The sequence below is a fragment of the Amycolatopsis sp. cmx-11-51 genome (genome assembly GCF_047608665.1).
In the GTDB taxonomy this organism is placed as follows: Bacteria; Actinomycetota; Actinomycetes; order Mycobacteriales; family Pseudonocardiaceae; genus Amycolatopsis.
On sequence record NZ_JADNQO010000010.1, the window covers coordinates 1 to 57,433 of the forward strand.

The following is a 57,433-nucleotide window of genomic DNA, read 5'->3' on the forward strand; positions in this document are numbered from 1 at the left end:
ACGTGTTACTCACCCGTTCGCCACTAATCCACCCGAAGGCTTCATCGTTCGACTTGCATGTGTTAAGCACGCCGCCAGCGTTCGTCCTGAGCCAGGATCAAACTCTCCAACAATGTCAAATTTGATCAAGGCAAATTTTACTTGCACTCAAAGAAACCTCAAACGAGGTTCACATACATAAGCTCTACTGGCTTAATTCACTAGCACACTGTTGAGTTCTCAAGCAACACACCCCGAATCACACCACACCACGCGGCCTCATCCGAAGCAGTTATTTCTTGGCTTTTGTTCGAAGCTCACCCTACACCTGGCTGAAACTGCCGTTTCAGCGGGGGTCTGGTTACCTCTCCGATTCGGGACCACCCACTCTACCACCATCCGGTGGGAGCTTGGTTCGTGTTCCCGGCGGCCGCTCGGTTTCCCTGGCGACGAAGAGAACATTACACGGCCCGAAACCGGCGTTTACAGGGGGGTCCCTATTTTCGCGCCGACGCTCTGACCTGCACCGATCTAATCAACGGCCGCCGCATCGCCGGGAACCGGCTCTCCGTGCGTGGCGACGACCGTCAGCACGACGAGGGCAGCGGCGAGCAGAGCGGTGACGTGGATGGGCGCGGGCGTGAACGACGCGGCGAGGATGAGCACCGCGGTCACCGGGAAGCCGATCGCGATCGGACGGCATTCGTTGGTGGGCCCGATGTGCATGAGCCAGACGCTCAGCAGATAGATCGCGACGGGCACAGTCGTCGCCATCGCGGCGGGCAGCGAGGCGACGTGCCCGGTGTGGGTGTCGTAGTCGACCGCGACCTCCAGCCCGGCGCCGAGCGCGGCCGCCGAGGCGAAGATCAGATAGTGCCCGTAGCCCCAGCTCGCGACGGTGAACAGGTTCTTCGCCTTCTCGAGGCGGACGTGTCCCGGCTGGTCGAAGTACAGCCACCACAGAGAGAAGACCAGCACGAGCCCCGCGGCGGCGAGGGAGATCAGGCTGCCGGTGTGCTTCCCCTCGTCGAGCCCTTCCTTGACCGCCGTGGTCGCGCCAAGGATGGATTCACCCAGCACGATGATCGTGAAAAGGCCGTAGCGCTCGGCGATGTGGTGCGGGTGCCAACCCGTCGGACGACGGCGTTCGGCGATCAGCGGAACCGCGAGTTCGGCGATGACGAACAGGAAGAACGACGGCAGGGCCAAGGATTCCGGCAGTCCGAGGCGGACGATCCACAGAATCTGGACGATCGTGATGCCCGCCGCGTAGCGCAGGGCCGCCGGGCGGCACCCGGAATCGGTCCGCGCGACCCGCAGCCACTGCGTGACCATCGAGAGCCGCATCAGGACGTAGCCGATCACCGTGATCGTGAAGTCGCCGTCGAAGGCCGAGGAGACGCCGGCGGCCACGGTCAGCCCGCCGGCGATCTGCACCAGCGTGACCAGCCGGTACAGGACGTCATCGGTGTCGAACGACGACGCGAACCAGCTGAAGTTCAGCCAGCCCCACCAGATCGCGAAGAACACCATCGCGAAGCTGAGCACCCCGTGCCCGATGTGGTTTTCGGCGATCGCGTGGTGCAGACCCGCCGCGGCCTGCGCGACGGCGACCACGAAACACAGGTCGAACAGCAACTCCAACGGGGTCGCGACCCGGTGCCCTTCACCGGAATCCCGCATCGTCATCGGCCGGTACCAGATCCTCAGCCGATTCCGCCGCACTGAACTCTCCGCCATCGAAGCTCCTCGCATTCTCGAACTGCGGAGATCTTCGCAGCCGGAGGCGGTTCACACACGCGGAGAACGCGCGGCGGGTGGGCCCGGGCCGGGTGCACCTCCCCAGGCGACCCCGCACAGACCCACCCGCGCGATTGCTTCACCCGGGACACGGCTGTCGGTGGTGGTGAGCCGGGTGCCGCCGAACGGTCCCCCGCGGACGCCGACGGCCGTCCACCGGCTCGTGACCGCGGGTGCCCATTCCTGCAAACTCCGGACTCACCACGATCGCTCCCGCCGATCGATCCATCCCCGATCGATCGACAGAAATACCACTGTCTGTAGCCATGTCACAGCAGTGAAGGCCCCGTAAGGTCTACCCGGTTGCTCTGAGTAGCACCAGAGGATGAAGCCCCCGTCACTCGGATGGAGCATTCGGTCTAGCCGACCGTAGTCGTCGGCGCGCGCTGGGACTCAGCCTCGTTGCCTGTCGGCGGCAGCCTTGCCGGCTTCGTCCCGCTCAGTGAGCAAACGCCGGTTTCGGCGCGCCCGAAGCTCGATCACGGCGAGTAAGAGCGCCGAGCACGTCAATCCGGCGGCGCACAGCATCGCCGCGGTCAGTGCCGACGGATAGCCGCCGTTCGCGCCCAGTACCGCGTGGAAGACCGACGCCAGGACGACCGTGCCGATCGCGGTGCCGATCCGCTGCCCGGTCTGCAGCGCTCCCCCGGCGACGCCCGCCATCGACGTCGGCACGCATTCCAGGGTCAGCGTGGTGTTGGGTGAGATGACCATGCCGCCACCGACACCGGCGACGAGCAACGGCAGCGCGAACCACCAGCCCGCCGCGGCACCGGGATCCCGGCCGGCGAGGACGGCGACCGTGACCATCCCGGTGATCACCATGACCAGCCCGGTGACGGTGAGCTTGCGGCCCCACTTCGGCACCAGCCGTCCCGCGATCGCCGCCGACACGGCCGAGCCGAGGGCGAAGGAGGTGACGGCGAGCCCGGATTGCAGTGGCGTGTAGCCGAGACCCTGCTGGAAGAAGATGGCGAAGACCAGCCACATGCCGGTGAATCCGCTGAAGTACAGCGCGCCGACGGCGGCGCCCGTGGCATAGCCGGGAGTGCCGGTGAACAGCCGCGTGTCCAGCAGCGGCGAACGGCCGCGCCGCACCATCGACCGCTCCCAGCGCACGAACGCGAACCCGAAGACCACCGCGACGACGAACAGCCACCACAGACTGCTGAGCCCACCCTGTTCGGATTCGATCAACGGGAGCAACAGTCCGAGTACGGCGACACCCAGCAGCATGATGCCGACGAAGTCGATCTCACCCCGCAGGCTTTTCGCCGGTCTCTCCGCTTTCGGGAGCCATCTCAAGGCAAGGGCGAACGCCAGGATTCCGATGGGCACGTTCACGTAGAAGACCCAGCGCCAGCCTTCCGGGTCGCCGGAGACGGCGAGGATCACGCCACCGAGCACCGGCCCGACAGCGGTCGAGATCCCGACGGTGGCACCGAAGATGCCGAACGCGCGGCCTCGCTCCGCGCCGCGGAACAGGTCCTGGATCATCCCGCTGTTCTGCGGCGTCATCATGCCCGACGCGATGCCCTGCAGGAGCCGCGCGACGATCAGTGTCGTCTCGTTCGGCGCCGCGCCGGCGAACACGCTGGTCAGCACGAACGCGGCGAGCGCGAACAGGAACATACGGCGGCGGCCGAGCGCGTCGCCGAGTCTGCCGCCGGTCACCAGCACCAGCCCGAAGGCCAGCGCGTACCCCGAGACGACCCACTGGATCCCGCCGCTCGACGCGCCGAGGTCCTGCTGGATCGAGGGTAGCGCCGTGTTGACGATGCTGACGTCGAGCAGGCCCATGAACCCGGCGGCGAGGGAGACGGCGAGTGCTTTCCAGCGCCGTGGATCGGGTTCGTAGGTGCTCATCAGGTGCTGGCGGCGATCCCGGGGATGCCCTTGAGCTCACCGATCAGCATCGATGTCACCTTGACCGGATAGTCGTAGAGCGCGAAGACGGTCTGGTTCTTGCCGACCAGCTTGAGGTGCACCGGGGTTTCGCCCTTGTGCGCCAGCAAGGTCTGCTTCAGTTCGCTGACCACCGACTGGTCGATCTTCTCCGCCGCGGCCAGCAGGACGAGCGGCAGGTCCTCGTCGCCGTTCCCGATCTCGGACAGGTCGAGCGGTACGAGCCCGCCGCCGAAGATGGACATCTTGTCCTCACGCCAGTTCACCCGGCCCTTGACCAGGACCGCGTTGTCCTCGATGAGGTCGGCGGAGAACATCGCGTAGGACTTCGGGAAGTACAGGACCTCCAGCGAGGCGTCCATGTCCTCGACGGTGCAGATCGCCCAAGGCTCGCCCTTCTTGTTGACCCGGCGCTCCAGCGAGGTGATCAGCCCGGAGATGATCAGCTCGCCTTCCTTGGGCGGGTCGGCGATGATCGCGGCGATCGGCCTCGGCGCGTGTTTGCGCAGGATGCGCTCGGCACCGTCCAGCGGGTGCGCCGAGACGTACAGGCCGAGCATCTCCCGTTCATAGGCCAGGAGCTGCTTGCGCGGGTACTCCTCTTCGCCGAACTTCAGGTGCGCGAGCGGCGAAGAGGACACGGCGGCCTCATCGCCGTCGTCCCCGCCGAAACCGAAGAGGTCGAACTGGCCCATCGCCTCCTGGCGCTTGAGTGGGACCACGGCCTCGACCGCGTCCTCGTGCACCTGGATCATCGAAAGCCGGGAGTTGCCGAGCGAGTCGAAGCCGCCGGCCTTGATCAGCGATTCGATGACCCGCTTGTTGCAGGCCACCAGTTCGGACTTGTCGAGGAAGTCGGTGAAGGAGGAGTACTTCCCCTTCTCGTCGCGGGTCTTGATGATCGACTCGACGACGTTCGCGCCGACGTTGCGGACGGCACCCATACCGAAGCGGATGTCGTCCCCGACGGCCGCGAACCTCAGCGCGGACTCGTTGACGTCCGGCGGGAGCACCTTGATGCCGAGGCGACGGCACTCGGACAGATAGACCGCGGACTTGTCCTTGTTGTCACCGACCGACGTGAGCAGCGCGGCCATGTACTCCGGTGTGAAGTTCGCCTTCAGGTACGCGGTCCAGTAGGAGATCAGGCCGTACGCGGCCGCGTGACTCTTGTTGAACGCGTAGCCGGCGAACGGGAGGATCGTGTCCCACAGTGCCTTCACCGCATCCGGCGAGAACCCGCCTTCGATCAGCGGGCTGGCCTTCATCCCGGCCTCGAAGCCCTCGTACTCGAGATCGAGGACTTCCTTCTTCTTCTTACCCATGGCCCGGCGGAGCACGTCCGCGCGGCCCATCGTGTATCCGGCCACCTTCTGGCCGATGTGCATGATCTGCTCCTGATAGACGATCAGGCCGTAGGTGTCGGCCAGGATCTCCTTCAGGGGCTCCTCGAGCTGCGGGTGGATCGGCTTGACCTTCTGCCGATTGTTCTTCCGGTCGGCGTAGTCGTTGTGCGCGTTCATGCCCATCGGGCCGGGGCGGTACAGCGCGCCCACCGCCACGATGTCGTCGAAGACCGTCGGCTGCATCCGGCGCAGCAGATCCCGCATCGGCCCGCCGTCCAGCTGGAACACGCCGAGCGTGTCTCCCCTGGCGAGCAGCTTGTACGTCTCCGGGTCTTCGACGCCGAGGGTGTCGAGGTCGATGTCGACCCCGCGGTTGGTCTTGATGTTGTCGATCGCGTCGCCGATGACGGTGAGGTTCCGCAGGCCAAGGAAGTCCATCTTGAGCAGGCCGATGTTCTCGCACGACGGGTAGTCCCAGCCGGTGATGATCGAGCCGTCGTCACGCTGCCACAGCGGGATGGCGTCGGTCAGCGGGTCGCAGGACATGATGACCGCGCAGGCGTGGACGCCGGCGTTGCGGATCAGCCCTTCGAGGCCGCGGGCGGTCTCGAAGATCGTCTTGCACTCTTCGTCGGTCTCGACGAGCGCGCGGACCTCGGCGGCCTCGCCGTAGCGCTCGTGCTTGGAGTCGACGATGCCTGACAGCGGGATGTCCTTCGCCATGATCGGCGGCGGCAGCGCCTTCGAGATCCGGTCCGCGATCGCGTAGCCGGGTTGACCGAAGTGGACGCGCGCGGAGTCCTTGATGGCCGCCTTGGTCTTAATGGTGCCGAAGGTGATGACCTGCGCGACCTTGTCGACGCCGTACTTGTCGGTGGCGTAGCGGATCATCTCGCCGCGGCGGCGGTCGTCGAAGTCGATGTCGATATCGGGCATGGAAACGCGCTCGGGGTTCAGGAACCGCTCGAACAGCAGCTTCTGCGGGATCGGGTCCAGGTTGGTGATACCGAGCACGTACGCGACCAGCGAGCCGGCGGCCGAACCACGGCCGGGGCCGACGCGGATGCCGACCTTGCGGGCGTAGTTGATGAGGTCGGCGACGATGAGGAAGTAGGCGGGGAAGCCCTTCCCGATGATGACGTCGAGCTCGATCTCGATGCGCTCGTCGTAGTACTCGTCCGGGACACCGTCCGGGTACCGCCATTTGAGACCACGCGCGACCTCTTCCCGCAGCCAGGCGCCCTGGTCGTAGCCATCGGGGACCTCGAAGAACGGCAGCCGGTCCTTGTGCGTGTAGACCTCTTTGTAGGACTCGACGCGCTCGGCGATCAGCAGCGTCGAGTCGGCGGCGCCGGGAACTTCCTTGTCCCAGTACTCCCGCATGTCGGCGGCCGACTTCAGGTAGTAGCCGTCACCGTCGAACTTGAACCGGTTCGGGTCGTTCAGCGTCTTGCCCGCCTGCACGCAGAGCAGCGCGGAGTGGGTGTCGGCCTGGTCCTTGGTGACGTAGTGCGAATCGTTCGTGGCCAGCGGCCGGAGATCGAGCAGCTTGCCGATCTCGAGCAGGCCCTCGCGAACCGACCGCTCGATCGGCAGGCCGTGGTCCATCAGCTCGAGGAAGAAGTTCTCGCCGCCGAAGATGTCCTTGTAGTCCGACGCGGCCTGGATCGCTTCGGTGCGCTGCCCCAGCCGGAGTCGCGTCTGCACCTCACCGGACGGGCAGCCGGTGGTCGCGATGATGCCTTCGTGGTTCTCCGAGATCAGTTCGCGGTCCATCCGGGGCTTACGGTAGTAGCCCTGCATGCTCGCGAGCGATGACAGCTTGAACAGGTTCCGCAGCCCGGTCGCGTTCGCGGCGAGCATCGTCATGTGGGTGTAGGAACCGCTACCGGAGACGTCGCCGCCTTCACCGAACTCGTCGGAGCCACGCTGGTTGGCCTGGCCCCAGAACACCGGCTTCTTGTGGAAACGGCTCTCCGGTGCGACGTAGGCCTCGATGCCGATGATCGGCTTGAGGTCGTGCTTGACCGCCTGCTGGTAGAACTCGTCCGCGCCGTACATGTTGCCGTGGTCGGTCATGCCGACCGCGGGCATGCCCAGCCGCGCCGCCTCCTTGAACAAGGGGGCGATCTTCGCCGCACCGTCGAGCATCGAGTACTCGGTGTGCACATGCAGGTGGACGAAGGAATCGTTCGACACCAGCGAAAACCTCCCCTAGGCAGACGGGTCCCTGGCTGCGTGACGCGGGCCGGTCCTCCCACCCTAGGCTTCTCATGATCATCAGCAACTCGCGGGGGGACGCGGCCCTCGGGCAGTCCTGAGTCTGCTGGCCGATCAAGATCAAATCCAGCTGCCTCGCCGAAGTCGTCGCCACCCGAACGGGGCAGCGATGGTCAGCCCAGCCGGGCGTTGACCCCCTCCCTGTCGAACCACTCCGGGTCGAACCCGTAGCCGCCGAGCTCCTCGAGGAGATCCTCGTTCTCTTCGGCGTCCGAATCCCGCATCGCCTCCAGCAACATCTCGTACGCCTGCCCGTCTTCGCATTCCGGCGGAGGCGCCGCGCGCTCGCCGTCGAGACAGCTCGGCGCCTCGGGGAGGGCGACCAGTTGCTCGACGCGGATCCAGTGCCGCCAGCGCTCCGCCTCGTAGGCGAGTCGATGGCCCGGCGCCGTGACGACCTGGCCGAGGAGCACCTGATCGTCCAGGCGATCGCCTTCTCCGCCCTGGCCGTCGGCGCTGAAGCCGCCGTACGCGGTTTCGAACCGATGGTCCTGCTGCTCGTCCCGGCCGAACACGGCCGCGAAGGTCCGGTGCAATGCGGCAAGGGTGAGGTCGGTGCGGACTTCGAGCCGCCGCCAGATCGCGGGCTCCGGCTCCTCCACGGCCACCGCGATCCACATCCCGGTGGCCTTCCCGGGTGGGGGAAGCACGAGCGGCAGAGAATCGGTCCCCCGTGAGCGCGGCACCGGTTCGTACTCGGGCAGACCGAGCCACCTCCGTAGCTGCCCCGCGCGTTGGGGCAGGTCCGACTCCGGCCTCGAACCCAGCTCGAAGAGCTGCGGCGCCACTTTCCGGAGCCACGCGTCAGAATCCGCCTTGACGATCAAAGCCGCTTCGACCTGGCTTCGGAACTCCTCGGGCGTCAGTGGGGCTTCGGCCACCTCGAAGCCGCCGCGAAGCACCCCCAAGGCGTCCGCGGGATCGGGGTGGAGTTCGATCACGTCGACCTCGCGACCGTTGACCACCACCTCGACACCCACCGAGCGTTTTCCTGCGGTCAGCGTGGCGGCGAGGACCACCAGGTCCTGATCCACCTGGCCTTGGACGGCACAGTCCGAAAGCTCGATCGGCCCGTGGAGCAACTTCGGCCAGCGCTCCACCCTGCTCACGTCCGGAAACGGACGTGGCGGACGGGAGAGCTGGTTCTTCGGTTTCTTGGGCTTGCGCCCTCGGCTGATGGGGCTCACTCCCGCAGTGTCTCCAGCGGCACCGACAGTTTTCGCGGCGTCGTGAGCAGCCATGATCCAAAAACGCTTGCCGACCTGGGCGCGGGTTGTGCAGACTGACCAGCCGCCAAGATCACCGAACCGTCCGGAGAGTTGATGATCGACCTGCAGGCCATGAACGAACACGTGATCGCGGAGTTCCGCGCGAACGGCCGCCAGGGCGACGGTCTCCCGACGTTGCTGCTCACCACCACCGGTGCCCGCACCGGACGACGGCACGTGACGCCGATGCTGTTCCTGGCCGACGACGGCCGCTACATCGTGTTCGCCGCCAACGGGGGCGCTCCCGGACATCCGGACTGGTACCGCAACCTGGTCTCGGAGCCGTCTGTCGATGTCGAAGCGGACGGAGAGTCCTTCACCGCCCACGCTGTCGAGATCACCGGAGCAGCACGGGACCGTCTGTACGCGAAGCAGGCGAAGGCGTTCCCGCGGCTGGCCGAGCACCAGTCGAAGACCAGCCGTCCGTTCCCGGTGATCGCGCTCAAGCGGGTATGACGGTGGTCGTGCGCGTTTCGACGTTGTGACACTGGCCACCTCCGCGCGGGAATTCGGTGCCACCACTGAACTTCGGACGTACGAAGGCGCCCAGCACGACTTTCACTTCTTGGCCTATTACCCCACCGGCGCCGACACCTCAGGCCGGATCCGAGCCCTCTGCTGATCGCTTGACAAAGCGATGGGCCGACCGCACGATCTCGTCTCATGAACCTGTCTGACAGCCAGACAGCCGGACACGGTGGTCCACGGCGCGTCAGCGCGATGGAGGCCGTGCTGGCCCACCTCCGCGGTGCCATCGAGCGCGGTGAGTACCCCGTCGGCCAGAAGCTGCCGTCGGAGTCCGCGCTCGGCAAAGAGTTCGAGGTCAGCCGTTCGGTCGTCCGCGAAGCACTGCGGGGGCTGCAGGCACTCGGGCTCACCGTGTCCAAAACGGGCAAAGGGACCTTCGTGACCGCCACCGGGCCGGTCGAGAACCCCACCTTCGGGACCTACTCGGCCCGTGACCTGTTCGAGGTGCGGCGCCACGTCGAGATCCCCGTCGCCGGGTACGCGGCCTTGCGCCGCAGCACCGACGACCTGGACCTGCTCGGCCACCTGGTCGAGCGGATGGACCTCGAAACCGACAACACCGCGTGGGTGGCGCTGGACTCGCTGTTCCACATCACCATCGCCCAGTCCTCGGGCAACCCGGTGTTCGGCAAGGTCATCGAGGAGATCCGGGACGCGCTTGCGCGCCAGTCGGCATTTCTCAACCAATTAGGTGACCGTCGGACCCGCTCGAACACCGAGCACCGTGAGATCGTCACCGCCATCGCCGCCGGTTCCGAAGTGGACGCCGTCGCGGCGATGACCTCCCATCTCGAACACGTCGAGGACGCGCTCACCACCATCGTGCGGCCGAGCCGCCCGACGCATCAGAACAAGGACGACTGACACCGTGACCGAACAGACCCTCAGCGCGGACGACAAGTCCGCGGTGCCGGCCGACGCCGGTGACGCCGGCTACGACAAGGCGCTGAAACCCCGCCACGTGAACATGATCGCGATCGGCGGCGCCATCGGCACCGGCCTGTTCCTCGGCGCGGGCGGACGGCTCACGCAGGCGGGCCCGGCGCTGGCGATCGTGTACGCGGTCTGCGGTCTCTTCGCCTTCTTCGTGGTGCGTTCGCTCGGCGAACTCATCCTGTACCGCCCCTCCTCCGGCGCCTTCGTGTCCTACGCCCGTGAGTTCATGGGTGAGAAGGGCGCTTACGTCGCGGGCTGGATGCACTTCCTGAACTGGTCCACGACTGGTATCGCGGATATCACCGCGATCGCGCTGTACGCGCATTTCTGGTCCTTCTTCACGCCGATCCCGCAGTGGGTACTGGCACTCATCGCCCTCGCGGTGGTACTGGCGCTGAACATGGTTTCGGTGAAGCTGTTCGGTGAGTTGGAGTTCTGGTTCGCCATCATCAAGGTCGCCGCGCTGGTCGCCTTCATGGGGATCGGGATCTGGCTGCTGGTCACCCAGCAGCCGATCGACGGCCAGGTACCCGGCTTCTCGCTGATCTCGGACAACGGCGGCTTCTTCCCCGCCGGTGTGCTGCCGATGGTGCTGATCGTCCAGGGTGTCGTGTTCGCCTACGCCTCGGTGGAACTGGTCGGCGTCGCCGCCGGTGAGACCGAGAACCCGCGCAAGATCATGCCGAAGGCGATCAACTCGATCATGTGGCGGATCGGGATCTTCTACGTCGGCTCGGTGGTCCTGCTGGCGATGCTGATGCCGTGGAGCTCGTACTCGAAGACCGAGAGCCCGTTCGTCACCGTGCTCTCGCACGTCGGGGTGCCGCAGGCGGGCAACGTGATGAACCTGGTGGTGCTGACGGCGGCGCTGTCCAGCCTGAACTCGGGCCTGTACTCGACCGGCCGCATCCTGCGTTCGATGTCGCTGGCCGGATCCGCGCCGAAGTTCACCGGCGTGATGAACAAGAATCACGTGCCCTACGGCGGGATCCTGCTCACCTCCGCGGTCTGCGTGGTCGGTGTCGGCCTGAACGCCGTCGTGCCAAGCCAGGCCTTCGAGATCGTCCTGAATTTCGCGGCCATCGGCATCCTCGGCACCTGGGCGATCATCGTGCTTTCACATCTGCTGTTCGTGCGCAAGGCCAAGCTCGGTGAGGTCGAGCGCCCCTCCTACCGACTCCCGTTCTCGCCCTACACCGAGATCGCGACGCTGATCTTCCTCGCCGCCGTCGTCGTGCTGATGGGCTTCGACGAGATCGGCCGGATCACCCTGTACTGCCTGCCGGTCATCGGGCTGGCGCTGGTGGGGGGCTGGTTCGGGGTCCGCAAGCGGATCAACATGGACGTCTTCGAAAAGACGAAGCTGTGATCCCCGAAATCCGCGTCCCCACCCACGAACCGCTGGTGCATCTTCTCCGCGACGGAATGGTCGAGGGGGTGCACCACGGTTCGGCAGTCGTCCTCGCCCCGGACGGCCGCGTGCTGTTCTCCGCAGGCGATGTCGAGTCTGCTTTCTATCCGCGTTCGGCGGCGAAACCCTTGCAGGCCACCGCGATGGCGCGACTCGGGGTCGAACTGAGCCCGGCGGGGTTCGCCGTCGGCGCGGCCAGCCACTCGGGTGAGGACATCCACCTGGCGGAGGTTCTCCGGACGCTGGACGGCGCCGGGCTCACCGCTGAGGATCTGCGGACGCCGGAGGGCCTGCCGTTCGACCCTGTCGAGCGTGACGCTTGGATCGCCTCGGGACGGACTGCCTCGAGATCTGCGCACAACTGTTCCGGCAAGCACGCGGCCATGCTCGCGACCTGCCGCCTGCGCGGTTGGTCCACGAAGGACTATCTGGACGCGGGACACCCGCTGCAGCGCGCGATCGCGGAGTCCGTCGAGGATCTGACGGGACAGCGGATCCCGAAGGTCGCCGTCGACGGCTGCGGCGCTCCCCTGTTCGCGGTGTCACTGCGCGGGCTCGCCAGTGCCGTCGGCAAGATCGCCGCCGCGGCTCCTGGTACCCCCGCAGGTCTTGTGGCCGAAGGGATCCGGAAGCATCCGGAACTGGTCGCGGGCACCCGCCGCGACGTCACCGCGCTGATGCGCGCGGTACCCGGCCTGATCGCCAAGGACGGGTTCGAAGCCGTCCAGGTCGCCGCACTGCCGGACGGCACGGCGATCGCGATCAAGATCGCCGACGGCGGTGACCGCGCCCGGCAGCCGGTGCTCGCCGCCGCGCTCGCCCTGTGCGGCGTCGACAGGGAAGTACTGAAGCCGTTCACCGGGCCCCCCGGCCTGTGCGTGACGGGCGCGCTCGCCGAAATCCAGCTGGCAGCCTGAGGAGCCTTGTGTCGCACCGCGTGGACACGACCTGCTGGGAGACAACCCGCAGGAGACGCTCGCGCGGCTTCGGTGACCAGACCAGCGGGGCGGTACCGGGCGGTCTGCCCCGCGCCTGGTCTCGTGAGTGGTGCGGACGGTTTCACCCGTCCCCACCACTCGCGAGACCCACCGCCCCCCTCGACCTGGAGTACGGTCGCAAGCGGACGATGATCATCCGCGTGAAAGGCGGCCCAGCGTGCTCGACCGACTCCTCGACCGGTTCCTCGGCCTCCCTCTGGCCGAAGGCCCCGCTCCCTCGGTGACCAAGGCGATCCCCGTCCCGATGTCCGACGGCGTCCGCCTGCTGGCCGACCGCTACGCCGTTCCCGGTGACGAGCCCCGGCCGGTGGTGCTGATCCGCACGCCGTACGGCCGGAAAGGCCTGATGGGCAAGATCTTCGGGGAGACGTTCGCCCGGCAAGGCCTGCAGACGGTCCTCCAGAGCACTCGCGGAACCTTCGGCTCCGGCGGCGAGTTCCGGCCGTTCCACCTGGAGAAGGAGGACGGCCTCGCCACCGTCGCCTGGCTGCGCGAGCAGCCGTGGTGTGACGGCCGGGTCGCGATGGCGGGTGCGAGCTACCTCGGCCACACGCAATGGGCGGTCGCACCGTATCTCGAGGAGCCGCTCGAAGCGTTGTGCCTCGGCGTCACCGCGTCGGAGTTCGTCTCGGCCTTCTATCCCGGCGGTATCCTCGCGGTCGACAACATGGTCTCGTGGTCGGCGCTGATCGGCCGTCAGGAGGGCCGGTTCGCCGGTCTGCCGAACCCTTGGCAGACGAAGAAGACCCGTGCGGCCATGGCGCGTCTGCCTGTTTCCAGCGCGGACGTCGCGGCCATCGGCAAGCAGGTGCGGTTCCTGCAGGACGTCGCCGAGCACGCCGAGCCCGGCGACGACTTCTGGGCGCCGTCGGACCACAGCGCCGAGGTCGCCGCGCTGAGGACCCCGGTGACCATGGTGACCGGCTGGTACGACCTGTTCATCTCCGCCCAGCTGCGCGACTTCAAGGAACTCGCCGCCGCCGGACGCGAACCGCGGCTCACCGTCGGCCCGTGGGCACACGGCGAGCCCGCCAGCCTGAAGACCCTGCTGACCGACCAGATCGGCTTCCTCTCCGCCCACCTCCTCGGCGACACCACCCCACTGCGCCAAGCCCCGGTGCGCCTGTACCTCCAGGGCGCCGGACGCTGGCTGGACTTCGAAAGCTGGCCGCCGAAATCCGACGCCACCCCGTATTTCCTGCGCCCCGGCGCGCTTTCCCCCGCTGAACCGGTCGAGTCGAAACCCGGGACGTTCACCTTCGACCCGGCCGATCCGACGCCGTCCGTCGGCGGCCCGCTGCTGTCGGGCGTGCAGAAGCAACGCGACAACAAGGCCGTCGAAGAGCGCCGGGACGTGCTGCTCTTCACCGGTGACGCGCTGAAGCGAGACTTCGACGTCATCGGCGAGATCTCCGCGCTGGTGCACGTGCGGACCGACCTCGGCCACGGTGACGTCTTCGTCCGGCTGTGCGATGTGGACGGTCGCGGTATCTCCCGCAACGTCACCGACGGCATCATCCGGCTGCGCCCCGGAAGTCCTGAGTCCGATATGGACGGTGTGGTCGCGTCCGAGGTCCACCTCGACCCGACGGCGTACCGGTTCCGGCGAGGGCACCGGCTGCGGCTTCAGATCGCGGGCGGTGCGTTCCCCCGCTTCGCCCGCAACCACGGCACCGACGAGCCGGTTTTCACCGCGGTGGACGGGAATCCCGCACGGTTCGAGATCTTCCACGACCCCGCGCGGCCATCCCGGATCACCCTGCCGGTCTTCGGCGGTCAGGCGACCACCCGTTGATGCGTGGTCAGCCTGCCGTCGCCGTGCAGCACGTGGAACAGCAGCGACGGTGGCAGGTCGTAGTCGATCGGCCCGCCTTCTCCCCACGGCCGGAGGCCGTTCTCCTCCCACGGGAACAGGATGCTCGATCCGACCGAGGGCGCCGACCGCAGCGGCACGCCCGCGAACGTGGTCGACGCCGCGGCGTGGACGTGCCCGCAGAGCAGGGCCACCACTCGCGGGTGACGAGCGATCACCTCGGCCAGCCTGTCCTCGCCGTACTGCCGCATCGCGTCCACCAGCGGCAGGCCGAGCGCGACCGGCGGATGATGGAAGGCGACGAAGGCGGGGCCGTCACCGTCGGCGAGAACGCCGTCCAGCCAGGCCATGGTCTCGTCGTCGAATTGGCCGTCCGGTTCGCCCGGAACGCTCGAGTCGGCCATGACGAACGTGACGTCCCCGACCGTGTACACCGCGTTGACCGGGGCGTCGTCCGGCACCTGGCCGAGCAGTCCTTCGCGGAACGGTCCGCGTTTGTCGTGGTTTCCGGGGCAGGTGAAGAGCGGGACGTCGGTCTTGAACAGTTCGGCCGCGCGCACGTACTCCTCGAGGGTGCCGTGGTCGGCGATGTCGCCGGTCACGAGGATCGCGTCGACCGGCGTCGCGAGGTTCTCCAGATACCGCATGACCCGCGCGGTGCGTTCGTCACCGCGTTCCCCGCCGTCGAGATGGTTGTCGCTCAGATGTGCCGTCACGAACATCGCGTCACTCCGTCTTCTCCAAATATGCCAGCGTTTTCACCCAGTTCCGCACGAGCAGCTCCGCTGCCGTGACGAGGTCGGAGACGCGGATCGCTTCGGCGATCCTGCGGTGCTCGTCGATACTCTCCATCGAGCGCCCGGTACCACCGAAATAGCAGGTGTCATAGCGCTTCAGCAGGGGTTTGGTCTGCTCGATCAGGCGCAGCAGATGCGGATTCGTGCACCGCGAGACCAGCAACGAGTGCCAGCGATCGTCCAAAGTGGTCAAATCACCCGCCCGCTCCAGCTCCGCCGTCATCTCGGCGGCGATCCGGTCGAGGCCGCCGGTGAGCCCGGCGAGGTCCTGCGGCGAACTCCAGCGCAACGCGAGCGATTCCAGTTCCGCGACGAGCGGATACAGCCGCCGGGCCTCTTCGGGGTCGAACGGCGGCACGAGGAACCCGCGGCCCGGCGCCGAAACGAGCAGGCCACGATCGGCCAGCCCGATCAGCGCCTCGCGCAACGGCGTCCGGCTGACGCCCAGTTCGCGGGCGAGGTGCACCTCGTTGATCCGGCTGTCCGCGGCGATCCGGCCGTCGAGCACGCGGGCGGTGACCTCTTCCGCGAGGTCACACCGGAGCAGGTTCCTCGTCATCCGAGTAGTATTGCATGCACTTCACCCATACTGTATTCAGTTAGGGGTGACGAGTATTCAGGACTTCGACATCGACCGTGCCCGTGCCGAGACGCCTGGCTGCGCGGAAGTGGTCCACCTCAACAACGCCGGATCGTCGCTCCCGCCCACGCGGGTGACCGACACCGTCGTCGACTACCTGCGCGAAGAAGCCCTGATCGGGGGGTACGAGCAGGCCGCGGCGACCGCCGAGCGGTACGAGGGCGTCTACGCGTCGGCCGCACGGCTCGTCGGCGCCGAACCCGACGACATCGCACTGACCGACAACGCCACCCGGTCGTGGCAAGCGGTCTTCTACGCGCTGCCGTTCACCGCGGGAGACCGGATCCTGACGGCGAAGTCCGAGTACGCGAGCAACGTCATCTCCTTCCTGCAGATCGCGAAGCGCACCGGTGCCGTCGTCGAGGTGGTCGCCGAGGACGAGTCCGGTCAACTGGACGTCGAGGACCTGAAACGCCGGATCGACGGCAGCGTCAAGCTGATCGCCGTCTCCCACGTCCCCACCCAGGGCGGGCTGGTGAATCCCGCCGAGGAGATCGGCGCGGTCGCGCGCGAGGCCGGGATCCCGTTCCTGCTGGACGCCTGCCAGAGCGCCGGCCAGATCGACCTCGACGTCACGCGCCTGAACTGCGACGCGCTCAGCGTGACCGGCCGTAAGTACCTGCGCGGGCCGCGCGGCACCGGGCTCCTCTACGCGCACCCTCGCCTGCGTGAGCGCGTCGAGCCCGCGATGCTCGACCTTCACTCCGCGATGTGGACCGCGCCCGAGACCTACGAAGTCGATACGACGGCGAAGATGTTCGAGGTTTGGGAACGCGATCACGCCTCGGTGCACGGCCTCGGCGCGGCGATCGACTATGCCCTCGAATGGGGCATGCCCGCCATCGAAGCCCGCGTCGCCGGGCTCGCGGCGAAACTGCGCGACGCGCTCCGCGAGATCCCGGGCGTCCAGGTCCACGACCAGGGCGCGCGACAGTGCGGAATCGTCACGTTCAGCCTCGCGAAAACGCCGTCGCAGGAAGTGAAACAGCACCTGGCGGCGGCCAGGATCAACGTCAGCGTCGTGGAAGCGACGTCCGCCCAGTTCGATTTCGCCGCGCGCGGACTGCCGTCGATGGTCAGGTCCTCGGTGCACTACTTCAACACCGAAGACGAGATCGCGCTCCTCGCGGGTGAAGTCGGAAAGCTGGCCTAGCGCCGGGAAAGCACCGAGTCGGACGACGGGGCGTACGGCAGCCCCGTCGTCTTCGCCCGCATGCCGACCACGAGTGCCTCCCCCAGCAGGCTGACACCGATCGACAGCGTGATCGGCCTGGCGTCGGGGTGCGCCCCGGCCACGGTGGCCAGGAAACCGATCCCGAAGTTCACCACCATCGACAGCACCCAGACGCCGAACGTCCGGCCGGTGTAGCGCAGCCACAGCACGCCGTCTCGCTCGAACAGCTTCGTGGTGGCGGCGCGCACCGCGCCGAGGCCGCAGCCGACCAAGGCGCCCAGCACGAGCCAAAGACCGTCCACGACAGTGATGGTTTCGAGCTTGGTCAGGCCGTAGACCCCGATCCCGATCAGGATCACCGGCGCGCCGAAAACGTCGCGGGCGACCAGCGGCTCCCCGCGCAGCCTTCGCACGACGATCGCGACCACCACGGCGACCGCCAGCGCGATCAACAACCAGGTCCTCATGAACTCCCCCTTTGTAGCATGACTGTGCCAAATAAAATAGCAAGGTCGTGCTATAAAGGCAACATGCCCAAGATCGTCGACCCCGAGGCCCGGCGCCTGGAGATAGCCGAAGCCGTCTTCCGCGTGATCCAGCGGGACGGTCTTCCGCAGGCGTCGCTCAGGAGCGTGGCGGACGAGGCAGGCCTGGCGATCGGTTCGGTCCGGCACTATTTCAAGGGGCACGACGAGCTGATCGTGTTCGCCATGCGCTCGCTCGGCGACCGGCTGGTGGTGAGACTGCTGGGACACCTCCCGGACCTGCTCGACCCCGCGACACCGCGTGCACGGCGACAGGAAGTCACCGAGGCCCTGCTCAGCGAACTGCTTCCGCTCACCGAGCAGACCCAGGCCGAAACCGACGTCTGGCTGGCGTTCACGGCCGCCGCGAAGAACCGCCCGGACCTCGCCGAGGAAGCCACCCGCACGCACGACGGGGTCCGCGCCCTTGTCCGGCGGGTGCTCGAAGGCGCGCACGGGGCGGGCGGGCTGCTCGACGACCTCGATCTGGCCATCGAGACCGAACGGCTGGCCGCACTGCTGGACGGCCTCGCCCTGTCGGCGGGACGGACCCCGCCGGAGCTGATGCGAACGGTGCTCCGGCGGCATCTGGAGACCCTGCGGGCGCCCTAGCCCGACAGCTGGCACCGTGACGGGATGATCCCGGCCGCGTCGCGGTGATCGACGTCGACGGACGGGAGACCACCTGCCCACAGCGCGGCCGACACTCGACCGACGATGTTCCACCGCCTGCCGCGGCTGCCGAGGAGGTCCGCGCGCGGTACGACACGTCGAGCCGCCAGTCGTCATTCAGCCAGGCGGGTGGTGCTGGCGGTGCTCTACGCGCTGCCGCACGGAAGCTCGCTTTCCCAGGACGCGCAGAACCCGGGTTGCCTCTTCTAAGCCCCGAACCAGCCGGCGACGTCTAGCCGGAAGCCGTCCGTGGGCGCCATCGCGCGAAGGTCGGCTTCGAGCGCGCGGACCCTGTCCGCGCCGAGCGCGTCGGCCCAGTCCTTGCGCAACTCCTCGAAGATCGCCGCGGACCGGCCGAGCGAGTCGACACCGCGGCCGGTGAGACGCACGACCTTGCGCCGCGCGTCGGCCGGGTCGCCGGCGCGCTCGACGTAGCCGAGCTGCTCCAGCTTGTCGACGGTCTTGCCCGCCGCCTGCTTGCTGACCCCGAGCCGCCGCCCGATCTCGCTCGCCGTCGCCCCGTCGCGGCCGATCGCCTGCATGGCGAAGCCGTACGCCGGACGGACTTCGGGGTGTCCCTGTTCGGCCAGCTCGACGTGCAGCCTGTCGATGATCGAGCGGAAGCCCGCGAACAGCAAGAGCGGCAGCTCGAATCCGGCCGCGTCGGAAACTCGCTTGCCCTGTTCGACAACCTGCTTTACCTTTTCATCAACCACGTTGACTACTTTAAGGGGCAGCCTTGTTCACCGAGCACACCCTCGAAACCGCACCCGAAGCCTCGCGTCGCTCGATGGAAGCAACCATCCGGCATCTGGGTCACCTCCCCAACGCCGTCGCCCGCCTGGCGTCGTCACCGGAACTGCTCGACGGCTTCCTGAAGCTGAGCGCGAGCTTCGAGCGGACGACGCTCGACCCGGTGGCGCGGGAGACGGTCGTGATGACCGTGGCGACGCGCAACGACTGCCACGTCTGCGTCGAGATGCACACCGGCAAACTGAAGCGACTTCACGCGGACGACGACGTTGTCGCGGCACTTCGCTCGGAAAAGCCCGTACCAGACGAGCGCCTGGAAGCCATCCGACAGTTCACGCTCGCTGTGCTCGAAACCGCTGGCGGCGTGGACGACGAGACACTGCGGGTTTTCCTCGGCCACGGATACACCGAGCGGAACGCCCTCGAAGTCGTCATGGGCATCGGGACTTACACGTTGTCGACCCTGGCGAACCGGCTGACACGCGCGTAGTCGCTCTACGTGATCGCCGAGATCACCCCTTTGCCCGCCGATCTTGATGTATCTGGGCAGTCCTGGCCGCCTCCTCTCTTGTGCAGCCGAAAGTTCGCCACCCGCGGCGCGGCGCACCGGCGGTCTGGCCTGCCGAGGGGGCAGACCAGACCGCCGAAAACCGAAGACGTTCCACAGGGGTTGGGGGTACGTGAAGGCCCCCTTCACTCGGCTCAGTCGAGCGAAGGGGGCCTTCACGTGTTGAGAGCGCAAGTAGTCGACTACTTGCGAGAACCTCAGACCTCGAGCGCCCCGGCGGGGTCCGCCGCGTCCACTTGAAGCGGATCTTCGGGTAACCGGCCATCACGTCGCCGGGGCGGGGTGTCGCCGGGTTTTCGGTGGGCGCAGTAGGGATCGAACCTACGACCGCTCGGGTGTAAACCGAGTGCTCTCCCGCTGAGCTATGCGCCCGGGAGGTGGTACCCGCGGACGGGAACCACCGTGAAGACTCAGGCCAGGGAGGCCACGGCCTTCTTCCACGCCTGCTGGTCGCGCGCCTCGCCGGGCTGGTTGACCTCGGCGAACCGCACGACGCCGTTCTTGTCGATCAGGAAGGTGCCGCGGGTGGCCAGGCCGGCCGCCTCGTTGAAGACGCCGTAGGCCTTCGCGACCTCACCGTGCGGCCAGAAGTCCGAAAGCAGCGGGAACTGGTAACCCTGCTGCTCGGCCCACGCCTTGAGCGAGAACGGGGTGTCCACGGACACACCGATGACCTGGACGCCCTGGCCGTCGTAGTCCGCGAACTCGTCGCGGAGCTGGCACAGCTCACCGGTGCAGATGCCGCTGAACGCGAACGGGTAGAACACGAGCAGGACCGGCTTGTCGCCCTGGAAAGACGACAGCTTCACGGCCTGCTTGTTGTAGTCGTTGAGCGTGAAGTCCGGGGCTTGCGATCCGACCTCGACGGCCATACCGGCGGTTTCCTCTCAAAGAGCGATCAGGGGCCTGCGACGACAACCCTATCGTGTCGATCGCACGGCTCCGGAGGTCACCGCTTGGTCTTGGACGACTTCGGCGATACCAGCCGGGTGCCTGCCCATTTCGGGCCCGCACTGATGTTGGCCGTCTGCGCCAACCCGACCTGCGGCACCGCTTCGGCGATCTCGCTCGGCTCGACGTGCCCTGGCTGTCCCGTCTTCGGGGTCAGTACCCAGATCACACCGTTCTCGTTCAAGGGGGTCCGGACCTCGATCAGCGTGTCGCCGAGATCACCGTCGTCCTCGCGCCACCACAGCAGCACCACGTCGATGACCTCGTCGGCGTCCTCGTCGAGGATGTCGCCGCCGATCTGTTCCTCGATCGCCGCTCGGAGGTCGTCGTCGACGTCCTCGTCCCAGCCGATCTCCTGGACCACCATGTCCGGCTTGATCCCAAGCCTTTCGGCGACGCTGCTCTGATCAGCGTCTCCCGCGGCGACCACTGCTGTCACTCCTCCAACTACGACGGAGCGCGGTGTCGCCTCGGCCGGATCGACCGGGCGGGCACCACACTCGGGTACACGATGCCCGTTAGCGAACACTGGTGAGGCGCTGCGCGCAACCGTCCACACCGGATCTTGAACAACTCGTGTCGCAGCGTACGGACATTCGGCCCACCCGCGCGAGGTCAATTCAGGCGCACTTGGGCGCCTCCGAATGCCCTGCTCTAGGGTGGAGGAGAAAACGCGCGCGCGATACAGGCGCGCGCGAAGCGCGTCGCAATCGGGTCCGCGAACGTTACCGATCAGTAGCGGTGACGCGCACGGAACCGGAGGACGACGATGGAGGGCGAACACGCCCGCGTACGAGCAGAACCAGCTACCACCTTTCGCAAGGAGACCCCTTGGCCCCGCAGAACGACGGCGCCTCCGGCAAGGAGACCCCGGCACGCGTACGTGTCATCCGTGACGGATTGGCTGCGCACCTGCCCGACATCGACCCGGAGGAGACCGCCGAATGGCTGGACTCCTTCGACGAGGCGCTGGCCAGGGGTGGTCAGCAGCGCGCCCGTTACCTGATGCTGCGTATCCTCGAGCGGGCAAGGGAACGCCACGTCGGCGTTCCGGCGCTGACGTCGACGGACTACGTCAACACCATCCCCACCGAGAACGAACCCTGGTTCCCCGGTGACGAGGAGATCGAGCGCCGCTACCGCGCCTACATCCGGTGGAACGCCGCGATCATGGTGCACCGAGCGCAGCGTCCCGGTGTCGGTGTCGGCGGTCACATCTCGACCTACGGCTCGTCCGCGGCGCTGTACGAAGTGGGCTTCAACCACTTCTTCCGCGGCAAGGACCACTCCAGCGGCGGCGACCAGATCTTCATCCAGGGCCACGCCTCCCCCGGCATCTACGCTCGCGCGTTCCTCGAGGGCAGGCTGACCGAGAATCAGCTGGACGGGTTCCGCCAGGAGTACTCACACGCGGGCGAGGGCGGCGGCCTGCCGTCGTACCCCCACCCCCGGCTGATGCCGGAGTTCTGGGAGAACCCGACCGTGTCCATGGGGCTCGGCCCGATGAACGCGATCTACCAGGCCCGGTTCAACCGCTACCTGCGCGATCGCGGCCTCAAGGACACCACCGACCAGCACGTCTGGGCGTTCCTCGGCGACGGCGAGATGGACGAGCCGGAATCGCGCGGCCTCATCCACGTGGCCGCGGGCGAGGGCCTCGACAACCTGACCTTCGTGATCAACTGCAACCTGCAGCGGCTCGACGGCCCGGTGCGCGGCAACGGCAAGATCATCCAGGAGCTGGAGTCGTACTTCCGCGGCGCCGGCTGGAACGTCATCAAGGTCATCTGGGGCCGCGAGTGGGACTCGCTGCTGCACGCGGACCGCGACGGCGCGCTGGTCAACCTCATGAACACCACGCCGGACGGCGACTTCCAGACCTACAAGGCCAACGACGGCGCCTTCGTCCGCGAGCACTTCTTCGGCCGCGACCCGCGGACCAAGGAACTGGTCAAGGACCTCACCGACGCCGACGTCTGGAACCTCAAGCGCGGCGGCCACGACTACCGCAAGGTCTACGCGGCCTACAAATCGTCGCTGGAGCACCACGGCCAGCCGACGGTGATCCTGGCGCACACCATCAAGGGCTACGGCCTCGGTCCGTCCTTCGAGGGCCGCAACGCCACGCACCAGATGAAGAAGCTCACCCTCGACGACCTCAAGCTGTTCCGGGACGCCCAGCGCATCCCGATCAGCGACGAGGAACTCGAGCGTGACCCGAAGCTGCCGCCGTACTACCACCCTGGCAAGGACTCGGCGGAGATCGAGTACATGATCGGCCGCCGCAAGGCGCTCGGCGGGTTCCTGCCGGAGCGTCGTCCGAAGGCCTCGAAGGCGCTCGTACTGCCCGGCGACAAGGTCTACGAAGGCATCCGCAAGGGCTCGGGCAAGCAGGAGGTCGCCACCACGATGGCGTTCGTCCGGCTCGTCCGCGAGCTGGCGAAGGACTCCGAGATCGGCAAGCGGATCGTCCCGATCATCCCGGACGAGGCCCGCACCTTCGGCCTCGACTCGATGTTTCCGACGGCCAAGATCTACAACCCGCACGGCCAGACGTACACGTCGGTCGACGCGAGCCTGATGCTGGCCTACAAGGAGTCCGAAAAGGGCGTCATCCTGCACGAGGGCATCAACGAGGCGGGCTCCACCGCGTCGTTCACCGCCGTGGGCACCTCTTACGCCACGCACGGCGAGCCGATGATCCCGATCTACATCTTCTACTCGATGTTCGGGTTCCAGCGGACCGGTGACGGCCTCTACGCGGCGGCGGACCAGATGGCCCGCGGCTTCGTGCTCGGCGCCACCGCCGGCCGCACCACGCTGACCGGTGAGGGCCTGCAGCACGCCGACGGGCACTCGCTGCTGCTTGCGGCGACCAACCCGGCCGTCGTCGCCTACGACGCGGCGTGGTCGTTCGAGATCGCCCACATCGTGCGGGACGGTCTGCGCCGGATGTACGGCGAGACCGGGCCGGACGGCAACGGCGAAAACATCTTCTACTACATGACGATCTACAACGAGCCGTACCAGCAGCCCGCCGAGCCGGAGAACCTCGACGTCGACGGCCTGCTCAAGGGTCTGTACCGCTACGCCGACGGCCCGTCTGGCGACGGTCCGGAGGCGCAGATCCTGGTGTCCGGCGTCACCATGCCGGACGCGCTCCGCGCGCAGCGGATGCTCGCCGAGGAGTGGGGCGTACGCGCGGCCGTGTGGTCGGCGACGTCGTGGACCGAGCTGCGGCGCGAGGCCGTCGCGATCGACCACGACAACCTGCTGCACCCCGGCGACTCTCCGCGTGTGCCGTACGTCACAGAAAAGCTGTCCGGCGTTAACGGGCCGGTCGTCGCGGTTTCGGACTGGATGCGTGCCGTGCCGGACCTGATCCGCCCGTGGGTGCCGACCGACATGCTGACGCTGGGCACCGACGGGTTCGGGTTCTCCGACACCCGCCCCGCCGCCCGGCGGAAGTTCCTGGTCGACGCGCAGTCGATCGTGGTCGGCACACTGAGCGCGCTCGCCAAGCGCGGCGAGGTCGACCAGGCGAAGGTAGTGGAGGCGGCGCGCAAGTATCGCCTCGACGACGTCACCGCCGCGGGGCCGCAGTTGTCGGACTCCGGTAGCGCCTGACGCTGAGATGAACGGGACTTTCGTGGCAAATTTTGCCATGAAAGTCCCGTTCATTGCGTTCAGGGTCGGACCGGCTAGGGTTAGACATCGGATGTTTCTGGGCGAACAGAGAGGGTGAGCGAGTGTGACGAAGCGTCGACTGCCGAAGCCGAGCGAGTTGAAGCAGATCCTGCGGCCGAAGCCGATCGTGCTCAACCCGACCGAGCGCCGACTGGCGAGCGCGCACACGATCGCCGACCTGCGGACGATCGCCCGCAAGCGGACGCCGAGGGCGGCGTTCGACTACACCGACGGTGCCGCGGAGCTGGAGGACAGCCTCCGCCGCGCCCGGCAGGCCTTCCGCAGCGTGGAATTCCACCCGAACATCCTCCGCGGCGTGTCCGATGTGGACACGAGCAGGGAGATCCTCGGCAAGCGTTCGGCGCTGCCGTTCGCGTTCGCGCCGACCGGGTTCACCCGGATGATGAACCACGAGGGCGAAGCCGCGGTGGGCCGCGTCGCGCAGCGCAACGGCATCCCGATGGGGCTGTCGACGATGGCGACGACGTCGATCGAAGACCTCGCGGCCGCCGCGCCGGAGGCCCGCAAGTGGTTCCAGCTCTACGTCTGGCACGATCACAAGGCGGGCGAAGATCTGATGAATCGCGCGTGGGCCGCCGGATTCGACACCCTCATGCTGACCGTGGACACCCCGGTCGCGGGCGCGCGGCTGCGCGACGTCCGCAACGGGCTGACCATCCCGCCCGCGCTCACCCTCAAGACGTTCGTCGACGGCGCGATGCATCCGTCATGGTGGTTCAACCTGCTGACCACCGAACCGCTGACCTTCGCGTCGCTGAGCCACTTCGACGGCACGGTCGCCGAACTGCTCAACAAGCTCTTCGACCCCACCTTGACCTTCGACGACCTCGACTGGGTCCGCCAGACCTGGCCGGGCAAGCTCGTGATCAAGGGGGTCCAGAACGTCGACGACGCGCGTGACGTGGTCAAGCACGGCGCCGACGCGGTGCTGCTGTCCAACCACGGCGGCCGTCAGCTCGACCGCGCGCCGACGCCGATCGAACTGCTGCCCGCGGTCCTCGACGAGATCCAGGGCGACGCCGAGGTGTGGGTCGACACCGGCATCCTCTCCGGCGGCGACATCGTGGCCGCGATCGCGCGCGGCGCCGACGCGGTGCTCATCGGGCGCGCGTTCCTCTACGGCCTGATGGCCGGGGGTGAGCGCGGCGTCCAGCGGTGCGTGGACATCCTGCGCGCCGAGATCGTCCGGACCATGCAGCTGCTGGGCGTCCGGACCCTCGACGACCTCAAGCCGTCACACGCCACCACGCGCTGACCCCGTCGCGTTTCGTCCTCTCGTTGCGGTAGTTGCACGTGCAACTACCGCAACGAGAGGACGAAACGCGGGATCAGGCGGACGTCGCCGTGGCCCCGGCCGACGCGGCGAGGACCTGCTTCGCCGTGCGGTTCCAGCTCCACCAGCCGTGCACGACCAGCCCGGCGAACACGATGTAGACCGCGGCGGAGAAGTACAGGCCAGAGGACAGCTGCAGCGGGACGCCGATCGCGTCGACGACCAGCCACACCAGCCAGAACTCGACGAGACCCGCGCCCTGCGCGGCGAAGGCGACCAGCGTCCCGACGAAGATCGCGGCGTCCGGCCATGGCGCCCACGAGGCGTTCAGCGCGTCGAGCACCAGCGCCATCGCGGTGGTGCCGATCGCGAACGCGCCGATCATCGTCAACCGCTCGGCGAGACGGCCCTTGCGGACGACGACGCCGTAGACCGGGTCGCTGTGGCGGGACCACGCCCACCAGCCGTAGATCGAGATGGCGAGGATCGCGATCTGCCTGGTGGCGAGCCCGCCGAGGTGGGCGGAAAGGTAGACGGAGAACAGCAGCACGGTGGCGCCGACCTGGACCGGCCAGGTCCACAGCGTGCGGCGTTGTGCCAGGAAGACCACGGCCAGCGCGAAGATCTGCCCCGCCAGTTCGGCGAAGGAGATCCACTGTCCGAGCACCGTGACACCGTTGTGCAGCAGGAAGTCCACGTCCGCGCCCCTCTCCGTCTACCGCTCCAACATGCTCCGCCGCGACGCCATTCCCCAGAGAGTGTGAGGTGCGGAACAGAACCGGCTCGCAAAGCCGCATGAGTGGAGTAGTCGCCCGGGACAGGACGAAGGGCCCGCCACCACGTGTTCCGCGGCGATGGGCCCCCGTCGGCTCCACGCGGGCCCGGTGCCTTCCTCGATCACCGGGCCCGCGGGATGCTCAGGAATCTACGCGACCGATGCCCACGGGCGACGTCGGCTGCTCCGAACGGGCTTCCTGGCGAGCATCGCCACTGGAACCGGCCCCGCCACCGCTGTCGCGATGTTCACCTGGCCGAGCTCGGCCGCGCCGGTCACCGGCACCAGCGCCACCAGGATCCGCGGCGGGAACACGGTGGTGTCGTCGAGCGGCGCGCTGACCGGATTGCTCTCACCGGATACGCCGAACGTGAGTCGCAAGGCGATCAGGAGAATGAATTCGACGGGGCCCCCGCCCGCATCGACATTCGCCTGTTTGAGCGTTCCTGTGAGTCCGATCTTCGACAGAACCAGTTGCAATGCCCTTGACAAAACCTTCGCAATCAACCAGCCGATGAGCAGGATGTTCAGGAATCCGACCAGTTCGGGCCGCGCTGTGTGGCGACAAGGTTCCATGCTTGCCCACGGCGAACTCCCTCCTCGGTGCGTCCGCGCCGAACACCGGCGCGGCTTGCGAGGGATCGTTGATCACGGGCATGTCACCGGCAACTCGGCGACCCACGATCGAGTGAGTGAACTAGCGGGAAAAGATCTACGAGTCCCATACTTGTTCTACCGGTGGGGACCGGGGAGACGAGGCCGTCCGGCGCGGTGAAAAACACTAGCGCCGGGCGGCCTCGAGTTATTTGCGAATACCTTTCACCATTCATCGCCGCGCCTCGCGCGATATCTGTCCATTTCGGACTCGAAGCCCGTCCGGCCGCAGGACGAGGGCCATCTCGGCCGGGCGGACTAGGATCGGCCGATCATGGCTGATGCGACTTCCGGACGGCGTGTGCCCAAGCACCACGGGCTGTCCGCCAAGACCCTCCGGCGGCTCGATCACGCCTCCGGCCGTCTCGCGAGCGCGAGCGTGGCGGTGATGGAGGAGCGGCTGAGCTGGTTCGCCCGCCTGCCCGCCGACCAGCGCGCGAGCGTTCTGCTGATCACCCAGGCGGGTGCCGCCGGTTTCGTCGACTGGCTCCGCGACGCGAAGGAGGCGCTCTCCCTCACCACCGAGGCGTTCCGCGAAGCGCCCGCCGAACTGTCCCGCTGGGTGAGCCTGCGGCAGGCGGTCGGGATGGTGCGGCTGGCGATCGAGGTGTTCGAGGAGCAGCTGCCGGAGTTCGCCGCGAACGAGGGGGAACGCGCCGCGCTGATCGAGGGGATCCTGCGCTACGGCAGGGAGATCGCGTTCGCCGCCGCCAACTCCTACGCGGCCGCCGCCGAGGCGCGCGGCGCCTGGGACGCGCGGCTGGAGGCGCTGGTCGTCGACGGCATCGTCCGCGGTGACGCCGAGGAGGCCGTGCTCTCCCGTGCGGCCGCGCTCGGCTGGGACCCGGCCGCGGCCGCCACCGCGCTGGTCGGCACCCCGACGTCGGACGACCCGCCCGCCGTCGTGTTCGAGGTGCGCAGCCGTGCCGCGCGGGTGGGGCGCCCCGTCCTGCTCTCGGTGCAGGGGTCCCGTCTGGTCGTGGTCGTCGCCGGTCCCACCGACGGAACCGTCAAGGACAGCGAGATCCTCACCAAGCTGTCCGTCGCCTTCGCGGAGGGCCCGGTAGTCGCCGGGCCGACGGTGCCCACCCTCGCCGAGGCGCACCACAGTGCGACAGAGGCGCTCTCCGGCCTGCGCGCCGTCGTCGGCTGGCCCGGTGCGCCGCGGCCCGCGAGATCGATCGACCTGCTGCCGGAACGCGCGTTGTCCGGCGACCCCGAGGCGGAACGCCTGCTCGTGGAGCAGATCGCCCGGCCGCTGGAGGAGGCGGGCCCGGCGCTGCTGCGGACGGTGGAGACCTACCTCGACAGCGGCGGCGTGCTGGAGACCTGCGCACGGACGCTGTTCGTACATCCGAACACCGTCCGGTACCGGCTGCGGAAGGCGGCCGAACTCACCGGCCGCCACGCCGCCGAATCGCGCGACGCCTGGGTGCTGAAGGTGGCGCTGACGGTCGGACGGCTGGCCCGGGCCCGCGGGCTCTGGTAAACCCGTTGGTAACTCTGCGCAGTGATAGACTTCATAGGGAAAGCTGGTTGAACCCGACAAGGCTTTTGGGTTAAGCACAGTGATCAGGAAGACACTTTTGGAGGGTTTCCACAATTACGCCCGCCGGACTTGGTGAGCGTCGGCATCACGACCTTGGTGGCCGAGCGTGTTCCCTAGTGGGGTGACAGCAGCAGTCCTCGCCCCCGGTCAGGGTTCCCAAGCCCCCGGCATGCTCTCCCCTTGGCTTGAACTCGACGGTGCCCGCGCGCGCGTCGAAGCCTGGTCCGAGCGGGCCGGCCTCGATCTCGTCCGGCTCGGCACCGAAGCGGACGCCGAAGAGATCCAGGACACCGCGATCACCCAGCCGCTGATCGTGGCGCTGTCGCTGCTGGCTTTCGAACACCTCCAGCGCGAGGCCCCGGTCGCCGCGGACGCGCCGGTCGCCGGTCACTCCGTCGGTGAGCTGGCCGCCGCCGCCATCGCCGGGGTGCTGAGCCCCGAGGACGCCGTCGCGCTGGCCGCCATCCGCGGCGCGGAAATGGCGAAGGCGTGCGCGCTGGAGCCCACGAGCATGGCCGCGGTCATGCTCGGCGACCCGGAGGAGGTCGTCGCCTGGCTCGACGGCCACGGCCTCGCCGCGGCGAACCGCAACGGCGCCGGCCAGATCGTCGCCTCCGGCGCCGCCGCCGCGATCGAGAAGATCGTCGCCGAGCCGCTCGAAGGCACCAAGGTCCGCGCGCTCAAGGTCGCGGGCGCGTTCCACACGGCGTATATGGCCCCCGCGCAAGCGGCGCTGGCCGACCAGGCTGCGAAGATCACCCCGGCGGACCCGACGCGTCCGCTGCTGTCGAACGCCGACGGCCAGGTCGTCACCAGCGGGGCGGAGTACCTCGACCGGCTGGTCAAGCAGGTCACGAATCCGGTGCGCTGGGACCTGACCATGGACGGTCTGGTCTCCGCGGGCGTCACCTCGACGCTCGAACTTCCGCCGGCGGGCACGCTGACCGGGCTGGTCAAGCGGCAGCTCAAGGGAACCGTGACCACCACCATCGCGCTGAAGACGCCGGCCGAGCTGGCGAAGCTTCACGGGCAGGAGGACGCTTCGTGACCGACCGATCCACCTTGCGGCAGACGACGGGCGCCGCCGGAAGCCGCATCCTCGGTGTCGGGAGCTTCCAACCCGAGAAGATCGTGACCAACGACGATCTCTCGCAGATCATGGACACCAACGACCAGTGGATCCGCGAGCGGGTCGGCATCGTCGAGCGCCGGTTCGCCGAGAAGGACGAGTCGCTGGTCGACATGGCTGTCAAGGCGGGCACCGCCGCGCTGGCCGACGCCGGGGTGGATCCGTCCGAAGTGGATACGGTCATCCTGCCGAACTGCACGATGCCCACCCAGATCCCGAACGCCGCCGCCCAGGTGGCCGACCGGATCGGCATCACGCACCCGGCCGCGTTCGACCTCAACGCCGCCTGCGCCGGGTTCTGCTACGGCCTCGGTGTCGCCTCGGACCTGATCCGGGCGGGCAGCACGAAGAAGGCGCTCGTCATCGGCGCCGAGAAGCTCACCGACCACATCGACCCGGTCGACCGCGCGAACGCGATCATCTTCGCCGACGGCGCGGGCGCGGCGGTGGTCGGCGCGTCCGACATCCCGCGGATCGGACCGGTCGCCTGGGGCAGCGCGGGTGAGCACGTCGACCTCATCTACATGCGCGACGACAAGTGGATCTATCAGGAAGGCCAGTCGGTTTTCCGCTGGGCGACCACGCAGATCGCGCCGATCGCGCTGCGGGCACTGGAACTGGCCGGGCTCGAACCGTCCGATGTGGACGTGCTGATCCCGCACCAGGCCAACCTGCGCATCGTCGAGGCCATCGCCAAGAAGCTGCGCGCCAAGGGCGCCCGCGAGGACATGGTCGTGGCCGACGACATCAAGTACTCGGGCAACACCTCGTCCGCGTCCATCCCCCTCGCGCTGGACCACATGCGCAAGGCGGGCACCGCGAAGCAGGGCGACGTCGTACTCGCCGTCGGCTTCGGCGCCGGACTCTCCTACGCGGGCCAGACCTTCATCTGCCCGTGATGAATACTTCCCCCGCGGGCGCCGTGCCCGCGGGGCAGCCGAAAGCATCACCGAGAAGGGAACAACCAGTGGCAGACAACGCAGAGATCCTCGCAGGCCTCGCCGAGATCGTCGAAGAGGTCGCCGGTGTGGCGCAGGACGACGTGACCGCCGAGAAGTCCTTCGTGGACGACCTCGACATCGACTCGCTGTCCATGGTGGAGATCGCTGTTCAGGCCGAGGACAAGTTCGGCGTCAAGATCCCGGACGACGAGCTGGCGAACCTGAAGACCGTTGGCGACGCGGTGAACTACGTGTCCGCCAACTCCAAGTAAGTCACCAGTACTTGATGGCGCCGACCTTGGGGAGACTCCAATGAGCAACATCGACGTCGTGATCACCGGGCTGGGTGCCACCACGCCGCTCGGCGGGGACGTCACGTCCACGTGGGACGGCCTGCTCGGCGGTGAGAGTGGCATCCGCCTGCTCGAAGCCGACTGGGTCGACGAGCTCGACCTGCCGGTGAAGATCGGTGCCACGCTCGCGGTGGACCCGTCCGAGGTCCTCCCTCGGGTCCAGGCACGCCGCCTGGACCGGTGCGAGCAGGTGGCGCTCATCGCCGCGCGTCAGGCTTGGGCGGACGCGGGCTTCGAGCAGCCGACCGATGAGCATCAGGATGTGGACCCCGAGCGCCTGGGGGTGACCATCGGCACCGGTGTCGGCGGTCCGGTCACCCTGATCTCGCAGAACGACCTCCTGCACAAGCAGGGCCTCCGCAAGGTGTCCCCGCTGACCGTGCCGATGCTGATGCCGAACGGTCCGGCCGCGCACGTCGGCATCGACCTGAAGGCCCGCGCCGGCGTGCACTCGCCCGCTTCGGCCTGTGCCTCGGGAGCGGAAGGCATCGCCGCCGGCTACGAGATGATCCGGACCGGCCGGGCCGACGTCGTGGTCGCCGGTGGTGCCGAGGCGTGCATCCACCCGATCACCCTCGCCGGGTTCGCCCAGGCGAGGACGGTGTCCACACGCAACGACGAGCCCACGAAGGCCTCGCGGCCGTTCGACGCGAACCGCGACGGTTTCGTGCTCGGCGAGGGCTCCGGCGTCGTGATCCTGGAGCGGGCCGACCGCGCCAGGGCCCGCAACGCGCGGATCTACGCGCAGCTGAGCGGGTTCGGGATCACTTCGGACGCGTACCACATCACGGGTAACCACCCCGAAGGCATCGGCCAGATCGCCGCCATGCGCGCGGCGATGAAGATGGCCGGGGTCTCCCCTTCCGACGTCGGCCACGTCAACGCGCACGCGACCTCCACGGTCGTCGGCGACGTCGGCGAGGCGGCGGCGATCCGCAAGGCCGTCGGCGACCACACCGTGGTGACCGCACCCAAGGGCGCCCTCGGGCACCTGGTCGGCGGTGCGGGCGCGGTCGAGGGCATCGCCACGATCCTGGCGATCTACCACGGCCTGATCCCGGCCACGCTGAACCTCGCGGACCTGGATCCGAGGGTGCAGCTCGACGTCGTGGCGGGCGAGGCCCGCAAGGCGGAGCTGACCGCGGCGATCAGCAACTCGTTCGGCTTCGGCGGGCACAACACGGCGCTGCTGTTCACTCCGGCGGCCTGAGGCCTCGTACCGCTGGTGCCGGGGTGCTGAAGGGGACTTTCCGCGCGTGCGACGCGGTGAAGGGAGCCTTCGCCGCTTAAGACGCGGGGAAGGTCCCCCTCAGATCAGCGGTGACGGCCGCAGCAGCAACGACCCTTACCTCCGTGGGGTTCAGGGGTACCGGCGTACGGCCGGTGAAGAACGGTGCGGATTTTGGGACGTCAGATGTCCCACTGCGGTGAAGGCCTCCTTCCCTACTTTGAGAATCAGGGTCCCGGCAAAGTCGAGGTCTCGCAGGTCATGGCGTTACTCGTCGCCGCGTGAGCTGACGATGTAGGAATGGGGACGTTGAGTGTCCCGATTCCTACATCGTCGCGGGTCACACCGGTTGCGGAGCTTGATCAACACGGGATTCAGGGGGACATGCCCCCCGGCACACGCCCGAGTGGAACGCGGGATGAGGCCGAGCCGGCGGTCAGGCCTCCGAGCGCTTCACCAGATGCCGCCCGATCCACCAGGCGGCCTCCACCAGCACGATCCCCACCCCGGCGCAGGCGAACGCCGAGAGCGTGTACGCGCTCACGCTCGGGTCCAGCGCGAAGAACTTCTGTGTGAACGGGATCAGGAAGATCGCGAGCGTCAGCACGACCATCCCGCCGATCAGCAGGATCTTCCACCACCTGTACGGCCGCGCGACGATCCCGAGCACCCACAGCGCGATCGCGATGAGCGTGATCAGCGCGGTCGTCCCCGCCTGGATCTTGTCCACTTCGGACTGTCCGGATCCCTTGTACACCAGCAGGTAGCTCAGGAACGTCGCCGTGGCGATGACCAGCCCGGCCGGAACGGCCATCCGCATCACCCTGCCGACGAAGCCGGAGCGGGCGCGTTCGTTGTTCGGCGCCAGCGAGAGCACGAAGGCGGGCAGGCCGATCGTGAACCACGCGGTGATCGTGATGTGCCGCGGCAGGAACGGGAACGGTACCTGCGCGATGCCGACCATCAGCGCCAGCAGCACCGAGTAGACCGTCTTGGTGAGGAACAGGTTCGAGACGCGCTCGATGTTGCCGATCACCCGCCGCCCCTCGGCGACGACATGCGGCAAGGTGGCGAACTTGTCGTCCAGCAGCACGATCTGCGCGACCGCGCGGGTGGCCGGGCTGCCGGCGCCCATGGCGACGCCGATGTCCGCGTCCTTCAGCGCGAGGACGTCGTTGACGCCGTCACCGGTCATCGCGACGGTGTGGCCTTTCGACTGCAGGGCACCGACCATCGCGCGTTTCTGCAGCGGCGTCACACGGCCGAAGACGGCGCGCTCCTCTACGGTGTCGGCCAGCTTTTCGGCGTCGTCCGGCAGCGTCCGCGCGTCGACGGGTTTGTCCGCGCCCGGCAGGTCGAGCGTCCCCGCGACGGCGCCGACGGAGATGGCGTTGTCGCCGGAGATGACCTTGACCGCGACATCCTGGTGCGCGAAGAAGTCCAAAGTGTCCTTCGCGTCCGGGCGGACCTTTTGCTCCAGCACCACGAGCGCGACCGGTTCGATGTCGCCAGGCCCCTCGGCCGCGTCGACGGCCCGTTCGGCACGGCCCAGCAGCAGGACGCGCAAACCGCGTGAGCCGATCTTCTCGGCCTCCGCCCGGTGCTCCCCCTCGGGCATCAGAACGTCGGCCGCGCCGAGCACCCAGTCGCCGTCGGCCCCGAAGGACGCACCACTCCACTTACGCGCCGAGGAGAACGGCATCGTCGTGAAAACCCGCCAGCCCGGATCGGTCCCGTGTGCCTCCGCGATGGCTTGCAGGCTCGCGTTCGGCCGGGGATCGGCGGCGGCGAGCGCGGCCAGCGCGTCATCCACCGGGTGGCCGGGGGTGATTTCCCGGACCTCGGAGAGCCGCATCGCGTTCTCGGTGAGCGTCCCGGTCTTGTCCGCGCACACCACGTCGACCCGGGCGAGCCCCTCGATCGCCGGAAGTTCCTGCACCAGGCACTGGCGCTTGCCGAGCCGGATGACGCCGACCGCGAGCGCGACGCTCGTCATCAGCACCAGACCCTCGGGCACCATCGGCACCAGCGCCGCGACCATGCCGCGCAACGCGTCCGGCCACGCCTGGTCGCCCGCGAGCTGGTTGTAGATGGTCAGCGCGCCCGCCGGGATGAGCAGATACGTGATGAACTTGAGGATCTTGTCGATGCCCTGCCGCAGTTCCGACTTCACCAGCGTGAACTTGCTGGCCTCCGCGGCCAGTTTCGCGGCGTAGGACTCGTCGCCGATGATGTCCGCGCGGTAGGTGCCGCTGCCCGCGACGACGAAGCTGCCGGAGAGCACCTTGTCGCCGGGCTGCTTGACCACCGGATCGGATTCCCCGGTCAGCAGTGACTCGTCGATCTCCAGCGCGTCGGCCGTCAGTGTCGGGCCGTCGACGACGATCTTGTCGCCAGGCCCCAGTTCGACGAGGTCGCCGAGCACGACGTCTTCCGGGGCGATCTCGGCGCTCCGCCCGTCGCGGCGGACGGTCGGCTTCGCCTGTCCCACGATGGCGAGCCGTTCCAAGGTCCGTTTCGCCCGGAGTTCCTGGATGATGCCGACCGCGCTGTTGACGATGATCAGTCCGCCGAACAGCCCGTCGATGAAGTACCCCGTCGACAGGATGAGGGCGAACAGCACGCCGTAGATCGCGTTGATCCGGGTGAAGACGTTCGCGCGGATGATCTCGCCGGTGGTCCGGCTGGTCTTCGTGGAGACCGTGTTGGTCCGGCCCGCGGCGACACGTTCGGCGACCTCTTCGCTGGAGAGTCCCCTCGAGGCGTCGGTCAGCAGGGCCGGCTGATCAATTGCCATGGCGCGACTCTATTCGGCCCCGGCTCCCGCACGCGTCAGCCTGGGGGACCATGTCGACCCCTACTTCAGCATCTTTCGTGTTCGGGGTTGGTGCCGCCTTCGGTGGTGTCGACCCGCCAGGATCCGCTCTCCAGCCTCAGCGGCAGCACCAGTCGCCAGCGGATGCACCCCTCCGGCAGGTACACCGGCGCGTCGTCGACGTCCTGTGTGCTGGTGAAGGCGACGAGGACCCGGAGCGTGCTCGGCGCGCCCGGCTCGATGCGGTAGACGAGGATATTGCCGTCCCGAGTGGACTGATAGTCCTTCTTCCACTCCGACGCGGTCTTGGTCTTGGCCCGTTCCCTGGTGACCGCCGAAGTCCACTTTAGATAGTCGCGGTCGTTGATGGAGTCGAAGTACCCCTGCAGCACCTGCCGGACGCTCTGGTACTGGGGATGCGCCACGACATCGGGCGTCACCTCGACGGCGGGCGATCCGGGCTGCGCCTCCGGGGCGACCGGCGACGGCGGGTCGCTGACGGCCGGTTCGGTGGGCGCGGCCTCCGGGCGGAGGTAGCGATCGCGCGCCAGCAGCCCGACTCCGACGGTCAGGGAGATCACCACCACGAGGACGGGGATCAGCCACCGCTGGCGAGAGATGGGGCGAGGCTGGGCGGTCACCCTGAAAGGTTAGCCGCCCGCCTCTTCCGCCTTCACGCCGTCTACCCGACCTGGTGCAGCCAGGTGACCGGAGCACCGTCACCGGCGTGCCGGTACGGTTCGAGCGCTTCGTCCCAATTGGCGGCGAGGAGCTCGTCGAGCTTGTGCGCCAGCGATTCGCCGGTGCGCACTTTGCTCACGAGCGCGCGCAGCTGGTCTTCGCCCACGACGATGTCGCCGTTGGCACTGGTCCTGCCGTGCCACAGGCCGAGGCCCGGAGCGAAACAGAACCTCTCCCCGTCGACCCCCGCACTGGGCTCTTCGGTGACTTCGAACCGGATCATCGGCCACGCCTTGAGCGCGGACGCCAGCTTTGCGCCGGTGCCCGAAGGCGCACGCCAACCACATTCGGCGCGGAGCTGTCCTGGACTGGCGGGCTGCGCCGTCCACTTCAACTCGACTCGGGCACCCAGGGTGCCCGAAATAGCCCACTCGACGTGCGGACAGACCGCAGACGGCGACGAGTGGACGTACACCACGCCACGGGTGTTGCCACGGGTGCTCACTGCTGACCTCCGCTACTCGACGAGGGGCGTCTTCCCCTACGACCTCGCGAGCTGCGCTGGTCAGGTGGCTCGTGCCGCCTCCCGGTACGCGTGAGCACATTGTGCACCCCAACTGTGCTGTTTGGCCACATGAACACCACAAGTCGCACCTGATCGGGACGCGGGACTCCGTGTGAAGCCCCCTTCCTGCGAGCTGCCCTTGGGCACGTCGGCGATGTCGCGGGTACGTGGCACCGGTGACGGCGAGAGAAGGGGAAAGTCGCGGGGCGACGACGAGCCCGGCGCGTCGACGCCAGCGGTGAGATCCGGCCACGACGTTTCTCCTGGTGGCAGGGGACGAAGAAGCAGTGACCTACCAACGAGTAACACCGAACTGGTGACGATGCTCACGCCACGGCTAGTTTTGGACCAACATCGCCTCGCCTACCTGCGACGTGTCTGCCCGTTAGTCCGGATGGAGGCGCTACTTTGTGCACCGAGACCGACGAGATGGGGAGGGGTTCGGTGCGACTCGTTCGCCTCGCTCAACAGCCGTCCCGGGTGGCCCAGGACGTCCGCGCCGCGCTGGCCTCACTCGGCAGGGGCAGCAACGTCGTCGGCGGGATCGCCCTGGTCGGCGTCAGCCCGGTGGAAGGACGGCCGGTCGAAGCGGTCGTCATCATGCCCAAGGGCGTTCTCATCGTCATCGGCGTCGACCTGCCGGACCCGGCGCTGAAGCTGGAAGCCCCGCTCGGCGGGCCGTGGAAGGCCGACGGCTGGCCGCTGGTCCACAGCGACACCTCGATCAACCCGGCCACCGACGCGCTGTCGCTGTCGGCCGCGTGCACGCACAAGATCGCGGACGTCGCCCCCGGCGCCGGTCCGATCGGCACGATCATCGCCGTGGGCCCGTATGTCGAGACGGTCGACCAGCCCGCCGCGGACCTCGCGGGCTCGGTCCGCGTCCTGTACCCGACGGCGACGACGATGCTCGCCGCGACGGTGTCGCTGGCCACCGCGTCCCGGCCCCGGTCGGTCCAGCAGGCGCGGGACCTGATCGCCGCGCTCGCCCCGGACGCGCCGCCGATGCCCGAAGAGATGTTGCTCGGCGAGGGGTTCAGCGCTTACTCCGACGACGAGCCGACCGTGGTCCGCGAGAATCCGCTCGTCGCGATCGCGCAGACGGTTCCGGTGCAGCATCCCGGCAAGCCGAAAAAGCGGGCTGAACCGGCCACTCCGCCCGCGCAGGCCACTCCACCTGTCCAACCCGCCCGGCAGGCCGTCGCCACGAAGCCCGTTCCCGCTGCCGGGCAGGCTCCATCACCGGTGACGGCTCCCGCCGAGTCCGCACCGAAGGCGCCGTACCAGTCCAAGACGGTGAAGTGGCTCCCGCTCGCCGCGATCGGCCTCCTCATCGTGCTGTTGGTCGCGGCGATCAGCGTCGCTTCCGGCGGTGACGACACCGCGTCCACGTCGACTCCCCCGCCGACTCCGGCGACCAGTCCTCCCCCGCCGCGCAGCAGTGCCGTGGAGAACATCCAGTTCACCTCGAGGGCGTCGGCCGCCGACCAGAAATGCGCGTCGCACGCGTACGGCGACGTCCAGTCGAGCCTTCAGCGGACGAGTTGCTCGGCGGTGAAACGGGCCAGCTTCGCCAGTTCGATCGACGGCCGGGCCGCCGCGGTGACGATCGCCGTCGTGGAATTCCCCGACGCCGGACAGGCTGCCACGTTCAAGGGGACCGCCGACACTCCCGGCGGTGGCGGGATCCTCGACGTCGCCACCGAGACCGACCGGTGGCAGGGCGACGTCCCGGTCTTCGAAGGCGCGGCCTACCAGAGCAGCCAGGACGGGAGGTCGGTCCGGCTGGTCCAGGTGGTGTGGGTGCCGGGACCGTCCACTCCGGACGATCCCGGCCTGGTCCGTGGAGCGAAGGCCGCCCTCGAACTCCCCGTCAACGGCTAGAGCCCGTACGCCTCCAGCAAGCGCAACCACACCTCGCTGATCGTGGGGAACGACGGGACCGCGTGCCACAGCCGCGAGATCGAGACCTCCCCCACGATCGCGATCGTCGCGGCGTGCAGCAGTTCCGCCACGTCCTGCCCGACGAAGGTGGCGCCGACCAGGACACCGCGTTCGGTGTCGACGACGATCCGCGCCTTGCCCGCGTAGCCGTCCGCGTGCAGCGACGAACCGGCGACCGCGATGTCGATGTCGACGACGCGGTGCGGCTTGCCCTCCTCCGGCCCGGCGAGCCCGACCGAAGCGACCTCCGGGTCGGTGAACACGACCTGCGGGACGGCGTAATGATCGGCCGTCGCGCTGTGCGCACTCCAAGCCCCGGAATCGACCGGCTTGCCCGCGGCCCGCGCGGCCACCGAGTCCCCGGCGGCCCGGGCGGCGTACTTGCCCTGGTGGGTCAACGGCGCCCGGCCGGTGACGTCCCCGACTGCGAACAGCCAGTCACCGTCCACAGCGGACACGCGGCCGTTGTCGTCCGTCGTGAGCGGCGTGCCTGCCTCGAGCCCCAGCGTCTCCACGCCGAGTCCGTCGGTCGCCGGGCGGCGGCCGGTGGCGACGAGCAGTTCGTCGACGAGCAACCGCTCGCCGCCTTTCAGCGTCAGTTCCTTACCACCGTCCACAGCGGACACGGAGTCGAGACCGGAGCCGGTGTGCACGGTGACCCCGGCTTCGCGGAGTCCCGCGATGACGGCGTCACCGACGAAGTCCGGCAGCCGCGGCAAGGGACGGGCGCCCGAGACGATCAGGTGGACTTCGGCGCCGAGCGTGGCGTAGGCCTGCGCCATTTCGACGCCGACGACACCGCCACCGAGCACGCCGAGGCGGCGCGGAACCTCTTCGGCCGATGTCGCCTCCCGTGAACCCCAGACGGAAATGGTGTCCAGTCCGGGGATCGACGGCGTCCGCGGGACGCTGCCGGTGGCGACGATCACGGCGTGCCGTGCGGTCAGCACGTCACCGCCGTCGACCGTGACCTCCCGCTCACCGGTGATCCGGCCGTGCCCGCGGATCGGGGCTATCCCGACGCCCTCGGCCCACTTCACCTGACCGGTGTCGTCTCCCTCGCCGGTGAACCAGTCCCGGCGAGCGAACACCTTGGCTGGGTCGACCGCGTCGCCAACCGGGACACCCGGCACCCGCTTGGCGGCGGCGAGGAGGAGCCCCGGCCGCAGCAACGCCTTGCTCGGAATGCAGGCCCAGTAAGAACATTCGCCGCCGAAGCGTTCGTGTTCGACGAGGGCGACTTGTAGTCCGCCGCGGGCGGCCCGTTCGGCGGCGACCTCGCCGACGGGGCCGCCTCCGATCACGATCACGTCAAAAGTCTGTGCTGACATGCATTCAGCGCACACCACCGCGCAGCTTCGCGCAACCTGCCGCTATCCTCGTGTCGCTGCGTGAGTCATCAGCCGCGGGTTCAGGTTGCACCGTGCCGGTTACGCAGTAGAACGATCGAGCGCGGGAGGTTTTTTCATGGCCAGGAACACTGCTGTGCATTTGCTGGACGATTTGACCGGCGAGGCGGCCGAAGAAACGGTCGCTTTCGGTTTGGACGGAATCGCCTACGACATCGACCTTTCGGCCGACAATGCCGCCGCACTCCGGGAAATCCTGCGTGCTTTCGTGGAGAACGGCCGCCGGATCGGCGGACGGAAACTCCGTCCGCGGGTCGTGCAGCGTCCCAAGGGCGCACGGGTGGCGAAGTCGACCCCGAAGACCGCGGCGACAGCCGCCAAGGCAGAGGCGAAGACGGCCGCGAAGCCGGGTCGCAAGCCCGCCGCGAAGGACGTCGCAGGCCGCAAGCCCGCCGCCGCCAAGGCCGCGCCCAAGACAGCGGCCGCGCCCAAGGCGGAGGCGAAGACCTCCACCCGGAGCACGGCGAAAGCCACCGCGGCCAAGGCAAAGGCGGCTGCCGGCACGACGAAGGCCACCTCGGCCAAGGCTCCGGCTGGGCGCGCGAAAGCGACCGCCGCGACCAAGACTCCGGTGAAGGCGGCGGCGAAGACGACTGCCGCGAAGGCCGCTCCGAAGACGGCGGCCAAGACCACCACCGCCGCGAAGACGACGGCCACCAAGACCGCCCCGAAGGCCGCCGAGCCGAAGAAGACCAGCCGGGCCGCCCGTAAGGTGCCCGTCGTCACCTTCTCGGCCAAGGAAAAGTAATTCCTCGAAAAGACAAATGGGCCCCATTCGCGTAATCAAGCGAATGGGGCCCATTTGTGTCAGGCCCCTTACCACTCACGAAACGCTCGCTGAGCCCCCTCGGAATGCCATTCGGGATATCCGTACCGCGTGTGCTGGAGCGAGCGGTGCCACTCCCGCTCCGCCGCCGAGGGCTTCCGGGTGGTGAGTTCACCCAGTTGCGCGGCCGCCGTCGCGCGGACCGCGGCCGTGACTTCGGCAACACCTTTGCGCAGGCCATGGTCGGCGAGGGACGCGACCTGGCTCCGGTGCGAGTCGAGCGGGCGGGAGTCCGCCGGTGCCGCGGTGAGGTACCGGCCGACCCGCTCGGCCGCGGTGGAAACGAGCAGGGTCGAATGCGCGAGCAAGCCCGTTCTCGTCCGGAACACGGCGAAACCGCATAGCTTCGAGTCACCGACGAACAGTCCCCGATCACCGAGCCGCGACGGCAGCCCGAGTCCGGCCACCGTCGCGGTCATCAGTGCACCGAGCGCCTCCAGTGGCCTGTTCGTCTGACCGGGCAGGACGAGGGTGATGTTGAGATTGCCGGGATCGTGGAACACCGTGCCGCCGCCGCTGGCCCGGCGCAGCACCGGGACGCCGTCGCTCGCACAGACGTCGGCCTTGACCTCGCGTTCGATCTTCTGCCCCCGCCCTACGACCACACAGTCGGTGTTGCGCCAGATCCACAGGACCGGCGCCTCCGGTGCGGCGCGCAGGAGAGCTTCGTCGAACGCGAGGTTGTCGGCCGGGCCGCCGAACGAGGCGACGACTTCCGAAGGGCCGGTCACAGTGCTTTGAGTTCCTCCACGATCTCGCCAACCGACGACTTGGCGTCGCCGAAGAGCATGCTGGTCTTCGCATCGTAGAAGAGTTCGTTGTCGATGCCGGCGAAGCCCGAACTCATCGAGCGTTTGAGCACGATCACCGACCGGCTGTGGTTCACCTTGAGGATCGGCATCCCGTAGATGGGCGAGCCCGGATCGGTCTCCGCGGCCGGGTTCGTGACGTCGTTCGCGCCGATCACCAGCGCGACGTCGGTCTGGGCGAACTCGGAGTTGATCTCGTCCATTTCCTTGAGCTGCTCGTACGGGACGTCGGCCTCGGCGAGGAGCACGTTCATATGCCCCGGCATCCGGCCCGCGACCGGGTGGATCGCGTATTCGACCGTGATCCCCTTGGCCTCCAGTAGCTTCGCCATCTCGCGGACCACGTGCTGCGCCTGCGCGACGGCCATGCCGTAACCGGGCACGACCACGACCTTGTTCGCGTACGCCATCTGGATCGCGGTGTCGGACGCGCTGGTGCTGCGGACCGGCCGGACCTCGCCGGACTTCCCGCTCGCGACCGCCGTGCCGCCACCGAACCCACCGGCGACGATGGCCGGGATCGACCGGTTCATCGCCTTCGCCATCAGGTTCGTCAGGATCGAACCCGACGCGCCGACGATCATGCCCGCCACGATCAGCGCGGTGTTGTCGAGCGCGAGCCCCATGGCCGCCGCCGACAGACCGGTGAGCGCGTTCAGCAGGGAGATGACGACCGGCATGTCCGCGCCGCCGATCGGCAGCACGACCACCACGCCGAGCACGCCTGCCGCGACCAGCAGGCCGATCATCAGCAGTTCGGCGTCGCCGCCGGTGGCGATGACGACCGCCAAGACGATCGCGGCGATCAGGACCAGCGCGTTCACCGGCTGCTGCAGTTTGCCCAAGGTGATCGGACGGCCGGAGATGAGTTCCTGCAGTTTCCCGAACGCGATGTTCGAGCCCCAGAAGGACACCGAGCCGACGATCGCGGCGAAGAGCGACGCGATCGCGACATACGCGGGCTCGTGCGCGTAGCCCTCCGTGGTGCGGAACTCGACCCAGGCGATCAGGGCGACCGCCCCACCGCCGACGCCGTTGAACAGCGCCACCATCTGCGGCATCGCGGTCATCTTGACCTTGCGCGCGGACGGCACGCCGACGGCGACACCGATCGCGACGCCGAGGGCGATCAAGAGCCAGTTGCTCATGCCGGGCGTCAAAAGCGTCGCGATCACCGCGATGCCCATGCCGACGGCGGCGATCCAGTTACCGCGCACCGCGGTACGCGGACCGGTCAGTCCCATCAGGCCGTAGATGAACAGTGCGAAGGAAATGATGTAGAGGACGGCGATGAAGGTCGTCACTTGTCACCACCGTCTTCCGGCTTCTTCGCCTTGAACATCGAAAGCATCCGGTCGGTGACGAGGAAGCCGCCGACCACGTTGATCGTGCCGAAGGCGATCGCGATCACCAGCAGGATCTTGTTCAGTACGCCGTCCACCCCGAGACCGAGCACGATCAGCCCGCCGAGCAGGACGATGCCGTGAATGGCGTTGGTCCCCGACATGAGCGGGGTGTGCAGGGTGTTGGGCACCTTCGAAATGACGGTGAAACCCACGAATCCGGCGAGTACGAGGATCGCCAGGCTGCCTACGAGCATCACTCGCCCCCTTCTTCCGCCGCGGCGACCGGAGCCGCGCCGGCCACACAGGCCCCGGCGACGATCTCGTCGGAGAAGTCGAGCGCGAGCTTGCCTTCCTTGTCGACGAGCAGTTCCAGCAGTTCGGTGACGTTGCGCGCGTACAGCTCGCTGGAATGCGCGGGCATCTCCGCGGCGAGATTGAGCGGCGAGCAGATGGTGACGTCGTGCTCGACGATCTCCTCGCCCGGTCTCGTCAGTTCACAGTTGCCGCCGGACTCACCGGCGAGGTCGACCACGACACCACCGGCGGGCATCCCCTTCACCGCGTCGGCGGTGACGAGGATCGGCGCCTTGCGGCCCGGGACGAGCGCGGTGGTGATCACGACGTCGAACCTCGTGATCGCCTCGGTGAGCCTGCGTTGCTGCTCGGCCTTTTCCTCCTCGGTCAGCTCGCGGGCATACCCGCCTTCACCGACCGCCTCGATGCCGAGGGCGAGGAATTTCGCGCCGATCGATTTCACCTGTTCACCGACCTCGGGCCGGACGTCGTAGCCGGTGGTCTGCGCGCCGAGCCGTTTCGCCGTGGCCAAGGCCTGCAGCCCGGCGACACCCGCGCCGAGCACGAGCACCTTCGCCGGCGGCACGGTTCCGGCCGCGGTGGTGAGCATCGGGAAGAAGCGGGTGAGCTTCTCCGCGGCCAGCAGAACCGCGCGATAGCCCGCGACACTGCTCTGTGACGACAACGCGTCCATCGCCTGCGCGCGAGAGATCCGGGGGATCGCCTCGACGGCGAAGGCGCGGACGCCCGCCGACTCCAGCGCCGCTATCCCGTCCGGATCGGCCCGTGGATTCAGGAAGCCGATGAGGATGGTGCCCTGCTTGAGCTTCGCGACTTCGGCCGCGCTCGGAGGCGCCACCTTCACCACGATGTCGGCATCCCACGGATCGCCGATCACCGCGCCCGCCTGCTCGAAGACAACGTCGGCGAGCAGTGCGCCGGCGCCCGCACCGGGCTCGACCACCACCCGCAGTCCGCGTCCGGAGACGCGCTCGACGAGCTTCGGTACCAGCGCGACGCGGCGTTCGCCTAGTCCGGTTTCCCGGACCACACCGACCGTGAGCTGCTCGTTTTCTGCCGCCACAGGCGACCTCCTCACTGGAGAGGACCACACGAACTCGCATTGTTTACCACGTCCGACCGACAACTTTCCTGGCTGAACGTATCCGGACGGCATCTTTCCGTGACATCGCTCATCACGATCGATCCAGCCATCGATCCAGGTGTGCGACGTCATAAGGGGCCGGGCCGAAGGGGACTTTCCCCTCATCTGATGCGACGAAAGCGTCCTTCACCGCGTGTCATGCGGCGAAGGACGCTTTCAGCCCGTCACGGAACGCTGCGCCAGTTCGGCACCCCCAGAAAGATCAACCGCAGCCGCCGTTCGGCCGTGCGCACGATCTCGCCGTCACGCGAAGGTGTTTCGAGCAACTCCAGCACCGTCGTGAGCATGGTCGTCACGATCAGGTCGGCCAGCAGATGCAGATCCTCCGTCGCCCACTCTCGGAGATTCTCGAAACGAGCCAGGTCGACGGCGAGTTCGCTGACGAAAAGCTTGAGCTCGAACCCGATCGCCTGCCGGACCGGTCCGGTGCCGCCATAGCGCTCGCGGGTCAGGAAGTGGAAGTGGTCCTCGTGCGCACGCACATGCTCGCGCAGGATGCGCACGGACATCCGGATCATGTCGTTGTACGCGGCGGGCCTGGTGCGCGCGGAGCGGATCATCGTGCGCAAAGTGCGCATCGACTCTTCCACGAGTGCGACGCCCAGTTCGTCCATCGAGGCGAAATGGCGATAGAACGCCGTCGGCACGATCCCGGCCTGTTTCGCCACCTCACGCAGGCTCAGCCCGGAGAACCCGCGTTCCGCCACCAGATCCAGGGCGGCGTCCAGCAGGGCCTGCCGCGTGCGCTGTTTGCGCTCCTGCCGGGAAACGGGCTCCGTTGTCACGACGGACAGCGTAATCGCCTCCGCACTATCACCCATGTCACATCGCCCTCCGCTCGCGTTGACAAGCGCGACCATCGCTACTTCACTGTTCAGTGTACAAGCGTTCACTGAATTCGGGAGAAGTGATGACGGCACTGGTACCGCGCAGGGCCAGGCGGCTGGCCTCGCTGGCCGAGGCCCTGCTCACGCCCCACGGAATGGACCGTTACCTCGAACTCGTCGACCCGATGCTGGTCCGCCGCGAAATCCGCGGCCTGGTGACCGGGGTCCGGCGGCAGACGCCCGACACGGTCACGCTGACCATCCGGCCGAGCCGGGCCTGGCGCGGACACGTCGCGGGCCAGTACGTGCGGGTGACCGTCGAGATCGACGGCGTCCACCGGACCCGCTGCTACTCGCCCGCCGGTTCGGAGCACGACGGCACACTGGAACTGACCATCAAGGCCGACCCGCAGGGCCTCGTCTCACGGCACCTGAACCACACGGTCACCACCGGTTCCGTGCTCGGACTGTCCACTCCGGACGGCGAGTTCACCCTGCCATCGCCGAGGCCGCGACGGATCCTGCTGCTGAGCGGCGGGAGCGGGATCACGCCCGTCCTGTCGATGCTGCGCACCCTGGCGGACGAGAAGTACGAAGGCGACGTCGCCTTCCTGCACTACTCGAACACCGCCGAGGACACGCTCTACCGCGCCGAACTCGGCGACCTCGCCCGCCGTCTCCCCGGCCTGCGGGTGGTACACGCGTTCACCCACGTGAAAAGCGGCGGCGATTTGCACGGGTTCTTCTCGAAAGAACACCTCGCGGAGGCCGCGCCGTGGTACCCCGACGCCGAGACCTTCCTGTGCGGCCCGAAGCCGCTGATGGATTCGGTCCGCGAGGCGTTCGAGGCCGACGGCCTCGGTGCACATCTGCACACCGAGGAGTTCACGCCACCGGCACTCACCTTCGACACCGAGAACGCCGAAGGACAGGTCCGGTTCGCGCGCAGCGGCCGCGAGTTCGAGAACTCCGGGAAACCGTTGCTGGAGCAGGCCGAAGAAGCCGGGCTCAGCCCGGAACACGGCTGCCGGATGGGCATCTGTTTCTCCTGCACGCAGATCAAGACCTCGGGCTGCGTGCGCAACGCCAAGACCGGCGAGACCTCCAGCGAAGAGAACGAAGAGATCCAGCTCTGCATCTCCGTCCCGGTCGGGGACGTCGAGATCAACGCTTAGAAAGGACCTGCTCATGACCGGCTTGCAGGACAAACTCACCCCGGCTCAGATCGAAAGCTTCGGCCGCGAACTGGACGAGATCCGGCAGCGGATCGTCGCCGATCTCGGCCAGGTGGACGTCGACTACATCCACAACGTCATCAAGACGCAGCGCGCGCTCGAGGTCGCCGGCCGCGGGCTGCTGTTCGCCGGGTTCTTCCCGCCCGCGTGGATCGCCGGCGTGACCGCGCTTTCCGTGGCGAAGATCCTCGACAACATGGAGATCGGCCACAACGTCATGCACGGCCAGTACGACTGGACGCGCGACCCGGCGCTGAGCTCGCAGAAATTCGAATGGGACACCGTCGCGCCGTCCGAGAACTGGCGCCACTCCCACAACTACATTCACCACACCTACACGAACATCCTCGACAAGGACCGCGACATCGGCTACGGCGTCCTGCGGATCGACCCGGCGCAGAAGTGGAATCCGTACTACCTGGGCAACCCGATGTACGCGACGCTGCTCGCGCTGTTCTTCCAGTGGGGCGTCATGCTGCACGACCTCGAGTTCGACCGCGTCGTCAAAGGCGAGCGCAAATGGTCGGACAACAAGGAGGTCGGCCTGAAGATGCTCAAGAAGGCCGGTCGCCAGGTCGGCAAGGACTACGTGCTCTTCCCGCTGCTGACCGGTCCGCTCGCGCCACTGACCTTCCTCGGCAACGCGACCGCGAACCTGACCCGCAACCTGTGGGCGTTCTCGATCATCTTCTGCGGGCACTTCCCCGCCGACGTCGAGAGCTTCACCGAGGAGGAGACCGAGAACGAGTCGCGGGGCCAGTGGTACCTGCGGCAGATCCTCGGTTCGGCGAACATCACCGGCGGCAAGCTCTTCCACCTCATGACCGGGAACCTCTCGCACCAGATCGAGCATCACCTCTTCCCGGACATCCCGGCGCGCCGGTACCCGGAGATCGCGGGCGAGGTGCGGGCGATCTGCGAGAAGTACGGCCTGCCGTACCACACCGGGCCCCTGCACAAGCAGCTGTTCTCGGTGGCCAAGAAGATCGTGAAACTGGCCATGCCATGGAACGGTGAACCCAGCACTCCCGCTACCGTGGAGAGCGACAAGACCCTCCGAGCGGCTTAAGGTGTCTGACATGGTCGGTCAGTTCGAAAGCACCAAGGACGTGGTCCAAGAGGTCACCGAGTCGGCGGCCACCCACATCGGCAACATCGCGACGATCATCACCGGCGCGATCCGGGACATCGCCCGCGAGACCGGCGACTGGCTGACAGACGTCATCGAGATGCGCGAGGCGTCCCAGCGGGCGCAGGCGGACGAAACCCGCGAAGACTAGGGAAACCTGGATGGGCGCGAGGCGGGTGGTCACGGCAGGCTGAAGCCGTGACCACCCGCCTCGGCCATCTTGGACGCGTCCTCAGCGCACAGCTGAACCGCGCGTACTGGGCGGAGCTGGCGTGGGTGGTCATCGGCGCGCCGATGACGCTGGTGTTCTTCGCGCTCGTCGTCGTCGGGCTGGTCCTCGGGATCGGCCTGAGCCTGCTCACCATCGGTCTCCCGGTGCTCATCGGCGTCCTGGCGGGCGCGCGGCTGATCGGCGCCACGCATATCCGCCTGGCTCATGCCCTGCTCGGAACGACCGTCACCCCGCCGGCGAGACCCGAGCTGCGGCCAGGGCTGTGGAACGGGATCAAGAGCAAGATCGGCGATCCGATCGGCTGGCGGTCGATCGCCTACCTGGTGATCCGGCTGCCGCTCGCGACGGGTGAAATGCTCCTGGTCGCGACCCTGCTCGTGTACGCCGTGAGCACGCTGACCTATCCGCTGTTCTGGTTCACCCTCGACGGTGACGCCATGCCGACGTTCGACCTCCGCGTAGACACCTGGCCCCTCACCCTTCCGCTCGCCGTCACCGGGCTGGCCGTGCTGCTGGCGATGCCGTGGGTGGTCCACGGCCTGACCGAACTCGACCGCCTGCTGGTGCGCGGGGTCCTCGGCGCCGAAGACCTCTCCAAGCGCGTACGCGACCTCGAACGCAGCCGGGCGACCGCCGTCGACGACGCGACGCGGCGGCTGCGCCGGATCGAACGCGATCTGCACGACGGCGCGCAGGCCCAGCTGGTCGCGCTGGCGATGAAGCTCGGCATCGCGAAGGACGAACTCGCCTCGGACGGCGCCGATGTCGCCCAGGTCACCGCTCTGGTCACCGCCGCGCACGCCAATGCGAAACAGGCGCTCGTCGAACTGCGCGACCTCGCCCGCGGCATTCACCCCGCCGCGCTCGACGCCGGTCTCGACGTCGCACTGTCCACTTTGGCCGCCGGCTCGGATATCGACGCACGGATCACCGTGGACCTGCCGAACAGGCCGTCGCCGTCGATCGAGACCATCGCCTACTTCACCGTCGCCGAGCTGCTGACCAATGCCGCCAAACACACTTCGGCCGCGATCGAGGTCGACGTGGGTATCTTTGGTGACGGCTTGCGGCTCATGGTGCGAGACGGCGGCGGAGGCGGGGCCCGGCTGGAACGCGGGGGCGGGCTCGCCGGGATCGCCGAACGGCTCGCGACCGTCGACGGCGGGCTCGACATCGACAGTCCTCCAGGAGGGCCTACGGTGATCAGCGCGGAGATTCCACTACGGACATAGAACACGGGGGGCGGCGTGCGCGTCGTGATCGCGGAGGATTCGGCCATCCTGCGGGCGGGACTGGTCGAACTGCTGAACCTTCGGGGGCACGAGGTCGTCGCGGCCGTCGCCGACGGCGACAGCCTGTGCGAAGCTGTTCGCGCCCACCGGCCGGACGTGTCCATTGTGGATATCCGAATGCCGCCGACGCACACCGACGAAGGCCTGCGCGCGTCGATCGCGCTGCGCGCGGAACTGCCGGGCTGCGCGATCCTGCTGTTCTCACAGTACGTCGAGACGCAGTACGCGACGGAACTCCTGGCCGACCGCGCGGGCGGCGTCGGCTACCTGCTGAAGGACCGCGTCGCGGAGGTGTCGGACTTCCTCGACGCGCTTCGGCGGGTCGCCGAGGGCGAGACCGTGCTCGACCCGGAGGTGGTCAGGCAGCTCTTCAGCGCCACGCGGAAGACGGACGCGCTCGCCGGGCTGACCCCGCGGGAACGGGAAGTGCTGGGCCTGATGGCCGAGGGGCGGTCGAACTCGGCCATCGCGGCGGCACTGTTCCTTTCGGCGGGCTCGGTGGAGAAGTACGTGTCGAGCATCTTCGGGAAGCTGGCGCTGCCTCAGTCCGAAGGAGACAACCGGCGGGTGCTGGCGGTGCTGCGGTACCTGGAGTCTTAGCGCAGGTTTTCCAGTTTCGCGACGACATCGGCGAGGGGTTGTCCCGTGTCGATCTCGACGGTGGCGGACTCGCGCAAGAGCGGTTCGATCTCTTCGGTGTCGGCGACGACACGTTGGCGTTCTCCGGGGTCTTTGCCGAAGTCGTTGGTGTCACGGGTCGCGAGGCGGTCCAGGATGACGTCGATCGGCGCGCTGAGCAGCACGATATGGTCGAAGCGCGGGTAGAAGTCCTGTTGATTCCAGACGGTTCCGGCGATGAAGAGCGGTTCTCCGGAGCGTTCGTGTTCGGTGATGAGGGCGTCGATGCGGTCGGGACGCCAGTGGCGTTCCACGTCTTGGTCTTCGGCGATCCAGTCGCCGGTGTCGGTGTCGACGGTGCAGAAGCCCTTGCGCGCCAGGGCGTTCAGGGCGGTCGATTTACCCGTGCCGGACATGCCGGTCACCAGGATCACTGTCACTTCGGTGAGTTTACGGTCGTGGATGGTCGGGTGCCGAATGTCCGTGAGAGCGTTTCTGTTCGCCGCAGGGGCGATGGTTGGCGTGTTCGTGGACGGGATCAGTGGCGGGGCCCGGGTGTCTCTTGCGGTTTTGTACCAGGACGGTGGTCCCGACTCGGCTGCGCCTGGGGTGGCATGAGCTTGATCTTCGGAGGATCAAGGCCAAGACCTACATCGTCAACCCACGCTGGTCCGGCGCAGGTAGGCAAGCACCAGTCCGTTCTAGCGACCTGAACACTCACGAGGCTCAAGAGCGAGTGGAAAGTCCGGATGGCCCAGGACGGGCTCCCGGAGTTCATCGCACCGGCTTACCTCGACCCCACCGGAACACCGAGGCGTAACACCATGCACCTGCAGAGCCAGGAAGGAGTGGGCAGGGTTTCGTCGAGCGAGAGGCGTGTGGATCACTTGCCCGAGATCGGAAATCGGATGCCGGTGGGCGGTGTCGCTCCAGGCGTCCTCGGCGATGCCGGCGATACCGCCTCCTGCGCACTAGGCGGACCGATGTCCGTCGCAAGAACAATCTTGCAAACCCAGAGCGCATTTGCACGCCCGAATACCGCACGACACCGGTGGATCCAGGTCGAGTACACCCCTCTGAAACCGGCCGTGACAGGGACGGTCTCGCAGGACTGCGTGGATTTCGTTGCGTTGGATGACCCGCAATCCACACAGTCCCGAGGCCGGACGACTTTATTCCCTACCGCGGCTCCACCGGCACCCCGCCCTCTTCCGGCAGGCACAACTGCATCCAAGCGACATCCCGCCAAGCCCCGTGTTTGTACCCGATCCGCTTGTAGGTCCCCACCGGCTCGAACCCCATCGCCGTGTGCAGCCCGGCGCTCGCGTCGTTCGGCAGCACCATTCCCGCGCAGAAGTTCCGGAATCCGCGTGACGCCAGCCTGTCCAGCAGCGCCTGATAGAGGGCGCGGCCGCCGCCCGTCCGCCGTCGGCCCGACTCCAGATAGACACTGACCTCACAAGACCAGCGATAGGAAGGACGGCCGCTGAACGGGCCTCCGTAGGCGTAGCCGGCGACGCGGCCTTCGTCGTCTTCGAGCACGAGCCACGCGTGTGACCGCTGCGCCTTGGCGATGCGCTCGGCCATCTCGTCCGGCTTGGGCGGCTCGGTCTCGAACGAGATCGCCGTGTCGGTGACGTATGGCGCGTAGATCTCCGCGCACGCCGCCGCGTCGTCTTCCTTCGCTTCCCTGATCACCATAGTAACCATGACTGCCACTATAGTGTGCAGCATGTCGGATCCCTTGTCCGCGTCGCTCGCCGCGACGCTCCAGTCCGCGAGGCTCGACCAAAACCTCTCGGCCAATGCCCTCGCCGAGCTGTCCGGCGTGTCCAGGGCGATGATCGGCAAGATCGAACGTGGCGAGGCGCAGCCGACGGCCGTCCTGCTCAGCAGGCTTTCGGCCGCGCTCGGGATGACGTTGTCCGAGCTGGTCGCGCGCGCCGAACACGGCGACCGACGGCTCGCGCGCGTGGCCGATCAGCCCACGTGGACCGACCCGGACACCGGGTACGTGCGCCGTGCCGTCTCCCCGTCGCTCGGCGGGCCGCTGGAACTGGTCGAGGTCGTACTGCCCGCGGGCGCCGAGGTTTCCTTCCCCGCCCACACCTACGCGCTGACCCACCACCAGATCTGGGTACTGGACGGCCATCTGCGGTTCCGTGAGGGCGACGTCGAGCACGAACTCGACGCGGGCGACTGCCTCCAGCTCGGCACACCTCGGCCGTGCGCCTACGTCAACCCGACCGACGACCCGGTGCGATATCTGGTCGCCCTCGCCCGGCGCCACACCTGATACTCGGGTGATGAACTCCCGGGCCCTCGCATACGTCGCGGCGAAAGCACGCGGCGGACACGAGACCGGGCTACCGGTGACGCCGCACTTCCACCCCGCTCGATCCACAGTGGATGGACGCCCGCGCTTGGCAGCGATGGCCGAGGACGGGTTCTACCGCAACCAGTTCGAGACCGGGACGAGCAACGGAGGGCCGACCGCGCACCCGGGCGCAGATCGCTGGTTCTGGGAGAACCGGATATTCGGCGGCGCCTACGACGCCGCGTCGCCCGTCGAACGGCCGAAATACGGGGCACTCGATTTTCGGCGCCGCGCGGTCGGCGGTGCGCCGAGGTTCGGCTCCGGCCATTTTCCGCACTGATCGCACTGGCCAAGCAAAACGACGCGGACCTGCTCGACGACTACGTCGAGGCCTTCGTGCTCGACCCGAGTCAGCGCGGCACCGGCGTCGAAAAGGCCGCACACCGGCTGGGCTGTCCGGTCGAATGGCATCCGTGTTTCCGCCTGTCCACCGAAGAACTCGAACGAGATCCCGAGTACCGAGGTCCCGAATTCGTCGAACTCGGTCTGGCGCTGGCGGGAGACGGCTACCTCGCCCCGCGCGTCCTCGGCGACGCCGTCCACCAAGACCCGCAAGCCCTGAAACGCGTCTGGCACTACGTCGCGCGCCTCGGGGTACTACCGTGAAGAGCATGTACTCCACGGAGATCGAGGTGCGCACCGGCAGCGTGGCCGTGGTGCACGACCTGACCAGGGACGCCGAGACCTTCCTGCGCGACGCGGACGCCGAGGACGGGATCCTGCACGTCTTCGTCCCGCACGCGACGTCCGGGCTGGCGATCCTCGAAACCGGCGCGGGCAGCGACGAAGACCTGCTCAAGGCGCTCGACGACCTGCTCCCCCGCGACGACCGCTGGAAGCACCGGCACGGCAGTCCCGGTCACGGCCGTGACCACGTCCTGCCCGCGCTGTTGCCGCCGTACGCGACGATCCCGGTGCTCGGTGGCGTGATGACACTGGGCACCTGGCAGTCGGTCTGCCTAGTGGACACCAACGTGGACAACCCGGTCCGGCGTGTCCGTTTCAGTCTACTGGAGGGCTGACCGGCCCGGCCACAGCGCGAGCACCAGCCCGGCCGCGAGCAGTCCGGCGAGCACCCAGGCCCCGGTCTTGACGTCCGGCGCGCCGGACACGCCCTGCACAGGCTTCGGAGACCTTCGACGGAGAACCGGAACGGCGTCCAGGACCACAGCATTACGCGGTACGCGGCGTTCAGCAGTTCCGGCACCTGCCCGGCGACGGCGGGTACGACGAGGCAGAGCGAGCCGAGGATCGCCATCGCGCGGACGCCGAGCAAGCACCGCAGACCGGTCTGCAAGGCGACGAAGCCGGTCGAGGCCAGGAAACGGAAGTCGAGGACGTCCCGGCCGAGCGGGAGCGAGGAATCCCACAGCTTCAGGAATCCGGCCAGGATCAGCACGGCGCTCGTGGCCAGGCAGCCGACCCACGCCATCGCACTCAGCGCGAGCGGCGCGATCTGCGCGCCGGACGGGTTCACCGCCCCGGAGTACCACGACCGTCGACGGGAGTTCGAGGACGCCGTAGACCTCTTTGTCCTCCAACAGTTTCCGGCCTTCTTCGGGAGTGGTCACCCGCCACGAGACCTGACCTCCGCCGTGGGACGCGATTCCGTTCGCGGCCGCTTGGAGCGGCCCGGCGGCGCGGCCACGGCGACGGCTCAGGGTCGACTTGACCGTCCTGCCGCGGTAGGCGCCGGCCCAGCAGAAGTCAACAGACGTTGAATAAGCTTCCCGGTACCGTCGGCCGCGTGACTACTCCGCACCGGCTCGTGCTGTGGGACATCGACCAGACCCTCGTGGACCTGCGTGGCGTCGGCGCCGCCTGGTACACGACCGCGCTCGCCGAGGTCGCGGGCGTCGAACTGCGGCGACTGCCGAGTTTCGGCGGCCGCACCGAACGCGCCATCAGCGCGGACATCCTGTCCTCGCACGGTGTTGAGCCCACCGAGGAGAACGTCCGCAAGCTCTGGCTCGCACTGATCGCGGTCTCCGAGAGCCACGCCCCGACGTTGTCCGCGAACGGCCGGGCGCTCCCGGGCGCCAAAGACGCGCTGAACGACTTCGCCACGCACGGCGGCATCGTCCAGACGCTGGTCACCGGGAACCTGCCGGAGATCTCCGTGCACAAGCTGACCGCGTTCGACCTGCACGAACACGTCGACTTCGAGATCGGCGGCTACGGCTCGCTCTCGGCGCACCGGCCCGACCTGGTACCCGCCGCCGTCGGCCACGCCTCGAACAAGCACGGCACCGACTTCGCGCCAACGTCGGTCGTCGTCATCGGCGACACCCCGGACGACGTGCGGGCCGCACTCGACAACGGCGCCGTCGCGGTGGCCGTGGCGACAGGGCGGTTCAGCGCGGAGGAACTGGCCGACGCGGGCGCGCACACCGTGCTCGGAGACCTCTCCGACCTGGCAGCGGTACGTGCGGCCGTGCTCGGGAACGCCAACTAAGCTCGCTCCATGGCATACCCAGGCGGCAACGGCTGGCCGGAGCACCCGCAGCAGCCCCACCAGCAGCAACCCCCGCAGCAGGGATATCCGCCGCAGAATCCGCTTCAGTACGGCCAGTACCCGCAGGATCCCCAGCAGCAGTACTTCCAGCAGTTCCCGCAGCAGACCTATCAGGGTTTCGCGCCGGAACCACCGAAGAAGGGCAAGAAGGGCCTCTGGATCGGCTTCGGGGCGCTGGTCGTGGTCATCGCCGTCGGTGCCACACTGTTCTTCGTCCTGCGTGACGGCGACGATCCGCAGCCCCAGGCCGCTCCACCTGCTTCCTCCGCACCGGCGCCGCCGTCGTCCTCGGCGTCGAAACCGCCACCCGCGAGCAGCGGAGCCCTCAAGGACAACAAAGTCCCCTCGACGACACCCGGCTGGCAGGGGATCCTGTCAGCCAAGGACAAAACGGCCTACGACCTGCCCGCGACCGGTTGGGAGACCAAGCCCGGCCAGGTCGTCGGCTACAACGAGGGCGAGTTCAAGATGGTCATCCACGAGGCGTCGACGTACAAACTCGGCGCCTGCCCGACTGCCCGGGGTTCGAACCGCGGCGTCGTCGGCTTCGCCACCGCGGACCAGATCCCGGTCGAGAACGCCGCCAGGGGCGCTGTCCGGCTCTGGATCCAGTCCGCGACAGGCAAGTCCGACGTCCCGCTGCCCGACATCAAGCAGGTCCCGATCGCGAGCGGCTCGATCCAGGGGATCAGTTCGACCGGGACCTTCACCCCGGCCGAGACCGAGGAGTGCCGGGCACCGAGCGTGAAGGTCACCTCGGCCGCGTTCAAATCCGGCGACCAGACCATCTGCTTCGTCATGGCCTTCGACCAGGGCACACCCGACGCGCTGCCCGAGGCGGACGCGCAAAAGATCCTCGCGAGTCTGAGGCCACAGCAATGACCGGCCCCGGTGCGCGACCCGACGAACCGCGACTGTGGTCCGTCGATCCGCTCACCGGGCAACCGCTCGAAACCGAAGCCGAACAGACAAGGCCGCTTCCGGCCGTCCTGGACGCCGTCCCGCCGCGCCGTCGCCCTCGCCTCCTGCCGGCGCTGGGTGTCATCGGGCTGGCCGTCCTCCTCGTTGTCGGCACGACGGCCACCTACCAGGCCAAGACCACGGCCCCGCCGCCGTCCGCCGAGGACCTCGTCCTGCCCGATCCGGTGCTGCCCACCCGGATCAAACCGATGATCGCGGGCTGGCAACCGGTGCTGTCCGACGATCACCCGCTCGTTTTCGACGTCCCGCCGGACTGGAAGACCGAAAAACCCGACGTCGCCATCGGATTCGAGACACCGGCGGGCGACCTCGTCACCTTGCAGGGCGTCGCCAGGTACCGCCGCGACTTCTGCCAGGGCTCCGAACTCTCGGCGCGGGCGATGGCGGGGATCACCACCATCGACGAGGGCGAGGTCGGCGGCATCGCCCAGGCGGCGGAGGAAACGACCCTGCGATGGGCCGAAGCCGCGTATGGCTCCATCGGCGGCGGACAGGGCCCGAAAACCGAAATCGGCACGTCCGGGCCGGTGACCGTCCTCGAAGGCGGCGTGATCGCCACCGCCGTGACCACCACCGTCCTCCCCACCGCGAACGGACGGTGCCCGGCGCCGTCGGTCGCGATCACCGCGATCGCCCTCCCCCTTCGCGCTCTGCCCGGCTCCGGCCGCTACCACGTCCTTCTGGTACTCGCGGACCAGGAGATCCCCGGTGCGGTAGCCAGGGACGTCGTCCTCAAGATGGGTGAGAGCATCCGTCGGGAGTAGCACACCCCTAAGGGAAAAATGGGTCCCGTGCCGGATGTGTCGGACCGGCTCCACCGCCTACCTTGATGTCCATGCCAACAGGGGGAAGCGGGACGGCCGCGCCGGGCCGGACGCACAAGATCGCCACGGTGCTGAGGCACCGGCTGCCTTTCACCACCCTCGTCACGGTGACCATGCTCGCGCTCGCCTTGGCCACGGGCGCGCTCTGGTCCGCCGCCGAGGATCGCGCGGTGTACCCGTACATCGCCTATGGGTTGCCGTCGCTCGAATCAGGCCGGTGGTGGACGTTGCTGACCGGACCGCTGTTCGCGGTCGTCCCGCTGTACTACCTGCCGATGGTGCTCAGCTTCGCCTTGTTCGCCGGGTTCGCGGAATGGCGCCTCGGCACCCGCCGGGCGATGGCCGTCACCATCGGCGGCCAGTTCGTCAGCGTGCTGGTCGCGGTCCAGTTCCTCGCCTTGAGCCGCAACTCCGGCTGGGAGTGGGCGGAACGGGTCGCCGGCAGCCTCGACGTCGGGTTTTCCGGGGGCGCGCTCGCCGCGGTCGCGGTCGCCAGCGCCACCCTGCGCCCGCCGTGGCGACTGCGGTTGCGTGCCGGATTGTGCGTTTACGCCGGGATCGCGATCATCTTCGTCGGCACGCTCGCCGACCTCGTGCACTTCTTCGCCCTCGTGCTGGCCCTGCCGTTCGGGCGCCGGTTCCTCGGTTCGACGGACTCCACCCGCGAACGGCGGCCGAGCCTGCGCGAGTGGCGGTTCTACGCCATGGCCGGTCTGCTGGTGCTGACGGTCGCCGAACTGGTGATGTCCTTCGTGCCGGGCAACGGTCCCTTCGGTTCGTCCGAGGAACTTTCGCTGTCCACCTGGGAAGTCGTCATCCTGTGCCTGATCGTGATGCCGATCATGAACGGCCTGCGCAAGGGCAACCAGGTCGCCTGGTGGTGCGCGATGATCCTGACCTCGTTCGTCATCCTGCAGGTGATGGCCTACGGCGGGGTGCTCGCGCTGGCCGAGGTCCTCGGTGAGGACACCGGGCTTTCGGACCCGCCGCTGTTCTTCGTGGACAATCTGCTGTGGACGGTGGAGTTCGCACTCCTGATCGCCTCGCGAGGGGCCTTCCGCGTGCCGTCACGACGGAAGCGCCGCCGTCTCGGCCGGATGGGCAACCCCGCGCTGGCCCGCACGCTGCTCAGCCGTCACGGCGGAAGCACGCTCTCGTGGATGACGACATGGCCGCAGAACTCGTACTTCGTGACCGCGGACGGCAAGTCCTACCTCGCCTACCGTCGGCACGCGGGTGTCGCCATCGCCCTCGGTGACCCGATCGCCCCGGACGGCGCCGGTGACCGGACGATCACCGAGTTCATCACGATGTGCGAGAACACCGGGCTCGTGCCGTGCCTGTTCTCCGCCACCGGGAGCACCACCGCCAAGACCACGGAACTCGGCTGGAAGCAGGTCCAGGTCGCCGAGGACACCCTGATCGAACTGGAAACGCTGGAGTTCCGCGGCAAGCGCTGGCAGGACGTGCGGACCGCGCTCAACCGCGCCAAGAAGGACGGGATCGAGTTCCGGCTTGTCCGGCTCGCCGATCAGCCTCGTTCGGTGATCTCGCAGGTCCGCGCGATCTCCGAGGAGTGGATCAGCGACAAGGGCA

At 68.0% G+C, this 57,433-nt stretch carries 53 protein-coding genes, 1 tRNA gene, 1 rRNA gene and 1 pseudogene (1 of these 56 cut by a window edge); 30 read left to right on the forward strand and 26 right to left on the reverse strand.

Going from position 1 to position 57,433, the window contains the following annotated elements:
- From ACM6LU_RS27785 to ACM6LU_RS27805, 5 genes are all read right to left on the reverse strand, one after another.
- Window positions 1-113 (reverse strand): 16S ribosomal RNA (locus ACM6LU_RS27785); the annotation flags it as partial.
- Between the two features lie 397 nt (window positions 114-510).
- Window positions 511-1,719, reverse strand: a complete 1,209-nt coding sequence (locus ACM6LU_RS27790; protein WP_414940715.1) for a low temperature requirement protein A — start codon at window positions 1,717-1,719, stop codon at window positions 511-513.
- Between the two features lie 453 nt (window positions 1,720-2,172).
- Window positions 2,173-3,645: an MFS transporter gene (locus ACM6LU_RS27795; protein WP_414940717.1), complete on the reverse strand. Its 1,473-nt coding sequence runs from the start codon at window positions 3,643-3,645 to the stop codon at window positions 2,173-2,175.
- On the reverse strand, window positions 3,645-7,229 hold the full coding sequence (gene dnaE / locus ACM6LU_RS27800) for a DNA polymerase III subunit alpha (protein WP_414940718.1): 3,585 nt from the start codon (window positions 7,227-7,229) through the stop codon (window positions 3,645-3,647). The genes ACM6LU_RS27795 and dnaE overlap by 1 nt, the downstream gene beginning before the upstream one ends.
- A 194-nt stretch (window positions 7,230-7,423) precedes the next feature.
- The gene (locus tag ACM6LU_RS27805; protein ID WP_414940719.1) at window positions 7,424-8,497 is read right to left on the reverse strand and encodes a plasmid pRiA4b ORF-3 family protein; all 1,074 of its coding nucleotides are present in this window, start codon (window positions 8,495-8,497) and stop codon (window positions 7,424-7,426) included.
- Between the two features lie 135 nt (window positions 8,498-8,632).
- On the opposite strand from ACM6LU_RS27805, the gene ACM6LU_RS27810 reads away from it, so the two are divergent.
- The 5 genes from ACM6LU_RS27810 to ACM6LU_RS27830 all read left to right on the forward strand — a co-directional run bounded on the left by ACM6LU_RS27810 (window position 8,633) and on the right by ACM6LU_RS27830 (window position 14,246).
- The gene (locus ACM6LU_RS27810; protein WP_414940720.1) at window positions 8,633-9,034 is read left to right on the forward strand and encodes a nitroreductase/quinone reductase family protein; all 402 of its coding nucleotides are present in this window, start codon (window positions 8,633-8,635) and stop codon (window positions 9,032-9,034) included.
- A gap of 264 nt (window positions 9,035-9,298) precedes the next feature.
- Entirely contained in the window at window positions 9,299-9,970 is a 672-nt protein-coding gene (locus ACM6LU_RS27815) for a FadR/GntR family transcriptional regulator (protein ID WP_414940965.1), read from the forward strand.
- 4 nt (window positions 9,971-9,974) lie between these two features.
- Entirely contained in the window at window positions 9,975-11,411 is a 1,437-nt protein-coding gene (locus tag ACM6LU_RS27820; protein WP_414940721.1) for an amino acid permease, read from the forward strand.
- A complete protein-coding gene (locus ACM6LU_RS27825; protein ID WP_414940722.1) occupies window positions 11,408-12,370 on the forward strand; it encodes an asparaginase in 963 nt (320 codons plus the stop codon). Before ACM6LU_RS27820 ends, ACM6LU_RS27825 begins: the two co-directional genes overlap by 4 nt.
- A 238-nt stretch (window positions 12,371-12,608) precedes the next feature.
- On the forward strand, window positions 12,609-14,246 hold the full coding sequence (locus ACM6LU_RS27830) for a CocE/NonD family hydrolase (protein WP_414940723.1): 1,638 nt from the start codon (window positions 12,609-12,611) through the stop codon (window positions 14,244-14,246).
- Here ACM6LU_RS27830 and ACM6LU_RS27835 read toward each other — a convergent pair.
- Together ACM6LU_RS27835 and ACM6LU_RS27840 are read right to left on the reverse strand one after the other, a co-directional pair.
- On the reverse strand, window positions 14,228-14,986 hold the full coding sequence (locus ACM6LU_RS27835; protein ID WP_414940724.1) for a metallophosphoesterase: 759 nt from the start codon (window positions 14,984-14,986) through the stop codon (window positions 14,228-14,230). The two genes, ACM6LU_RS27830 and ACM6LU_RS27835, sit on opposite strands and share 19 nt — an antisense overlap.
- 4 nt (window positions 14,987-14,990) lie before the next feature.
- Window positions 14,991-15,620, reverse strand: coding sequence for a GntR family transcriptional regulator (locus tag ACM6LU_RS27840; RefSeq protein WP_414940725.1), 630 nt, complete (start codon window positions 15,618-15,620; stop codon window positions 14,991-14,993).
- A gap of 55 nt (window positions 15,621-15,675) precedes the next feature.
- Between ACM6LU_RS27840 and ACM6LU_RS27845 the strand changes: the two genes are divergently transcribed.
- Window positions 15,676-16,854: an aminotransferase class V-fold PLP-dependent enzyme gene (locus ACM6LU_RS27845; RefSeq protein WP_414940966.1), complete on the forward strand. Its 1,179-nt coding sequence runs from the start codon at window positions 15,676-15,678 to the stop codon at window positions 16,852-16,854.
- Here the strand turns inward: ACM6LU_RS27845 and ACM6LU_RS27850 are convergent.
- A complete protein-coding gene (locus tag ACM6LU_RS27850; protein WP_414940726.1) occupies window positions 16,851-17,342 on the reverse strand; it encodes a DUF1453 domain-containing protein in 492 nt (163 codons plus the stop codon). The genes ACM6LU_RS27845 and ACM6LU_RS27850 overlap by 4 nt on opposite strands.
- Window positions 17,343-17,405: 63 nt before the next feature.
- Here ACM6LU_RS27850 and ACM6LU_RS27855 point away from each other — a divergent pair, with 63 nt between their 5' ends.
- Entirely contained in the window at window positions 17,406-18,011 is a 606-nt protein-coding gene (locus tag ACM6LU_RS27855; protein ID WP_414940727.1) for a TetR/AcrR family transcriptional regulator, read from the forward strand.
- A gap of 266 nt (window positions 18,012-18,277) precedes the next feature.
- Here ACM6LU_RS27855 and ACM6LU_RS27860 read toward each other — a convergent pair whose 3' ends face one another.
- Window positions 18,278-18,787, reverse strand: coding sequence for a MarR family winged helix-turn-helix transcriptional regulator (locus tag ACM6LU_RS27860; RefSeq protein WP_414940728.1), 510 nt, complete (start codon window positions 18,785-18,787; stop codon window positions 18,278-18,280).
- 23 nt (window positions 18,788-18,810) lie between these two features.
- Here ACM6LU_RS27860 and ACM6LU_RS27865 point away from each other — a divergent pair, with 23 nt between their 5' ends.
- Window positions 18,811-19,314: a carboxymuconolactone decarboxylase family protein gene (locus ACM6LU_RS27865; protein ID WP_414940729.1), complete on the forward strand. Its 504-nt coding sequence runs from the start codon at window positions 18,811-18,813 to the stop codon at window positions 19,312-19,314.
- A gap of 378 nt (window positions 19,315-19,692) precedes the next feature.
- Here ACM6LU_RS27865 and ACM6LU_RS27870 read toward each other — a convergent pair.
- The 3 genes from ACM6LU_RS27870 to ACM6LU_RS27880 form a co-directional block, all read right to left on the reverse strand.
- Window positions 19,693-19,764: transfer RNA gene (locus ACM6LU_RS27870), tRNA-Val, on the reverse strand.
- Window positions 19,765-19,802: 38 nt separating this feature from the next.
- The gene (locus ACM6LU_RS27875) at window positions 19,803-20,264 is read right to left on the reverse strand and encodes a peroxiredoxin (protein WP_414940731.1); all 462 of its coding nucleotides are present in this window, start codon (window positions 20,262-20,264) and stop codon (window positions 19,803-19,805) included.
- A 77-nt stretch (window positions 20,265-20,341) separates the two neighbouring features.
- Window positions 20,342-20,773: a DUF3052 domain-containing protein gene (locus ACM6LU_RS27880; protein ID WP_034311133.1), complete on the reverse strand. Its 432-nt coding sequence runs from the start codon at window positions 20,771-20,773 to the stop codon at window positions 20,342-20,344.
- Between the two features lie 401 nt (window positions 20,774-21,174).
- Between ACM6LU_RS27880 and aceE the strand changes: the two genes are divergently transcribed.
- Both aceE and ACM6LU_RS27890 read left to right on the forward strand, forming a co-directional pair.
- Window positions 21,175-23,970, forward strand: coding sequence for a pyruvate dehydrogenase (acetyl-transferring), homodimeric type (gene aceE / locus ACM6LU_RS27885; RefSeq protein ID WP_414940732.1), 2,796 nt, complete (start codon window positions 21,175-21,177; stop codon window positions 23,968-23,970).
- 124 nt (window positions 23,971-24,094) lie between these two features.
- Entirely contained in the window at window positions 24,095-25,306 is a 1,212-nt protein-coding gene (locus ACM6LU_RS27890; protein ID WP_414940733.1) for an alpha-hydroxy-acid oxidizing protein, read from the forward strand.
- A 73-nt stretch (window positions 25,307-25,379) separates the two neighbouring features.
- On the opposite strand, the gene ACM6LU_RS27895 is transcribed toward ACM6LU_RS27890, so the two are convergent.
- Both ACM6LU_RS27895 and ACM6LU_RS27900 read right to left on the reverse strand, forming a co-directional pair.
- Window positions 25,380-26,021, reverse strand: a complete 642-nt coding sequence (locus tag ACM6LU_RS27895) for a nicotinamide mononucleotide transporter family protein (protein ID WP_414940734.1) — start codon at window positions 26,019-26,021, stop codon at window positions 25,380-25,382.
- 228 nt (window positions 26,022-26,249) lie between these two features.
- Window positions 26,250-26,675, reverse strand: coding sequence for a mechanosensitive ion channel family protein (locus tag ACM6LU_RS27900; RefSeq protein WP_414940735.1), 426 nt, complete (start codon window positions 26,673-26,675; stop codon window positions 26,250-26,252).
- Window positions 26,676-27,027: 352 nt separating this feature from the next.
- Here ACM6LU_RS27900 and ACM6LU_RS27905 point away from each other — a divergent pair, with 352 nt between their 5' ends.
- The 5 genes from ACM6LU_RS27905 (at window position 27,028) to ACM6LU_RS27925 (ending at window position 31,935) form a co-directional block, all read left to right on the forward strand.
- Window positions 27,028-28,242, forward strand: a complete 1,215-nt coding sequence (locus ACM6LU_RS27905; protein WP_414940736.1) for a PucR family transcriptional regulator — start codon at window positions 27,028-27,030, stop codon at window positions 28,240-28,242.
- 181 nt (window positions 28,243-28,423) lie between these two features.
- On the forward strand, window positions 28,424-29,350 hold the full coding sequence (locus tag ACM6LU_RS27910; RefSeq protein WP_414940737.1) for an ACP S-malonyltransferase: 927 nt from the start codon (window positions 28,424-28,426) through the stop codon (window positions 29,348-29,350).
- Window positions 29,347-30,330, forward strand: coding sequence for a beta-ketoacyl-ACP synthase III (locus ACM6LU_RS27915; RefSeq protein WP_414940738.1), 984 nt, complete (start codon window positions 29,347-29,349; stop codon window positions 30,328-30,330). Before ACM6LU_RS27910 ends, ACM6LU_RS27915 begins: the two co-directional genes overlap by 4 nt.
- Window positions 30,331-30,398: 68 nt before the next feature.
- Window positions 30,399-30,644, forward strand: a complete 246-nt coding sequence (locus tag ACM6LU_RS27920) for an acyl carrier protein (protein WP_004559006.1) — start codon at window positions 30,399-30,401, stop codon at window positions 30,642-30,644.
- 40 nt (window positions 30,645-30,684) lie between these two features.
- Window positions 30,685-31,935 carry a beta-ketoacyl-[acyl-carrier-protein] synthase family protein gene (locus ACM6LU_RS27925; RefSeq protein ID WP_414940739.1) on the forward strand — a complete coding sequence of 417 codons (1,251 nt, stop codon included), beginning with the start codon at window positions 30,685-30,687 and terminating at the stop codon, window positions 31,933-31,935.
- A gap of 454 nt (window positions 31,936-32,389) precedes the next feature.
- Here the strand turns inward: ACM6LU_RS27925 and ACM6LU_RS27930 are convergent, their stop codons facing one another.
- The 3 genes from ACM6LU_RS27930 to ACM6LU_RS27940 form a co-directional block, all read right to left on the reverse strand.
- On the reverse strand, window positions 32,390-34,750 hold the full coding sequence (locus tag ACM6LU_RS27930; protein WP_414940740.1) for a cation-translocating P-type ATPase: 2,361 nt from the start codon (window positions 34,748-34,750) through the stop codon (window positions 32,390-32,392).
- Window positions 34,751-34,815: 65 nt separating this feature from the next.
- Complete coding sequence (locus tag ACM6LU_RS27935) at window positions 34,816-35,409, reverse strand: hypothetical protein (RefSeq protein WP_414940741.1); 594 nt, start codon at window positions 35,407-35,409, stop codon at window positions 34,816-34,818.
- 41 nt (window positions 35,410-35,450) lie between these two features.
- Window positions 35,451-35,954: a DUF3145 domain-containing protein gene (locus ACM6LU_RS27940; protein ID WP_145926758.1), complete on the reverse strand. Its 504-nt coding sequence runs from the start codon at window positions 35,952-35,954 to the stop codon at window positions 35,451-35,453.
- A 504-nt stretch (window positions 35,955-36,458) separates the two neighbouring features.
- Between ACM6LU_RS27940 and ACM6LU_RS27945 the strand changes: the two genes are divergently transcribed.
- A complete protein-coding gene (locus tag ACM6LU_RS27945) occupies window positions 36,459-37,898 on the forward strand; it encodes a hypothetical protein (RefSeq protein WP_414940742.1) in 1,440 nt (479 codons plus the stop codon).
- Here ACM6LU_RS27945 and ACM6LU_RS27950 read toward each other — a convergent pair.
- Entirely contained in the window at window positions 37,895-39,268 is a 1,374-nt protein-coding gene (locus tag ACM6LU_RS27950; protein WP_414940743.1) for a dihydrolipoyl dehydrogenase family protein, read from the reverse strand. The genes ACM6LU_RS27945 and ACM6LU_RS27950 overlap by 4 nt on opposite strands.
- A 157-nt stretch (window positions 39,269-39,425) precedes the next feature.
- Between ACM6LU_RS27950 and ACM6LU_RS27955 the strand changes: the two genes are divergently transcribed.
- On the forward strand, window positions 39,426-40,115 hold the full coding sequence (locus tag ACM6LU_RS27955) for a histone-like nucleoid-structuring protein Lsr2 (RefSeq protein WP_414940744.1): 690 nt from the start codon (window positions 39,426-39,428) through the stop codon (window positions 40,113-40,115).
- A 68-nt stretch (window positions 40,116-40,183) separates the two neighbouring features.
- Here ACM6LU_RS27955 and ACM6LU_RS27960 read toward each other — a convergent pair whose 3' ends face one another.
- The 5 genes from ACM6LU_RS27960 to ACM6LU_RS27980 all read right to left on the reverse strand — a co-directional run bounded on the left by ACM6LU_RS27960 (window position 40,184) and on the right by ACM6LU_RS27980 (window position 44,628).
- Window positions 40,184-40,924, reverse strand: coding sequence for a biotin/lipoate A/B protein ligase family protein (locus ACM6LU_RS27960; protein ID WP_414940745.1), 741 nt, complete (start codon window positions 40,922-40,924; stop codon window positions 40,184-40,186).
- Entirely contained in the window at window positions 40,921-42,306 is a 1,386-nt protein-coding gene (locus ACM6LU_RS27965) for an NAD(P)(+) transhydrogenase (Re/Si-specific) subunit beta (protein WP_414940746.1), read from the reverse strand. The genes ACM6LU_RS27960 and ACM6LU_RS27965 overlap by 4 nt, the downstream gene beginning before the upstream one ends.
- A complete protein-coding gene (locus ACM6LU_RS27970; RefSeq protein ID WP_007032801.1) occupies window positions 42,303-42,602 on the reverse strand; it encodes an NAD(P) transhydrogenase subunit alpha in 300 nt (99 codons plus the stop codon). The genes ACM6LU_RS27965 and ACM6LU_RS27970 overlap by 4 nt, the downstream gene beginning before the upstream one ends.
- Window positions 42,602-43,726 (reverse strand): Re/Si-specific NAD(P)(+) transhydrogenase subunit alpha, encoded by a 1,125-nt coding sequence (locus ACM6LU_RS27975; protein WP_414940747.1) that lies wholly within the window; start codon window positions 43,724-43,726, stop codon window positions 42,602-42,604. Before ACM6LU_RS27975 ends, ACM6LU_RS27970 begins: the two co-directional genes overlap by 1 nt.
- 245 nt (window positions 43,727-43,971) lie before the next feature.
- Entirely contained in the window at window positions 43,972-44,628 is a 657-nt protein-coding gene (locus tag ACM6LU_RS27980) for a TetR family transcriptional regulator (RefSeq protein WP_414940748.1), read from the reverse strand.
- A gap of 89 nt (window positions 44,629-44,717) precedes the next feature.
- On the opposite strand from ACM6LU_RS27980, the gene ACM6LU_RS27985 reads away from it, so the two are divergent.
- From ACM6LU_RS27985 to ACM6LU_RS28005, 5 genes are read left to right on the forward strand one after another with little or no spacing between them, the layout of a single operon-like run.
- Window positions 44,718-45,809, forward strand: a complete 1,092-nt coding sequence (locus ACM6LU_RS27985) for a ferredoxin reductase (RefSeq protein WP_414940749.1) — start codon at window positions 44,718-44,720, stop codon at window positions 45,807-45,809.
- A gap of 13 nt (window positions 45,810-45,822) precedes the next feature.
- Window positions 45,823-46,938 (forward strand): fatty acid desaturase family protein, encoded by a 1,116-nt coding sequence (locus tag ACM6LU_RS27990; protein WP_414940750.1) that lies wholly within the window; start codon window positions 45,823-45,825, stop codon window positions 46,936-46,938.
- 10 nt (window positions 46,939-46,948) lie between these two features.
- A complete protein-coding gene (locus tag ACM6LU_RS27995) occupies window positions 46,949-47,149 on the forward strand; it encodes a hypothetical protein (RefSeq protein WP_093934750.1) in 201 nt (66 codons plus the stop codon).
- A gap of 47 nt (window positions 47,150-47,196) precedes the next feature.
- Window positions 47,197-48,462 (forward strand): sensor histidine kinase, encoded by a 1,266-nt coding sequence (locus tag ACM6LU_RS28000; RefSeq protein WP_414940751.1) that lies wholly within the window; start codon window positions 47,197-47,199, stop codon window positions 48,460-48,462.
- A gap of 15 nt (window positions 48,463-48,477) precedes the next feature.
- Complete coding sequence (locus ACM6LU_RS28005) at window positions 48,478-49,122, forward strand: response regulator (RefSeq protein WP_414940752.1); 645 nt, start codon at window positions 48,478-48,480, stop codon at window positions 49,120-49,122.
- On the opposite strand, the gene ACM6LU_RS28010 is transcribed toward ACM6LU_RS28005, so the two are convergent.
- Together ACM6LU_RS28010 and ACM6LU_RS28015 are read right to left on the reverse strand one after the other, a co-directional pair.
- Window positions 49,119-49,580, reverse strand: coding sequence for an AAA family ATPase (locus tag ACM6LU_RS28010; RefSeq protein WP_414940753.1), 462 nt, complete (start codon window positions 49,578-49,580; stop codon window positions 49,119-49,121). The genes ACM6LU_RS28005 and ACM6LU_RS28010 overlap by 4 nt on opposite strands.
- Window positions 49,581-50,319: 739 nt before the next feature.
- Complete coding sequence (locus ACM6LU_RS28015) at window positions 50,320-50,850, reverse strand: GNAT family N-acetyltransferase (protein WP_414940754.1); 531 nt, start codon at window positions 50,848-50,850, stop codon at window positions 50,320-50,322.
- Window positions 50,851-50,872: 22 nt separating this feature from the next.
- Here ACM6LU_RS28015 and ACM6LU_RS28020 point away from each other — a divergent pair, with 22 nt between their 5' ends.
- Genes ACM6LU_RS28020 through ACM6LU_RS28035 form a run of 4 tightly spaced genes read left to right on the forward strand, consistent with a single transcriptional unit; the run spans window position 50,873 to window position 52,539 of the window.
- Window positions 50,873-51,436 (forward strand): helix-turn-helix domain-containing protein, encoded by a 564-nt coding sequence (locus ACM6LU_RS28020; protein ID WP_414940755.1) that lies wholly within the window; start codon window positions 50,873-50,875, stop codon window positions 51,434-51,436.
- A 10-nt stretch (window positions 51,437-51,446) separates the two neighbouring features.
- Window positions 51,447-51,797: a DUF3626 domain-containing protein gene (locus tag ACM6LU_RS28025; protein WP_414940756.1), complete on the forward strand. Its 351-nt coding sequence runs from the start codon at window positions 51,447-51,449 to the stop codon at window positions 51,795-51,797.
- Between the two features lie 56 nt (window positions 51,798-51,853).
- Window positions 51,854-52,123 (forward strand): hypothetical protein, encoded by a 270-nt coding sequence (locus ACM6LU_RS28030; RefSeq protein ID WP_414940757.1) that lies wholly within the window; start codon window positions 51,854-51,856, stop codon window positions 52,121-52,123.
- A 5-nt stretch (window positions 52,124-52,128) separates the two neighbouring features.
- Window positions 52,129-52,539 carry a secondary thiamine-phosphate synthase enzyme YjbQ gene (locus ACM6LU_RS28035; protein ID WP_414940758.1) on the forward strand — a complete coding sequence of 137 codons (411 nt, stop codon included), beginning with the start codon at window positions 52,129-52,131 and terminating at the stop codon, window positions 52,537-52,539.
- On the opposite strand, the pseudogene ACM6LU_RS28040 reads toward ACM6LU_RS28035, so the two are convergent.
- Window positions 52,525-53,145, reverse strand: a pseudogene (locus ACM6LU_RS28040) (ABC transporter permease); the annotation flags it as partial. The gene ACM6LU_RS28035 and the pseudogene ACM6LU_RS28040 sit on opposite strands and share 15 nt — an antisense overlap.
- Window positions 53,146-53,285: 140 nt before the next feature.
- Between ACM6LU_RS28040 and ACM6LU_RS28045 the strand changes: the two are divergent.
- From ACM6LU_RS28045 to ACM6LU_RS28060, 4 genes are all read left to right on the forward strand, one after another.
- Complete coding sequence (locus tag ACM6LU_RS28045) at window positions 53,286-53,972, forward strand: HAD hydrolase-like protein (RefSeq protein WP_414940967.1); 687 nt, start codon at window positions 53,286-53,288, stop codon at window positions 53,970-53,972.
- A gap of 9 nt (window positions 53,973-53,981) precedes the next feature.
- Window positions 53,982-54,914 (forward strand): hypothetical protein, encoded by a 933-nt coding sequence (locus ACM6LU_RS28050; RefSeq protein WP_414940759.1) that lies wholly within the window; start codon window positions 53,982-53,984, stop codon window positions 54,912-54,914.
- Window positions 54,911-55,777, forward strand: coding sequence for a hypothetical protein (locus tag ACM6LU_RS28055; RefSeq protein ID WP_414940760.1), 867 nt, complete (start codon window positions 54,911-54,913; stop codon window positions 55,775-55,777). The genes ACM6LU_RS28050 and ACM6LU_RS28055 overlap by 4 nt, the downstream gene beginning before the upstream one ends.
- A gap of 71 nt (window positions 55,778-55,848) precedes the next feature.
- Window positions 55,849-57,433, forward strand: the 5' portion of a protein-coding gene (locus ACM6LU_RS28060) for a bifunctional lysylphosphatidylglycerol flippase/synthetase MprF (RefSeq protein WP_414940761.1). Its footprint extends 590 nt past the window's final position; the window shows 1,585 of its 2,175 coding nt (coding positions 1-1,585); the start codon lies at window positions 55,849-55,851; the stop codon falls past the right edge of the window.

Bases quoted from the DNA above. Each gene is read 5' to 3' on its own strand.
- ACM6LU_RS28020 (WP_414940755.1), top strand. From the start codon at position 50,873: ATGTCGGATCCCTTGTCCGCGTCGCTCGCCGCGACGCTCCAGTCCGCG.
- ACM6LU_RS28050 (WP_414940759.1), top strand. From the start codon at position 53,982: ATGGCATACCCAGGCGGCAACGGCTGGCCGGAGCACCCGCAGCAGCCC.
- ACM6LU_RS27840 (WP_414940725.1), bottom strand. From the start codon at position 15,620: ATGACGAGGAACCTGCTCCGGTGTGACCTCGCGGAAGAGGTCACCGCC.
- ACM6LU_RS27905 (WP_414940736.1), top strand. From the start codon at position 27,028: ATGGCTGATGCGACTTCCGGACGGCGTGTGCCCAAGCACCACGGGCTG.
- ACM6LU_RS27930 (WP_414940740.1), bottom strand. From the start codon at position 34,750: ATGGCAATTGATCAGCCGGCCCTGCTGACCGACGCCTCGAGGGGACTC.
- ACM6LU_RS27875 (WP_414940731.1), bottom strand. From the start codon at position 20,264: ATGGCCGTCGAGGTCGGATCGCAAGCCCCGGACTTCACGCTCAACGAC.
- ACM6LU_RS28035 (WP_414940758.1), top strand. From the start codon at position 52,129: ATGTACTCCACGGAGATCGAGGTGCGCACCGGCAGCGTGGCCGTGGTG.
- ACM6LU_RS27995 (WP_093934750.1), top strand. From the start codon at position 46,949: ATGGTCGGTCAGTTCGAAAGCACCAAGGACGTGGTCCAAGAGGTCACC.
- ACM6LU_RS27955 (WP_414940744.1), top strand. From the start codon at position 39,426: ATGGCCAGGAACACTGCTGTGCATTTGCTGGACGATTTGACCGGCGAG.
- ACM6LU_RS27925 (WP_414940739.1), top strand. From the start codon at position 30,685: ATGAGCAACATCGACGTCGTGATCACCGGGCTGGGTGCCACCACGCCG.
- ACM6LU_RS28025 (WP_414940756.1), top strand. From the start codon at position 51,447: ATGAACTCCCGGGCCCTCGCATACGTCGCGGCGAAAGCACGCGGCGGA.
- ACM6LU_RS27985 (WP_414940749.1), top strand. From the start codon at position 44,718: ATGACGGCACTGGTACCGCGCAGGGCCAGGCGGCTGGCCTCGCTGGCC.
- ACM6LU_RS27790 (WP_414940715.1), bottom strand. From the start codon at position 1,719: ATGGCGGAGAGTTCAGTGCGGCGGAATCGGCTGAGGATCTGGTACCGG.
- ACM6LU_RS27970 (WP_007032801.1), bottom strand. From the start codon at position 42,602: ATGCTCGTAGGCAGCCTGGCGATCCTCGTACTCGCCGGATTCGTGGGT.
- ACM6LU_RS28055 (WP_414940760.1), top strand. From the start codon at position 54,911: ATGACCGGCCCCGGTGCGCGACCCGACGAACCGCGACTGTGGTCCGTC.
- ACM6LU_RS27795 (WP_414940717.1), bottom strand. From the start codon at position 3,645: ATGAGCACCTACGAACCCGATCCACGGCGCTGGAAAGCACTCGCCGTC.
- ACM6LU_RS28015 (WP_414940754.1), bottom strand. From the start codon at position 50,850: ATGGTTACTATGGTGATCAGGGAAGCGAAGGAAGACGACGCGGCGGCG.
- ACM6LU_RS27980 (WP_414940748.1), bottom strand. From the start codon at position 44,628: ATGGGTGATAGTGCGGAGGCGATTACGCTGTCCGTCGTGACAACGGAG.
- ACM6LU_RS27810 (WP_414940720.1), top strand. From the start codon at position 8,633: ATGATCGACCTGCAGGCCATGAACGAACACGTGATCGCGGAGTTCCGC.
- ACM6LU_RS27990 (WP_414940750.1), top strand. From the start codon at position 45,823: ATGACCGGCTTGCAGGACAAACTCACCCCGGCTCAGATCGAAAGCTTC.
- ACM6LU_RS27855 (WP_414940727.1), top strand. From the start codon at position 17,406: ATGCCCAAGATCGTCGACCCCGAGGCCCGGCGCCTGGAGATAGCCGAA.
- ACM6LU_RS27900 (WP_414940735.1), bottom strand. From the start codon at position 26,675: ATGGAACCTTGTCGCCACACAGCGCGGCCCGAACTGGTCGGATTCCTG.
- ACM6LU_RS27835 (WP_414940724.1), bottom strand. From the start codon at position 14,986: ATGTTCGTGACGGCACATCTGAGCGACAACCATCTCGACGGCGGGGAA.
- ACM6LU_RS27850 (WP_414940726.1), bottom strand. From the start codon at position 17,342: ATGAGGACCTGGTTGTTGATCGCGCTGGCGGTCGCCGTGGTGGTCGCG.
- ACM6LU_RS27815 (WP_414940965.1), top strand. From the start codon at position 9,299: ATGGAGGCCGTGCTGGCCCACCTCCGCGGTGCCATCGAGCGCGGTGAG.